The sequence below is a fragment of the Anabaena sp. 54 genome, from assembly GCF_017355725.1.
Lineage (GTDB): Bacteria > Cyanobacteriota > Cyanobacteriia > Cyanobacteriales > Nostocaceae > Dolichospermum > Dolichospermum heterosporum.
Window position 1 is genome coordinate 57,672 of the sequence record NZ_JAAVWA010000014.1, and the last position, 57,671, is coordinate 115,342.

Annotated in this window: 55 protein-coding genes and 1 tRNA gene (2 of these 56 cut by a window edge); 27 read left to right on the plus strand and 29 right to left on the minus strand. The window is 38.6% G+C overall.

Translation table 11 applies throughout. The features are described from left to right. Both HEQ36_RS14400 and HEQ36_RS14405 read left to right on the plus strand, forming a co-directional pair. Positions 1-309, plus strand: the 3' portion of a protein-coding gene (locus HEQ36_RS14400) for a glycosyltransferase (protein WP_168636329.1). Its footprint begins 783 nt before the window's first position; 309 of the gene's 1,092 nt are visible here — the last part of the coding sequence; the start codon falls outside the window, past its left edge; the stop codon is at positions 307-309. Positions 310-600: 291 nt separating this feature from the next. Next, positions 601-1,413 (plus strand): Uma2 family endonuclease, encoded by an 813-nt coding sequence (locus HEQ36_RS14405; RefSeq protein WP_168636330.1) that lies wholly within the window; start codon positions 601-603, stop codon positions 1,411-1,413. Between the two features lie 70 nt (positions 1,414-1,483). Here the strand turns inward: HEQ36_RS14405 and HEQ36_RS14410 are convergent, their stop codons facing one another. From HEQ36_RS14410 to mfd, 5 genes are all read right to left on the minus strand, one after another. Beyond that, positions 1,484-5,317: a DUF2157 domain-containing protein gene (locus tag HEQ36_RS14410; protein ID WP_168636331.1), complete on the minus strand. Its 3,834-nt coding sequence runs from the start codon at positions 5,315-5,317 to the stop codon at positions 1,484-1,486. A gap of 57 nt (positions 5,318-5,374) precedes the next feature. Then, on the minus strand, positions 5,375-5,932 hold the full coding sequence (locus tag HEQ36_RS14415) for a Uma2 family endonuclease (RefSeq protein WP_053538791.1): 558 nt from the start codon (positions 5,930-5,932) through the stop codon (positions 5,375-5,377). Between the two features lie 280 nt (positions 5,933-6,212). Continuing rightward, positions 6,213-6,962, minus strand: a complete 750-nt coding sequence (locus tag HEQ36_RS14420) for a hypothetical protein (RefSeq protein ID WP_168636332.1) — start codon at positions 6,960-6,962, stop codon at positions 6,213-6,215. Between the two features lie 6 nt (positions 6,963-6,968). Further along, entirely contained in the window at positions 6,969-8,246 is a 1,278-nt protein-coding gene (locus HEQ36_RS14425; RefSeq protein ID WP_053538789.1) for an AAA family ATPase, read from the minus strand. Between the two features lie 107 nt (positions 8,247-8,353). After that, the gene (gene mfd, locus HEQ36_RS14430) at positions 8,354-11,827 is read right to left on the minus strand and encodes a transcription-repair coupling factor (RefSeq protein WP_168636333.1); all 3,474 of its coding nucleotides are present in this window, start codon (positions 11,825-11,827) and stop codon (positions 8,354-8,356) included. A 645-nt stretch (positions 11,828-12,472) separates the two neighbouring features. On the opposite strand from mfd, the gene HEQ36_RS14435 reads away from it, so the two are divergent. Further along, positions 12,473-13,780, plus strand: a complete 1,308-nt coding sequence (locus HEQ36_RS14435) for a hemolysin family protein (RefSeq protein ID WP_168636334.1) — start codon at positions 12,473-12,475, stop codon at positions 13,778-13,780. 335 nt (positions 13,781-14,115) lie between these two features. Continuing rightward, a complete protein-coding gene (locus HEQ36_RS14440; RefSeq protein WP_205748555.1) occupies positions 14,116-14,841 on the plus strand; it encodes a cyclase family protein in 726 nt (241 codons plus the stop codon). A gap of 732 nt (positions 14,842-15,573) precedes the next feature. Here the strand turns inward: HEQ36_RS14440 and HEQ36_RS14445 are convergent. Further along, on the minus strand, positions 15,574-15,768 hold the full coding sequence (locus HEQ36_RS14445; protein ID WP_015083627.1) for a hypothetical protein: 195 nt from the start codon (positions 15,766-15,768) through the stop codon (positions 15,574-15,576). A 930-nt stretch (positions 15,769-16,698) separates the two neighbouring features. Here HEQ36_RS14445 and HEQ36_RS14450 point away from each other — a divergent pair. After that, positions 16,699-17,832, plus strand: coding sequence for an SGNH/GDSL hydrolase family protein (locus HEQ36_RS14450; protein ID WP_053538786.1), 1,134 nt, complete (start codon positions 16,699-16,701; stop codon positions 17,830-17,832). A gap of 199 nt (positions 17,833-18,031) precedes the next feature. After that, positions 18,032-18,922 (plus strand): hypothetical protein, encoded by an 891-nt coding sequence (locus tag HEQ36_RS14455; RefSeq protein WP_168636505.1) that lies wholly within the window; start codon positions 18,032-18,034, stop codon positions 18,920-18,922. Between the two features lie 241 nt (positions 18,923-19,163). On the opposite strand, the gene nadA is transcribed toward HEQ36_RS14455, so the two are convergent. Further along, positions 19,164-20,129: a quinolinate synthase NadA gene (nadA, locus tag HEQ36_RS14460; RefSeq protein WP_053538784.1), complete on the minus strand. Its 966-nt coding sequence runs from the start codon at positions 20,127-20,129 to the stop codon at positions 19,164-19,166. A gap of 150 nt (positions 20,130-20,279) precedes the next feature. Between nadA and HEQ36_RS14465 the strand changes: the two genes are divergently transcribed. From HEQ36_RS14465 to HEQ36_RS14490, 6 genes are all read left to right on the plus strand, one after another. Next, positions 20,280-21,209, plus strand: a complete 930-nt coding sequence (locus HEQ36_RS14465; protein ID WP_039204021.1) for a TIGR04168 family protein — start codon at positions 20,280-20,282, stop codon at positions 21,207-21,209. 58 nt (positions 21,210-21,267) lie between these two features. Then, positions 21,268-21,352: transfer RNA gene (locus tag HEQ36_RS14470), tRNA-Ser, on the plus strand. Between the two features lie 227 nt (positions 21,353-21,579). Further along, positions 21,580-22,977, plus strand: a complete 1,398-nt coding sequence (locus tag HEQ36_RS14475) for an AAA family ATPase (protein ID WP_168465608.1) — start codon at positions 21,580-21,582, stop codon at positions 22,975-22,977. Positions 22,978-23,014: 37 nt separating this feature from the next. Continuing rightward, positions 23,015-23,536, plus strand: a complete 522-nt coding sequence (locus HEQ36_RS14480) for a hypothetical protein (protein ID WP_168636335.1) — start codon at positions 23,015-23,017, stop codon at positions 23,534-23,536. A gap of 137 nt (positions 23,537-23,673) precedes the next feature. Continuing rightward, a complete protein-coding gene (locus tag HEQ36_RS14485; RefSeq protein ID WP_053538780.1) occupies positions 23,674-23,922 on the plus strand; it encodes a plasmid stability protein in 249 nt (82 codons plus the stop codon). Further along, positions 23,919-24,347, plus strand: a complete 429-nt coding sequence (locus HEQ36_RS14490; protein ID WP_053538779.1) for a type II toxin-antitoxin system VapC family toxin — start codon at positions 23,919-23,921, stop codon at positions 24,345-24,347. Before HEQ36_RS14485 ends, HEQ36_RS14490 begins: the two co-directional genes overlap by 4 nt. Before the next feature lie 143 nt (positions 24,348-24,490). On the opposite strand, the gene cphA is transcribed toward HEQ36_RS14490, so the two are convergent. Both cphA and HEQ36_RS14500 read right to left on the minus strand, forming a co-directional pair. After that, complete coding sequence (cphA, locus tag HEQ36_RS14495; protein ID WP_168636506.1) at positions 24,491-27,187, minus strand: cyanophycin synthetase; 2,697 nt, start codon at positions 27,185-27,187, stop codon at positions 24,491-24,493. A gap of 178 nt (positions 27,188-27,365) precedes the next feature. Beyond that, complete coding sequence (locus HEQ36_RS14500; protein ID WP_027401350.1) at positions 27,366-28,229, minus strand: cyanophycinase; 864 nt, start codon at positions 28,227-28,229, stop codon at positions 27,366-27,368. A 660-nt stretch (positions 28,230-28,889) separates the two neighbouring features. On the opposite strand from HEQ36_RS14500, the gene trmD reads away from it, so the two are divergent. The 8 genes from trmD (at position 28,890) to argH (ending at position 36,002) form a co-directional block, all read left to right on the plus strand. Continuing rightward, positions 28,890-29,696 carry a tRNA (guanosine(37)-N1)-methyltransferase TrmD gene (gene trmD, locus HEQ36_RS14505; protein WP_168636336.1) on the plus strand — a complete coding sequence of 269 codons (807 nt, stop codon included), beginning with the start codon at positions 28,890-28,892 and terminating at the stop codon, positions 29,694-29,696. 16 nt (positions 29,697-29,712) lie between these two features. Next, the gene (ispF, locus tag HEQ36_RS14510) at positions 29,713-30,195 is read left to right on the plus strand and encodes a 2-C-methyl-D-erythritol 2,4-cyclodiphosphate synthase (protein WP_053538776.1); all 483 of its coding nucleotides are present in this window, start codon (positions 29,713-29,715) and stop codon (positions 30,193-30,195) included. A 32-nt stretch (positions 30,196-30,227) separates the two neighbouring features. Next, positions 30,228-30,719: a type I restriction enzyme HsdR N-terminal domain-containing protein gene (locus HEQ36_RS14515; protein WP_053538775.1), complete on the plus strand. Its 492-nt coding sequence runs from the start codon at positions 30,228-30,230 to the stop codon at positions 30,717-30,719. A gap of 13 nt (positions 30,720-30,732) precedes the next feature. After that, on the plus strand, positions 30,733-31,326 hold the full coding sequence (locus HEQ36_RS14520; protein ID WP_205748556.1) for a PIN domain-containing protein: 594 nt from the start codon (positions 30,733-30,735) through the stop codon (positions 31,324-31,326). Positions 31,327-31,348: 22 nt separating this feature from the next. Beyond that, positions 31,349-33,133, plus strand: a complete 1,785-nt coding sequence (locus HEQ36_RS14525) for an ABC transporter substrate-binding protein (RefSeq protein WP_168636338.1) — start codon at positions 31,349-31,351, stop codon at positions 33,131-33,133. A gap of 57 nt (positions 33,134-33,190) precedes the next feature. Further along, positions 33,191-33,976 carry a nickel pincer cofactor biosynthesis protein LarB gene (gene larB / locus HEQ36_RS14530; protein ID WP_168636339.1) on the plus strand — a complete coding sequence of 262 codons (786 nt, stop codon included), beginning with the start codon at positions 33,191-33,193 and terminating at the stop codon, positions 33,974-33,976. Positions 33,977-34,078: 102 nt separating this feature from the next. Continuing rightward, positions 34,079-34,291, plus strand: coding sequence for a hypothetical protein (locus tag HEQ36_RS14535; RefSeq protein ID WP_039199529.1), 213 nt, complete (start codon positions 34,079-34,081; stop codon positions 34,289-34,291). A 322-nt stretch (positions 34,292-34,613) separates the two neighbouring features. Then, positions 34,614-36,002, plus strand: a complete 1,389-nt coding sequence (argH, locus tag HEQ36_RS14540; protein ID WP_168636340.1) for an argininosuccinate lyase — start codon at positions 34,614-34,616, stop codon at positions 36,000-36,002. A 208-nt stretch (positions 36,003-36,210) separates the two neighbouring features. Here argH and HEQ36_RS14545 read toward each other — a convergent pair whose 3' ends face one another. From HEQ36_RS14545 to HEQ36_RS14595, 11 genes are all read right to left on the minus strand, one after another. Further along, positions 36,211-36,384: a hypothetical protein gene (locus HEQ36_RS14545; RefSeq protein ID WP_168465616.1), complete on the minus strand. Its 174-nt coding sequence runs from the start codon at positions 36,382-36,384 to the stop codon at positions 36,211-36,213. Positions 36,385-36,819: 435 nt separating this feature from the next. Continuing rightward, positions 36,820-38,976, minus strand: coding sequence for a polyribonucleotide nucleotidyltransferase (locus HEQ36_RS14550; protein WP_053538770.1), 2,157 nt, complete (start codon positions 38,974-38,976; stop codon positions 36,820-36,822). Positions 38,977-39,654: 678 nt separating this feature from the next. After that, a complete protein-coding gene (locus HEQ36_RS14555; protein ID WP_168636341.1) occupies positions 39,655-40,056 on the minus strand; it encodes a type II toxin-antitoxin system HigA family antitoxin in 402 nt (133 codons plus the stop codon). Then, positions 40,040-40,339, minus strand: coding sequence for a type II toxin-antitoxin system HigB family toxin (locus HEQ36_RS14560; RefSeq protein WP_168636342.1), 300 nt, complete (start codon positions 40,337-40,339; stop codon positions 40,040-40,042). Before HEQ36_RS14560 ends, HEQ36_RS14555 begins: the two co-directional genes overlap by 17 nt. 355 nt (positions 40,340-40,694) lie before the next feature. Beyond that, positions 40,695-41,198, minus strand: a complete 504-nt coding sequence (locus HEQ36_RS14565) for a YceD family protein (protein WP_053538767.1) — start codon at positions 41,196-41,198, stop codon at positions 40,695-40,697. A 142-nt stretch (positions 41,199-41,340) separates the two neighbouring features. Next, complete coding sequence (locus HEQ36_RS14570; RefSeq protein WP_053538766.1) at positions 41,341-41,856, minus strand: R3H domain-containing nucleic acid-binding protein; 516 nt, start codon at positions 41,854-41,856, stop codon at positions 41,341-41,343. A gap of 2 nt (positions 41,857-41,858) precedes the next feature. Then, positions 41,859-43,004 carry a membrane protein insertase YidC gene (gene yidC / locus HEQ36_RS14575; protein ID WP_027401335.1) on the minus strand — a complete coding sequence of 382 codons (1,146 nt, stop codon included), beginning with the start codon at positions 43,002-43,004 and terminating at the stop codon, positions 41,859-41,861. 438 nt (positions 43,005-43,442) lie between these two features. Beyond that, complete coding sequence (locus tag HEQ36_RS14580) at positions 43,443-43,829, minus strand: PH domain-containing protein (protein WP_039199518.1); 387 nt, start codon at positions 43,827-43,829, stop codon at positions 43,443-43,445. Beyond that, on the minus strand, positions 43,816-44,205 hold the full coding sequence (gene rnpA / locus HEQ36_RS14585; protein ID WP_053538765.1) for a ribonuclease P protein component: 390 nt from the start codon (positions 44,203-44,205) through the stop codon (positions 43,816-43,818). The genes HEQ36_RS14580 and rnpA overlap by 14 nt, the downstream gene beginning before the upstream one ends. A 30-nt stretch (positions 44,206-44,235) precedes the next feature. Continuing rightward, positions 44,236-44,370, minus strand: coding sequence for a 50S ribosomal protein L34 (rpmH, locus tag HEQ36_RS14590; protein WP_015209090.1), 135 nt, complete (start codon positions 44,368-44,370; stop codon positions 44,236-44,238). Positions 44,371-44,495: 125 nt separating this feature from the next. After that, entirely contained in the window at positions 44,496-45,002 is a 507-nt protein-coding gene (locus HEQ36_RS14595; RefSeq protein WP_027401332.1) for a DUF2808 domain-containing protein, read from the minus strand. Between the two features lie 625 nt (positions 45,003-45,627). On the opposite strand from HEQ36_RS14595, the gene HEQ36_RS14600 reads away from it, so the two are divergent. From HEQ36_RS14600 to HEQ36_RS14615, 4 genes are all read left to right on the plus strand, one after another. Continuing rightward, positions 45,628-46,782, plus strand: a complete 1,155-nt coding sequence (locus HEQ36_RS14600; RefSeq protein WP_168636343.1) for a Re/Si-specific NAD(P)(+) transhydrogenase subunit alpha — start codon at positions 45,628-45,630, stop codon at positions 46,780-46,782. Between the two features lie 159 nt (positions 46,783-46,941). Then, positions 46,942-47,235 (plus strand): NAD(P) transhydrogenase subunit alpha, encoded by a 294-nt coding sequence (locus HEQ36_RS14605; RefSeq protein WP_168636344.1) that lies wholly within the window; start codon positions 46,942-46,944, stop codon positions 47,233-47,235. Further along, positions 47,232-48,635 (plus strand): NAD(P)(+) transhydrogenase (Re/Si-specific) subunit beta, encoded by a 1,404-nt coding sequence (locus HEQ36_RS14610; protein ID WP_168636345.1) that lies wholly within the window; start codon positions 47,232-47,234, stop codon positions 48,633-48,635. Before HEQ36_RS14605 ends, HEQ36_RS14610 begins: the two co-directional genes overlap by 4 nt. Before the next feature lie 245 nt (positions 48,636-48,880). Continuing rightward, on the plus strand, positions 48,881-49,069 hold the full coding sequence (locus tag HEQ36_RS14615) for a hypothetical protein (protein WP_168636346.1): 189 nt from the start codon (positions 48,881-48,883) through the stop codon (positions 49,067-49,069). A gap of 159 nt (positions 49,070-49,228) precedes the next feature. Here HEQ36_RS14615 and HEQ36_RS14620 read toward each other — a convergent pair whose 3' ends face one another. From HEQ36_RS14620 to HEQ36_RS14630, 3 genes are all read right to left on the minus strand, one after another. After that, positions 49,229-51,250, minus strand: coding sequence for a hypothetical protein (locus HEQ36_RS14620; RefSeq protein WP_168636347.1), 2,022 nt, complete (start codon positions 51,248-51,250; stop codon positions 49,229-49,231). A gap of 55 nt (positions 51,251-51,305) precedes the next feature. Continuing rightward, entirely contained in the window at positions 51,306-51,812 is a 507-nt protein-coding gene (locus HEQ36_RS14625) for a hypothetical protein (RefSeq protein ID WP_168636348.1), read from the minus strand. A gap of 189 nt (positions 51,813-52,001) precedes the next feature. Then, entirely contained in the window at positions 52,002-52,313 is a 312-nt protein-coding gene (locus HEQ36_RS14630) for a hypothetical protein (RefSeq protein WP_168636349.1), read from the minus strand. 315 nt (positions 52,314-52,628) lie between these two features. Between HEQ36_RS14630 and HEQ36_RS14635 the strand changes: the two genes are divergently transcribed. Together HEQ36_RS14635 and HEQ36_RS14640 are read left to right on the plus strand one after the other, a co-directional pair. Next, positions 52,629-53,045, plus strand: coding sequence for a XisH family protein (locus tag HEQ36_RS14635; RefSeq protein ID WP_053538756.1), 417 nt, complete (start codon positions 52,629-52,631; stop codon positions 53,043-53,045). Then, on the plus strand, positions 53,033-53,374 hold the full coding sequence (locus HEQ36_RS14640; protein WP_053538755.1) for a XisI protein: 342 nt from the start codon (positions 53,033-53,035) through the stop codon (positions 53,372-53,374). The genes HEQ36_RS14635 and HEQ36_RS14640 overlap by 13 nt, the downstream gene beginning before the upstream one ends. Positions 53,375-53,649: 275 nt before the next feature. On the opposite strand, the gene mazF is transcribed toward HEQ36_RS14640, so the two are convergent. The 6 genes from mazF to HEQ36_RS14670 form a co-directional block, all read right to left on the minus strand. Further along, the gene (gene mazF / locus HEQ36_RS14645; RefSeq protein WP_051155201.1) at positions 53,650-54,042 is read right to left on the minus strand and encodes an endoribonuclease MazF; all 393 of its coding nucleotides are present in this window, start codon (positions 54,040-54,042) and stop codon (positions 53,650-53,652) included. Beyond that, entirely contained in the window at positions 53,996-54,775 is a 780-nt protein-coding gene (locus tag HEQ36_RS14650) for a hypothetical protein (RefSeq protein WP_015081076.1), read from the minus strand. The genes mazF and HEQ36_RS14650 overlap by 47 nt, the downstream gene beginning before the upstream one ends. A gap of 690 nt (positions 54,776-55,465) precedes the next feature. Continuing rightward, entirely contained in the window at positions 55,466-55,906 is a 441-nt protein-coding gene (locus tag HEQ36_RS14655) for a PIN domain-containing protein (RefSeq protein WP_168636350.1), read from the minus strand. Continuing rightward, positions 55,903-56,193, minus strand: coding sequence for a hypothetical protein (locus HEQ36_RS14660; protein WP_053538752.1), 291 nt, complete (start codon positions 56,191-56,193; stop codon positions 55,903-55,905). The genes HEQ36_RS14655 and HEQ36_RS14660 overlap by 4 nt, the downstream gene beginning before the upstream one ends. A 239-nt stretch (positions 56,194-56,432) precedes the next feature. After that, a complete protein-coding gene (locus tag HEQ36_RS14665; RefSeq protein WP_053538751.1) occupies positions 56,433-56,882 on the minus strand; it encodes a hypothetical protein in 450 nt (149 codons plus the stop codon). A 6-nt stretch (positions 56,883-56,888) separates the two neighbouring features. Further along, positions 56,889-57,218: a hypothetical protein gene (locus tag HEQ36_RS14670; protein WP_053538750.1), complete on the minus strand. Its 330-nt coding sequence runs from the start codon at positions 57,216-57,218 to the stop codon at positions 56,889-56,891. Positions 57,219-57,660: 442 nt separating this feature from the next. Here HEQ36_RS14670 and HEQ36_RS14675 point away from each other — a divergent pair, with 442 nt between their 5' ends. Then, positions 57,661-57,671, plus strand: partial view of a type II toxin-antitoxin system Phd/YefM family antitoxin gene (locus HEQ36_RS14675; RefSeq protein WP_053538749.1) — the 5' end (the start) only. The gene runs 241 nt beyond the window's last position; the window shows 11 of its 252 coding nt (coding positions 1-11); its start codon is at positions 57,661-57,663; the stop codon falls past the right edge of the window.

A 57,671-nucleotide genomic window follows, 5' to 3' on the forward strand; every position in this document is an offset into this window, starting at 1 on the left:
CCCTGTCCCTTGGTGCTTTCAGAAGCGAGGGAAGCAGGGTTGGCGATTGTGGCCACTGAGGTAGATGGTATTCCAGAGGCCTTGGATAATGGTAAAGCGGGGATATTAGTGCTGGCGCAGGATAGTCATCAATTGGCTCAGGCATTAGTAAAATTATTGAGTGATGCAAATATACTTCAGGAATGGAAACAGCGATCGCAGGACAATCTAGAATGGTTAAATGTTGCCCGTGTACACCAAGAAACATTGGCTGTATATGAGGAGTTAAATTTTCAGGAAAGTTTTTCTCCATCTACTCAACCTGACTAATACCGATTTTTAGCATTGTATATACTGAAAACGGATGATTGCTAGACTTTTACTTCGGCAAAAATCCTTTTATATCAATACTTTTAGCGATTTTAATGGTAAGGCTGCGACCCGTTTTTAGTATAACAGCGAGATGAATTATGTTTCGCTCCAAAATACAAAGTTGGAAATTGTTGAATCTTCAAGTTTATTTCAGCAACTCCACAAACAGTTAAATTAAGAATCTAAAGATTCAGTTATAATGGGACGATAATAAATTAGAAAAAATCCTCACAACAGGGAGTTAGAGTTATGGTGGCTACTCCAATCTCAACTGCTCCACAACTATCAACAATAGCAATCTCTTGGGAAGCATTACCCGAAGATTTTATCCTAGAAGAAGAACCTGTGGAAAACACTGCACAACCATTAATTGCTGGGGCATTACGAGAAAGTCTGGAACTAAGTGGATATATTCAATCCACCATGCTGATAGCTGCCAATTTGGGCATATGTGCCACAATGAATGACAAACTTGTTGTTAAAGCCCCAGATTGGTTTTTTGTGCAGACGGTTTTACCCTTGTCTGGGACAACAGATAGACGCAGTTATACACCTCATCTGGAAGGAGAAATTCCCCGCGTTGTCATGGAATTTTGCTCAGATACAGACGGGAAAGAATACTCAGCTAGACGCGCCTTCCCCCCCGGAAAATGGTTTTTTTATGAACAAATTCTCCAAGTCCCTACCTATGTAATTTTTGATCCCCTGACGGTTGAATTGGAAGTTCATCAAATTGAGTCAGGACAGTATAAATTACAGCCAATAGACGAGAATAATCGCTACTGGATTACAGATATGGGATTATTTTTGGGATTGTGGGAAGGAGAAAAAGAGGGGCGTATAGGTTACTGGCTAAGATGGTGGGATCAAGCAGGTAATTTGTTACCCTGGGCAGTCGAAAAGGTAGAACAAGAACAGCAACGGACTGAACAGGAACGCCAACGGGCTGAACAAGAAAGTCAACGGGCTGAACAAGAAAGTCAACGGGCTGAACAGGAACGCCAACGGGCTGAAAGATTGGCAGAACAATTACGCGCACTGGGTATTAATCCAATTGATTAAATGTGCGTTTTCTAAAATTGTTGTAGAGATGTTTCATGGAACGTCTCTACTTTTTTCACCAGATGTCTAATCAATCCCAATTGGCAAATTCATCACTAATATTGCGAAGTAGGGCAGTGATTTGAGTGCGTCGGGTTTCAAAGTTAGCAGCAATGTAAATTAACAAAATACCAACTAATAAACCAACAATCCATTTTAAGAAAGAATAACTCAGACTGAAAATTACTAATTGGTAAATGCTAGTAATTAAAAAAGTACCTGTACCAACATAAAGAAAAGCGCGGACTTTTAAACCTAAGCCAGCGAAAATAGTAATCAGACTAAAAACACCAGGGATAAAAGGCAGATTTTGATAAAACAAAATTGTCCAACCGCAAATTAAACCACTTCCTAACATTCGCAAACTGTGACGGAGAGGTTTGGTTGTTGATAATTTTAGTTGTTCATCTATTTGGGCAATATATAGTAAAGATAAACCAATTGGTATAACGTACCAAAGAGAATCTCTGAAGTTTAAATCATTAAACCAAGTAAATAATGCCCAATCAATTAATATTAAACTGATATATGTAAACCGGATTTGTGTGGCAGCGTTAGCTAAAAAGACGTAGTAAGCAGCAACGATAATTAAAGTAATAGGATAGGTTGTTAGTCCCGTTGTTCCTACAATAATTAATGGGAGAATGTATGCTGTGCGTTGCCAAGGCGTTTTTGACCAACCTAATCTTTGCCAAGGTAGGATATATAGGAAGTAGGCAAATAGGCAGGATATCGCTCCATTCCAAGGTAGTAATTGCTCAAATATTAATCTCCCTATTGGTAAATTTTGTAAATAAATACCAATCATTCCTACTTCTATTAAACCTAAATAAACCCAGATTTCTTGATTTGTTTCTTGGGAATTTTCTTTTGCTTGCCAAATCGCATAGCGAACTAAAAATAATCCTGTTCCTAATACGATAGACGAGTTAATTTGGATAGGTAAAGTCATAGCAAAAAGGAATAAAATACTACTCCAAACCCAATGAAGATGGGCAATATTTTTTAATTCTTGAGAATTTAAACCCAGATAACTAATCAGCCAGGGTGTAAGGATACGGTAAGCATACATGATGCTAGTACCAAGGGCTGACATGGCAATTAAACCATCACCTAAAGCCTCTCCTTTAGATAGGGACATTTGATAAAATAGGAGTTCGTAGGCGGAAATTGATAGGCCGATAATACCAAAATAAAGGAGGGGTTTAAATGCTTCCCTGCGTCTTCCTACTCCAATGAGAATTAAGGCTACACCCAGGGAACAAAAACCTGTAAAATTGGCAAAGGTATTTAATCGCAAAATGACGCTAAATGCACCATAAATAAGGGGGAGAATATGAAAACTATTAGGTAATGTTTGTAATTGATGTTTGCGTCGCCACCATTCACCAAATAGCTGAGTTGTTAAACCGAGAATGATGTTTGCTATGGCGATTCTAATGATTGAATGTTCGCCAAATCCTAATATTTCGGCTGTTAATAATTCTAAACACCAACCAATACCATAAAATGCCGATTCTTTCGATTGTCCCCAACTGCGATAGATGATTGATGCTAAAATTATCGCTGTGGTAATAACATAGATATATTCTGTTTTGATAATGCTTTGATAAATTAAACTGGAATGCAAAGTCAGAGCTGATAATTCTATTGTACATAATGCGATCGCCCATTTATCACTTGCGGCTGCATAAATTATTGCCAATTCTGTACCTTTGCGTAAAAGTACACCACGCCATAGCCATAAACTCAGTATTGTTAATGCAGTAACGACAAACCAACCTGATATTTTTAATTGGATTAAACCAAATACACCTTCACCTAATAATGCAGTCAGGAAACTTAATCCAAAACCAATAATTATTCCTGCATATATTTGGTTTCTTGAATAGCGAGTATGGACTAACATTACCGCTATACCCACACCCAAACCGATTAATCTTATTCCTGGTAATGGTAAAGTTAATAATTGAGAAATCCCTACAGCGAAGACACTTAAAAACCTGTTAGTGGTGCGATTTGGTTCAGTATTACGAATAGCTAAACCTGTTAATGCTAAAGGTGTAATTAACCAAATTACGCCTAAAGAGTTTTGATTTTGCCAATTACCATGCCAATAACTTTCAGCATTTACCCATAATAGAGAAAAACTGATTGCAGCTAATACTAAACCAATATACCATGCACTCCGTCGCGTTATGCCTTCACCAAGACTAAATCCCCATTCAGCTATCATGATAGCTAATAAGATACCAGCCCAAATTTCTTGATTTAAACTTGGTAAAAACCAATTAATGCTAGAAATTAGCGTCAATACTCCCATACCATGAGTTAAGTATATAAAGGGAGGAGAAAAAGCTGCACGACGTTGAATAAATGTGGCTAGAGTAATAGTAGATAATAAAAAATTGATTGTTCTTAATATTGGATTTACCAAACTAATTATTGTTAAACAAATTCCCAAACCTAGAGTTAGCTGTTCTCCAAAATCTGCCAAGTCTTGATTTTCTTGATTATGTAATTTATCTGTTAGCCATAACATCAAAATGACGTAAGGAAATAAAGCAATACTCAATAATACCCAAGGGTGATTTTGAGAATTAGTTAAATGGGTAGCGGTGCTAATTAGTAATGTTTTTAATTCATTAGGAATTAATCTCCAACCTAGCCAAATTGTCTGTAAACCAATTAAGAAAATAGCTAAAAAATCTTTTTGTAAATTATATTTTTGTAACCGACGACTAAAAACCCACAAACTTAAAATGCTGACTATTATAGCTTGGGCTGGTTCTGTTATGACTGAAACTAACCAACCTAATAAAAGTAAACTTCTTCCTAATTCTTCCCAAAGGATAGAAGGATTTGTAGAAGAATTTTTTTCTGATAACCAAATTACTAAACCACCGCAAATCCCAATTGCTAAACCTAATTGAGTAATATTAACTCCAGCTATAAAAATAGCCCTTGTCAGTAAAGTTAATAAAGCGTAAATCAGAAAAGTAAAATATAAACTAATTCCCCATTGTGGAGTTTCTATATTTGTATTTTCTTGCGGTTGGGTTAATTGATTGTAAACAGTAATAGTAGTTGTTCCTATCATTGCTAAATAAACAGCAATTAGGGGAAAATTTGATAACTTCCAACCCCAATGTAAATAACTCAACCCGATAATATTGATTAAAGGTAATTTACCACTGGGAAAATTATTAATAATATTGCGGTTTTGACAAAGTTGATTAGTAATAAATGTCAGGGTTAGCGACGCAATTCCCATCACAACTAAGTTTAATGGATTTTGCCACAAACTAAAGCTATCCATTGCCCAAAAGTTGATAGGAACTAATAACAATGTGACTATTAATAATGTCTGTGCAGTTAACCTTAAATTGCTTTGTTTACCCGCCCAAAATGTAAATCCACAAAAACTCAAAGTATACGCAAATAAAACTCCATACTGTCCAACTGCGGGGAATCTTTCCCATTGACTTGCAGCGAGAACACCGGAGGAAAGCACTACTAAAAATATACCCAAAAACAGCAACCACCGTACACTTAATTCTTCACCAAAAGATTGCAGCATCGAATTAACAAAACTGGGTTTCGTAGGTGGTTTTGTGATGGGTGGTAAAGTTGCAATTAATGGTTTTCGTGGGGGTGTGCTAGGGGTGAAAATTTCCTCTGGTTCTGATGCAGTCTGAGGTGTAAAGACTACAGTGCAAGTGAGATATTGACGGGCTATTTGTTTAACTTGATCATCAGATATTAAACCGAGTTCTAGTAAGTCATCTAATCCTAATAATAAGTCAGGATGATTAGATGGTAGTTTAATGGGAATTTTCTGGGATGGTTCAAAAGGTGATGTCATAATCTGCAACCCTGTAAGTGTATATTAGAAATAGCCCTTTTAAGATGACTGGATAATTTAAAATATTTCAGTCACATTAATACTGACATCAGGAAAAGCTAAAATTGATAAAGTCTGATTTTTTACTAACTTCTGTATATCTTGATAAACTCCCTGGAGAGGATTTCGATATACTTCTATAACTTCCTGATTAACATCTATTAACCAAACTTCAGGAATATTTGCTTCTGCATATAAAGGAATTTTTACTTCTCTGTCATATTTTATCGTTGTGTCGGCAACTTCTATTAACAAAAATATATCTTCTGGTTGGGGGTGTGCAGTTCTATAAAAATCTGCACGGGGTTTTAATAATGCTATATCTGGTTGAGGTTCAGAAGTTTCATCTAATTCTACTGGGTTTTGGACATTAATTAAGGCCAGACCTCCTAATAGCAACGCTAGTAAGTTACTTAAAAATAAAACACAACCTGAGTGTCTTGTACCAATAGGGGACATATCAATCATTTCTCCGCGAATTAATTCTAATCTTTCATTTTCTGACAAAATACCAGATTCAGCCATTTGGTGAAATTGCTTAACTGTAAATTGGTGTCTGAGTAATTGTAAAACCATTGTCGCCTCTATGGGAATTTTAATTAATAGGGGTGAAACTAGGGAATCTATTAAATATTCTACATTTATTTTAGATCTTTTTTATCTGTGATGTAAATACCACATACAGTATAAACGAGATATGATTAGATGGTAGTTTAATGAGAATTTTCTGTGATGGTTCAAAAGGTGATGTCAGAAATTGCAACCCTGTAAGGGTATATTAGAAATAGCCCTTTTAAGATGACTGAAGAATTTACTAAATTAATAAATTACTAAATTACTAAAATAGAACTCTCAATCAGATGTATTTTTCACAATTAGATTTACTATTTAAAAAACAACGTTTTAATCCCAAAGATAATGTTTGAATAAAGAATCTTGCTTCAGGTAAATCATTGAAAATATAGTCTATACTTTCAGGTGTGATATAATTTAGAGCCTGTTTTTCGATTTCTTCATCTTGAGGATTTTCTGTTTTGTACAATTTATGTTTCCATTCACGAGGACTTTTACCATAATTTTTATTTAATTCTCCTCTTGCAGCAGCAACAAGAACTTCTGTTGAAGGAAATGTGGCTAAAGGCATAATTATGGGTAAATATTTTCTAGGATATCCATTTATGGCTTGAAAAGCATAAAATTTTTCAATTGCTTCTCTTAAAATATGCGATAAGCTAATTGCCCAAGTATCAAAATATCGATTTTTATCTTTAAGAATATGTTCCGTATCTGTAGTTATTAAAAGAATATCACTATAGGAAATATCTACATTATCTTTAAACTCCTCAAAAGCTTGGATAATTGTACCACATATACTATCTCTTAGTTCTACTGCTATTTTATTGGGTAAGTAATACCCTTCAGGATTTTTGCGACAGGCATTTTTGTATTTTTGAACATGATCAAAAATATTTTTTCTAATCAGTGGAATAATATCAAATTTGACATTTTCTGATATTTCTTCTAATAAAATACATTCAACAATTTTTCCAAACACTTTATAGTCAGTTGGCCCGTCTCCAACAATTCCCACATTAATAGTATTCATGATATTTTACCCAATTGTCCCTGTGTACCAAAGTTCTGCTAACTGATATTTTGGAATTTTTATTAACTGTTTACCTGTATTTTCTTCAGTTTCATATTCTACCTCATCATCTTTAATCGCTCCAATTCCCACAAGGGTATCAAGTGCAGTGTTTAAGTTTCTTACATCGCTTTGACGACTACGTTTATCTAAACGGACTGTATAAACATGATCAGGATGTTGATTAAATTCTCTTAAAACAGAGGGGCTGTGAGAAGTTAAAATAAATTGTGTTTTTGCAAAACCATCTTGACTAGGTGATGTTGCTTGCCAAATCCAATTCATTAGTTGTTGTATATTACCTGGATTAATACCATTTTCTATCTCTTCTAACATGATTAGAGCAGGTGGTTTCTTTAATGATGTCAGCAAACTAATTACAGCAATTTTCATAAAGCCATCTGATACAAGATCTGGCATAAATTCTTCAATAATACCCTTGCGTCCTAAATCAAATTCCCAGATGAGACTGGAACGATTGGGATCATAACGAACTCCAATAAAACTTGTATCAACAGTTCTCATTTTGGCAATAAATGATGAAAATATACGTTCTTCTTTTTCTTTGACATAACGGAGAAGTGACTGAAAGTTACTTCCTGTTTCTTTCAAATATATTGGGATTAATCTATCTCTCAAATATACGGGGATTGCACTTATTTCAAAGTCATGTTTTTGATCTATATCCTGATTATCTTTCTGTTTGAGAAATGTAGGTTGAAAATGATAACTAAATATATTATCAAAATCCAAGAAAAATAATTCGCATAGTCTTTTTTCTATTCTGTTTAAATCTTGGTCTAATTGTATTTTTTTCCTTAATTCTAGAATAAATCCAGACTGATCATAAACACTATTAACTTCCTTTGGTGTTTCATTGTTGGCTAATGTGATAATTATTGTTTCCTTACAGCCAAAAGCATCCGAAAATGGATCTATTTCATATGTTTCTATTTTATAATTAATTCCTCCAATTATGTTATTCCATAAAATGGAAAATGACATCGGTTCTTCATCTTTAGCAAGCCTGTGTTTATGTGGATATAAATCTTTATTAGCATTTATAGTTTGATCTATTTCATTGTTAAAATTTCCTCGTCTGACAAGATTACAAAAATGTTGTATTCCTGCTAAAAAATTTGTTTTACCAGAATTGTTATTACCAATTAACAAAGTTACTGGATATAATTCTATGGTTGTTAATTTGTGAGTTCTAAAATTCTCTAAAGTAACTTGTTTGAACATGGTAACCTCCCAAAAACAGAATTATTTTTACCTTACCAGTTATGTTAATACTTTACACTATATTTTCGGAAATAGATAAAAAATGGTGGGCATTGCCCACCCTACACTCAAGCAGTTTCCGAAATTGCCCCTTGCATTTTTACAAAAGTATCTATTAAAGTCTGCAATTGTTGATCTGCTTTAAATACTCCTAAACCTCTGGCTGTTACCTTCCCAGGAGAATAAACAAACCTTGCTTTCATGGTGGGAGTGAGGTTTTCTGCTAAGAGATTCCAAGCTGGTTCTTCCATTGGTGTTTCTAAAACAATGTGCTGTTTATTCTCTGGTTTAATGCGGCTAAATCCGAGATTTTTGGCTAATTGTTTTAATTCCATAACTCGTAATAACTGACTAGCTGGAACTGGAATAGTCCCATATCTATCAGTCCATTCAGCGGCAATTTGTTTGAGTTCATATTTTGATTTTACTGTGGCTACAGCGCGATAAGCACTCATTTTTTGATCAAGATCAGGAATGTAGGTTGCAGGGATAAATGCGGTGAGATTAAGGTCAATTTGGGTATCTTCAACTTTGGGTATTTCTTGACCTCTAATTTCTCGAATTGCTTCTTCTAACATTTCCATGTACAAGTCAAAGCCAATGACATCCATTTGTCCAGATTGTTCTGCACCTAGCAAGTTTCCCACTCCGCGAATTTCCATATCTCGCATTGCTAATTGATATCCAGAACCGAGTTGAGTAAATTCTTGAATTGCTCTTAATCTTTGTCTAGCTGCATCGGATAATTCTCTTTGTTTGGGGTAGAATAACCATGCGTGAGCTTGAATGCCGGCACGTCCTACCCGACCTCGCAATTGATATAATTGAGATAGACCAAAACGGTGCGCGTCTTCAATTAATATTGTGTTGACTCGCGGAATATCTAAACCAGATTCAATAATTGTGGTACAAACAAGAATATCAGCATCATTATTACCGAAAGTCAGCATAGTTGATTCTAACTCGCTTTCGTCCATTTGACCATGAGCGATCGCAAATCTTCCTCCTGGTACCATTTCTCGCAATTTTGTCGTAGTTTCTTCAATCCCTTCGACTCGCGGAACTACATAAAATACCTGTCCACCTCGATCTAATTCTTGACGAATTGCACTTCTGACAATATCAGAATTTAAAGGTGCGAGATGGGTTTGAATTGGTCTTCTGGTGGGAGGTGGAGTGGTAATTAAACTCATTTCCCGAATTCCTGATAATGACATATATAAGGTTCTGGGAATAGGAGTTGCGGAAAGAGTGAGAACATCAACTTGCGTTTTGAGGCTTTTTATTTTTTCCTTCTGATTAACTCCAAATCTTTGTTCTTCGTCAATTACTAGAAGTCCTAGATCTTTAAATTGCACACCTTTTCCCAATAATTGATGTGTCCCGACAACTATATCTAATTCTCCAGTCGCTAGACGTTTTTGAATATTGCGTTTTTCTTCTGCGCTGCGAAACCGATTTAGTAACCCCACGTTCACAGGATAGGGGGCAAAACGTTCTTTAATTGTATGATAATGTTGTTGAGTGAGAATTGTGGTTGGGGCTAAAAGTGCTACTTGCTTTCCTGCGGTGACAGCTTTAAAAATTGCCCGAATTGCCACTTCAGTTTTGCCAAAACCCACATCTCCACATACTAACCTATCCATCGGTCTTTCACTTTCCATATCCCGTTTCACATCTTGTACCGCTTTTAGCTGATCTGTGGTAGGTTGGTAAGGAAAAGAATCTTCCATTTCTTCTTGCCAAGGCATATCTGCGGGATAGGAAAAACCTTGTTGTTGAGAACGGGCAGCATACAATTTTAACAAATCTACTGCTAGTTTCTTAATGGCTTTACGGACTTTATTCTTAGTATTTTCCCAGGCTTTTCCGGTCATTTTGTGTAATTCTGGGGCTTTATCTCCACTGGTGCGAAAACGAGATAAAGAACTAACTTGGTCAGCCGCAACTCTTAATAAACCATCTGCATATTGCACAACTAAATAATCACGGGTTTCATCATTAATTGTTAAACTTTCTAATTTAACAAATTTACCAATACCATGACTACGATGAACAACATAATCTCCCTGACGTAATTTATTAGGATCAACTTGTTTAGATGTGGCTTGACGACGTTTGCGGACATAACCAAAATTAGCTAAAGAATGTTGTCCATAAAATTCTCTATCGGTGACAATAACTAATCGAAAAGAAGGTAAAATAAAACCTTCTAATTCTGCTAAACCGGAATATTTAAGGGCAATCGGGATATGATTAATTTGCAGTTTATCAATAGCTTGATAATCACGGGGATTGGGGATAAACTGGGCAGGACAATCATGTTCTTGTAGCAGAGAAACCGAACGGGAAGGTTGAGCCGAAATTATCCAAACTGCAAAATTGCGTTCTCTCTCGTTTCTAATAGTTTCCCCTAACTTGGCAAATTGGTGAGGTGTAACAGGTAAAGGTCTACTTGCTAAATTTAAACCATTATTTTCTTCCGACAATTCTGATAAATATAACTTTCTAAAATTACTAATTTCCCCTATACACTCATCAAAATTTCGATGAATCTTAGGTAATCCAACCGACAACTGACCACTGACAACTGACCACTGACTATTAGCATTTTCCACCCAGCGATCGCTATGAGCATAACATTGTTCTGGTTCATCAATGGCCACAAGGGTATTTGCTGCTAAATAATCCAGCAATGAAGCCGGTTTTGCAAAAGCCAACCCCAAAAACCGCCGACTTCCTTCTAATGTTCCTAACTCTTGTAGAGACGGTTCATGAAACGTCTCTACATTTTCTGTAAGTGCTGTGTTGATAATCGGTGCAAAACTTGTAGGGGTAAGGGTAACTTTTTCCACCTTATCCAAGGCAGAACGCTGGGTAGCCGGGTCAAATTCCCGAATTTGTTCAATTTCGTCGCCAAACCATTCCAAGCGCACAGGCAACTCGGAGGACACCGGAAATACATCCACAATATCTCCCCGTCTACTCCATTGTCCTTCAGTTTCCACTAGGGGAACTCGTTCATATCCCAAAATCGTGATTTTTTCCCCAAACCCGTCTAAATCAAATTCCATCCCTTTTTCTAAGGTGACACAAAATGATTTAAACGCATCCGGTGGTGGCAAATGCGGCTGCAACGCCCCCACTGTCACAATTATGGCAGTTCTTTGTTTTGGCAACTGACCACTGACAACTGACGACTGACCATTGATCAAATCAGCTAATACCTGCATTTGACCCCAACTCAACTCATTTTCAGGGTCAAAGGGTTCATAGGGAGAAGCTTCGGAAGTCGGGTAAAAGTGGACAGTTTTCCATCCCATTGCTTCCATTTGGGCAAAAACCCGCCCAGCTTCCTCTAGAGTGGCACAGACCACACATAAATCCTGATCTTCATAATTTGCTAATGCTGAAGCTACCAGTCCTTTGGGTAGCCGAGAAATCCCATTTAACCGCAATTCCTGTTGCTTGTTGAGTTTAGTAATTAGTTCTGCGGTAAGAGGCGATCGCGCCAAAGCACGCACAATAGAAGATAAGGACATAAGTTTTACGCTAAAAAAGGAAGTCGCTGCTGACGTGAAAATCTCGAATTATTTCCTGTTAACCATTTTAAAAGTCTTAACCCCTCTCTTGACGATAAATAGGAAAGAATCAAACCGAACTACTCATAGACAGAAGCAATATAGCTATTACTTTGTGTATAGTCAAAGTATTTAGAGAATTACCTAAAATACTGGATACTAAGATCAGTTTGATTGAGTCAGTAACCCAGCCCTAAAGGGACTGGGCTTGCAAGAGTAATCAAGCAAGCCGTACTGACCAGACCACCCTGAGTTTACTCTCATGGTAGCCGTTATTTGAGTCACGACACCCCGGAATGCGAAGCTAGTTCCCTGCTCTGTCGCTTGTGATTAAACAGTTCTAAGGTCACTGGAACAGTGTTGCAAGCTCAAGCAAGCTCTTATAACAGGTCGAAGCTAACATTACCCCAGAAATGGGAGTTGGTTTCCAGATTCCAATCAAAAATCTGGTTTCAATTTTAATATCCACAGCGGTTAAAACCGCTCGTGTCGTTTCCCTCTCAGGTCTAAAGACGCGCTCGTTTCCCACTTACCGGGTGTTCTTATGAACACTGGGCAACTTCTGATCACCGTATACTTCTATTCTTTATACCAGCAATTTTAAAAATGTCTTCCTTCACGTTTGAAATTTTAACGATTTTGGTGCTAATTTTCGCCAACGGTGTATTTTCCATGTCGGAAATGGCTGTAGTTTCAGCCCGGAAAGTCAGACTACAGCAGTTAGCCAATCAAGGGGATATTAACGCCAAGGCTGCATTAAAACTCGCAGAATCTCCCAATCATTTCCTCTCTATCGTCCAGGTAGGGATTACACTCATCAATATTCTGAATGGTGTCTTTGGTGGTGCTACCATTGCCAAAAGATTAGAAGATTATATCAAGCTAATTCCCATTTTAGCTAATTATAGTAATGCGATCGCCTTTGGCATCGTAGTCCTACTCATCACCTATTTTTCCCTCATTGTCGGCGAACTCGTCCCCAAACGTCTGGCTTTAAATAACCCCGAAAAAATCGCTGCTTCAGTCGCCATACCCATGCGGGCTTTAGCAAAAATAGCTTCACCCATAGTTTATCTTTTGAGTGCATCTACAGATTTAGTTTTGCGAATATTAGGAATTACCCCCTCTGCTGAACCACAAGTTACAGAAGAAGAAATCAAAATTCTCATCGAACAAGGGACAGAAGCGGGAACATTTGAAGAAGCCGAACAGGACATGGTAGAGAGAGTTTTCCGGTTAGGCGATCGCCCCGTCACCTCCTTTATGACACCCCGACCTGATATAGTTTGGTTAGACTTGGAAGATCCCCCCGAAGAAAACCGCCAAAAAATGGCAGAAAGCGGTTATTCTCGCTATCCCATTTGTCAAGAAGGACTAGATAACGTTCTGGGGATTATTCCCGTCACCGACCTATTAGCCAGAAGTTTACGCAACGAACCCTTAGACTTAACTCTAGGATTACGTCAACCCGTATTTGTCCCCGAAAGCACACGCGGTTTAAAAGTTTTAGAATTATTCAAACAAACCGTCACACACATGGCTTTAGTCGTAGATGAATATGGCGTAATTCAAGGCTTAGTCACCCTTAATGACATCATGAGTGAAATTGTCGGTGATGTTCCCACAGAACCAGGACAAGAAGAACCTGAAGCCGTACAACGGGAAGATGGTTCTTGGTTAGTAGATGGAATGTTAGGAATAGAAGAATTTTTAGAACTATTTGATCTTGAAGAATTAGAACATGAAGAAAGAGGAAATTATCAAACATTAGGCGGTTTTGTCATCACCCATTTAGGCCGGATTCCCGCAGCCGCAGATCATTTTGAATGGGATGGTATGCGGTTTGAAGTTATGGATATGGACGGAAATCGGGTTGATAAAGTCCTAGTAGTACCCAATGTGATGAGTAATTGAAGTCAGGAGGTAGGGGCGCAGGGCCTGCGCCCAGTCAGGAGAAAGAAGCGTTACAGAAATCTGGTTTGGATAAAATTCATGTAAAATTAACTCTTCCTTATTTAAAGCTTAACTTTTCTAATGTTCACTAGGGTTAAATTCACTTTTTGCTGCAACATTAAAATTCCCCCCCATTACCTTCAAGTGAAAAGGTTTGGGGGATTATTTTAGGGCTTAGGCATTGACATCCCAAAGCTGAAAACGACGCAATTTCGTTTATTAATATCATGGTAAGTTAGTGAGCGTGCATAAGCCCTATATTTGTTAAAATATCCTCAACTTACAAAAAAAAACCTTTGATCAGCAAAAATCCCCAACCATTAAGTAATATTAGTTACTCTCGTGTCATCCATCTTAGTCATCTCATTGATCAAGATATACCAAAATGGACAGGTGATCCTCCCGTAGAATTTACCAGTGTTGCAGAAATTCCAGATGATGGTTATTACTTACGAGGCTTTTCCTTGGGAGAACATAGCGGGACTCATATTAATGCCCCTAATAGTTTTTATGCAAACGGCGCAAGTATTGACCAGTATCCAGCATCATGTTTAATATTACCAGCTATAGTTATCAATATTTGTGAACAAGCAGCAGTAAATCCTGATTATGCCTTGACTGTTAGTGATATCCAAACTTGGGAAACTGAATTTGGAGAAATTCCCACAGGGAGCTTGGTGATATTATATACTGGTTGGCAAGAAAAATGGTTAAATCACCAGGCATTTTTTAACCAAGATAAAGACGGAAAAATGCACTTTCCTGGTTTTAGCTATGATGCAACTGAGTTTTTAATAACACACAGGCAAATTACTGGAGTGGGTATTGATACTCATGGTGTAGATTCTGGGCAGAATACTAATTTTACTATTAACCGGTTGCTTTTAGAGCGATCGCTAATTGTTCTCGAAAACCTCACCAATTTAGATCAGTTACCACCGCATAGTATCACCTTAATCATTGGAATTCTCAGATTAAGAGGAGGTTCTGGTTCTCCCGCAGCAATCATGGCATTATTTTAAATTTTTCCTTTTCCAACCATTTACCCCAAACTCTTTAATTCACAACCAATAATAAGTAGGTGAACACAATAAAACCAAACTGTGTAAAGAAATGTAAAATCGCCCAAACCCTCTTCACTCTTGCCTCTTGCATGAGTGCCTTTTGCCTTGCCATAACGACAATTTTCAACACCAACCTACTTACTCAATAAAACCATTAACCAATTCAGAAAACTTGTAAAATCAGAACTCCAAGAAATAATTAAAAAATATTAAAGCCCCATAGCCAGAGTATGCAAAACTACTCAAAAATGGCTATGAGGCTAAAATATTTTACGAATTGGAAATGATATTTTTAGTCAATTTCCCAATCATGGAGGCAATCTTGCCAATTTACTGGAAATCGCCGCTATCAAGTCTAATATTGCCTATTTGCACCGCTGTAAACAAGCAGGAATTAAACCTCATTTAGCAAAGTTCATGAAACTTTCGCTGAGTTCTTTATTAAATTTTTGACAGACAAAAAGGATCTAGTTTCAGATCCCTTTTTTGCCTTTAACACAACGGACTTTACTACTGTAAATTAGCAATACCGTTAGTTAAGTTTGGACTTAAACGAGAACTATTTAATGGCAACTAGCTAAGGTTTTAGTCAAAAGTAGAGACTTGATAAATCACACTACCACTTTTGCTATTTTTTAGCTTGTGAACTGAAGGCTTGAGACTTTAAATTTTAGACTCCTGCCAGCAGCTTTAGATTTCACCATTAACCTGCATTTGATGAACTTGATCTGCCAATTCTTGACAATTTTGATCATCTAACTTATCAATTGCCAACATTCCCATGAGAATAACTTCTTTCAAAGTTAAGCGAGTTGAATGTGCCTGTTTTTGCACAATCTCCTTAATGATGGGAGATACACCGATTGCTGTACTAGCTCTAGCCACGTTATAAAAAGAAACATTAATGACATCGGATAAATCTTAGCACTTTTCGCTAAGTTATTCTACATCCCCGGAACTGATCTACTTTAGTTTCGATAAATCTTTGTATGTCTAATCCAGACTATAAATAGCAAACAGACTCAATAATTCTGCAAATCTAACTTTTTAACTACGGACATAACTCCTATGTAGCAAGCATTTTAACGATTTACTTACTCTGCTACAAACAGCCGTGTTACTGAAATCACACAATAAAATAACGCAATTTATTTAAGTATTAATAATAACATTGCTTATAGAGATAGGTGTAAATAAACGTAGCTATCTTAAAAAAATAAATACTATTTAAAGCTTATCAATTCGACTTCCTAGCGTTTTATTGCTGTTTTTTTAGCAACAAAAATTGATACCTATATAATTATTTATTAATTTTTCTTACAACTCACAACATAAACAATTAATTATTGTCATCTATCAAAAGTATGAAACCTAAAATTTAGTAAATCATCAAGGGATAAGATTTTGAAAAACGATGGTAACAGTGAGATACTCAAAAAGCTGGAAAGCTTATACAGTAAATCTTCTAAAATGGAAAATCCCAAAATTTAGTGTTGATTAATCCTGACGGGAGGATATTTATCGTGATTCAAAGGATTGAATAGCGTTGAATAACTTAATATTATTAAATATTGTAAACTAGCAAAATAAACCCTGTCTCACTTAATGATCGATTGACAATCAAGACAGTCGCTACGAATCAAAGCTTTTTTTAATGTGGCGAAGGTATTGAGTTCAAACCTATAGTTTTTTGATAGCAAACCGCAAGTTTGCAAGATAGATGGGGTATAGACAGAAATCGAAATCTTCCTGAATTCACTTAGTTAACGCTGTCATAAGAAAAAGTAGTGAATACGCACAAGGAACAAAACAACGATGAGTGAACCTTATCTGTTGGCTGCAAGTTTATTAACAGGATTGGTCATACCAATATCAACACCCCCCCAAATAACCAATCTTCCCAAAGATTCTCTATCTTTATTGGATTTAGCCGAGGGTTTCCAGGTTTACGAGGGCAAAAGAAATTCTCCACGTCAAATTGCTGTACCTGAATTTAGTAATCAAATTGAAAAGTCCTCACCAGCAAATAAGAGTCTTGTCAAGACTGATAAATCATTACCAGAATTTAGTAGACAAACACCGACGACCGTTGAACAGTCATCAGTAATCAGGAAAAACCTCCCCACCTTAGAGATTCTCTTATCAGAATTTAGACAGCATGGGTTATCAATACCTGTTAAATCATCCTTTAACTTAAATTCCCCAACGACACCAACTAAATCACCTATTTCTGGTAGTCAACTCTACCAGCAAAGATTAGCATCACTTATATCTGGTCAGATTTATACGCGCACTGATAATGATGAAAATTTAGCATTGTCTGGGGAATCAAATAAGGCAGATAAACTGACTTATCAAGACTGGAAAAGCTTATTAGCTTTGGAAGCTAAAGCTATGGCTAAAGGTCAAGGTGCGAATCGGTTGAGTATTTTAGTAGGTGATTCTTTAAGTTTGTGGTTTCCCAAGGACAAACTACCTACGGGTAAATTATGGCTAAATCAAGGTATATCTGGAGATACTTCTGAGGGCGTTTCTAAAAGATTGTCGGCATTTTCTGGCACCAGACCTGATGTAATTTATGTGATGACTGGGATTAACGATTTACGTAAGGGTGCTACTGACAAGTCAATTTTGGTCAATTCCTCGCGGATTATTCATAGCTTACGTCAGAGTCATTCCAGCAGTCAGATTATTGTCCAATCTATTTTACCTGTGCGATCGCAGAAAATCCCTAATAGTCGAATTCGTCATATTAACGCCCAACTGGCTATAATTGCCCAAAAGCAAGGGGCTAATTACCTCAACATTCACAATTGGTTTACGGATATTGATGGCAATTTGCGTCCCGAATTAACTACAGATGGATTACATTTATCTTTAGCAGGATATCAAGTGTGGCAATTTGCACTTGAGCAAATAGAATATAGAGTTGCTCAAATTTACAATTGATATATGCAAATTGAATGTATATTAACGTAAGTTGCTAGTTGAAAATGGGTAAGAGGCAAGAGGCAAGAGGCAAGAGGCAAGAGGCAGGAGTAGTTGACCAATGACCAATCACCTTTTTCCCTGCCTAAATTTAGATAATTAGTAACTTAAGTTATATTATTTCACAGATCAGGGTGTGAGAGCTATCACTAAATATCAAATGGTAGATCGGATAAATGATATCGCTTGGCAAGCTCACCAGGGCAGCGTGGCGGCAATTATTCAAGTTTTGAATGAAAGGCTAGTTGTGTCTGGTGTCAGAACTAGAGCAGTTTTTGCGACTGGTATATTACAACTCTTGTGTGAAGCGGCTACAGTAGAGCAACTAGAGCAATCTGTCCTAGTGCCAAAAATTCAAGAAATTTTGGACTCACTTGCACCACGTCATATTCGCCGAGTTAATATTAATAGTCGAATTGTTCGAGAAGAGCAATTATTATGGTTGGAGGAAATTAACCGCGATACTGATGGTCAGTTACTGTGGTCACGGGAAATTACTGTATACCAACCAAACTTGTTGAAGCGGTTAATTCCAGAGTTAACTGAAGTTTATACCAAATCAAGAAAACCTATTTTAACAAAACCCCAATCTTTGCTGAAGAATCGAAATCAGGGCAAAATTTCTGTCAAAACTTTATTTGTATGGGTTGCTGGTTTATCTTCAATAATTTTACTGGCTTGGTTGCTAGATTTTCGGTTAAGTAATCCATTGAAGAAGCTGTTGCCATTAGTGGGTTCTCAATCTTCTCAAACGGTCAACCAAAGACCGCCAGAATCATCGAATCGTCCTGTGCGCCGAAGTCTTTCTATCCCATTGGATGATCCGTTTGCCGCATCTGTGAGACTGGCTAACCAGGCGACTGTGACTGGTAAAACGGCTATAACTTCAACTCAGTGGTTGGAATTAGCTGCTACTTGGCAACGGGCTTCTGATTTAATGGGTCAGGTTGCACCTAGCCACAGCCGTTATCAGGAAGCACAGATTAGAACTAAGTTGTATAAAAAGTTTAGTGAGGCTGCCCAGAAAGAAGCTCAGAAGAGTAAATCTTAACAATGTCTGATAGCGAAGCGTGGCGTAAGCCATATCAGGATGTGCAGGATTTAAGGATGAACAGGATGTATTTTTCCTGTTCTCGACTCGGAAAAATCTTGATCATGTCTGAATCAGGATGTCCAGGATTTAAGGATGAACAGGATGTATTTTTCCTATTCTCGACTCGGTGACTCCTTCTTCCTTCTTTTTACTCCTGACTCCTGACTCCTGACAAAAATCTTTTTGGTGCAACCCCTATTTATCGGCTCATTTCTAACATTCTTTGCATGGGTCGGAGTGCGGCTATGCGGATTTCTTCTGGTAGGGTAATTTCTGGGGTGCGGTTTTTCATGGCTAGATACAGTTTTTCTAGGGTGTTTAGCCGCATAAATGGACATTCGTTACAGTTACAATCACTTTGGGGGGGTGCGGGAATAAAGTGTTTGTCAGGTGCTAGTTTTTGCATCTGGTGAATGATTCCTGGCTCTGTAGCCACGATGAATTCTTGACTAGGGCTGGTTTGACAATAATTGAGTAAGGCGGCTGTAGAGCCAATATAACTGGCATGGCGGAGAACGCTGGTTTCACATTCGGGGTGAGCGATCGCTTCTGCATGAGGATGTGTAATTTTTAACTGGACTAGTTTCTTTTCGGAAAAGGTTTCATGAACAATACAGCTACCTTGCCATAACAGCATTTCCCGTCCTGTTTGTGACCTTACATACCGTCCCAAGTTGCGATCTGGGGCGAAAATAATTGGCTGTTCCTGGGGTATTTGCTGGACAATTTTCACAGCGTTGGAACTGGTACAAATGATATCGCTCATGGCTTTAATTTCCGCCGAGCAGTTAATATAGGAAATTACCAAATGGTCTGGGTGTGAGGCTTTGAAAGCTGCAAATTCCTGGGGAGGACAACTATCTGCTAAAGAACATCCTGCATTAATATCTGGTAATAACACCAATTTATCAGGGTTGAGGATTTTGGCTGTTTCCGCCATGAAGTGAACACCAGCAAAGACAATGACATCGGCTTTGGTATTGGCTGCGGCTTTGGCTAATTGTAAGGAATCGCCAATGAAATCGGCAATATCTTGAATATCAGGATCTTGATAGTAGTGGGCTAATATCACTGCATTTAGTTCTGTTTTTAGATCCGCAATGGCGGCAAATAAATCTAAGGGTAAAATGCCTGATTTTGGTTGAGTAAGTGTAGTTGTAAACACAATTAAAAACTGCTTTTAATTACAAATTATTACGTTGTGAATTTAATTATAGTAGTTTTTACCAAAAAGAGTGAGGGATTGATTCTAGCAATTTATGTCCAAATCCGGTGGAGTTTCATATCCTGGAGATATACGGCTTTTTAAAGTGGCATGACCAGTCAGAAAAATCAATCAAAACCTATCAAAATTGCTGTAATTGGCGATGTTCACGACCAATGGGAAGTAGAGGACGGCATAGCACTCCAGCATCTCGGTGTTGACTTGGCGCTATTTGTCGGTGATTTCGGGAATGAGTCGGTGGAAGTGGTAAAAGCGATCGCTTCTCTAGACCTTCCCAAAGCGGCGGTAATGGGCAACCACGATGCCTGGTACTCGGCGACTGAATGGGGACGCAAAAAATGTCCTTATGACCGCACCAAGGAAGACTGGGTACAGGAACAGCTAGATTTATTAGGATCTGCCCAAGTCGGTTATGGTAAGTTAGATTTTCCGCAGTGGAATTTAACTGTGGTAGGTGGTCGTCCTTTTACCTGGGGAGGACCTGAATGGCGATTTGCCCAAATGTGTCAAGAACGCTATGGTGTCTCTAGTTTGGAGGAGTCCGCAGATAAAATTGTTAAGGTAGTAAAAAGTGTTACTTGTGATCATATTATTTTTCTCGGACACAATGGACCGAGCGGTTTAGGCGATCGCGCTGAGGACCCTTGTGGCAAAGATTGGCATCCCATTGGCGGTGATTTTGGTGATCCTGATTTAGCGGAAGCAATTTCTCAAAGTCTCAACCTCAAGAAAACTGTTTCCCTAGTCGCTTTTGGTCACATGCACCGCACCCTACGCCATACTAAAAAGTTGCAAAGAAAGGCTGTGTTTAGAAGTCCAGAAGGAACTATTTACCTAAACGCTGCCACTGTCCCCCGGATTATTCAACAAGACGGAATAAAGTTACGAAATTTTTCTCTGGTTGATTTGGAGGATGGTTTGGTAACAAAAGCTTCTCTGGTTTGGGTGGATCAGAACTACCAAATCGCTACTGAGGAAGTTTTTTATAATTCTTCAGTTTCAGTAGTGCCAATTCTGTAATTATATGTTATGATGTTATTTGTCAGTTTTTGTGTTACACAATTCTGGCAAATAATCTGGAGAGGTGGCAGAGTGGTCGAATGCGTCCGACTTGAAATCGGATGAAGTGAAAGCTTCCGGGAGTTCGAATCTCCCCCTCTCCATTTTTTTGTTTTTATTTCACGCAGAGCCGCAGAGTCACAGAGAAGAACGCAGGTGTTTGATATGGAAATATTAAATCTGCTGTAAGGTAAGAGTCAGTTTTGCTATGATTCCAGATATAACCTTTTAAATATGTAATTCAGTAATAGGTATGATTTGCTGAATTTACGAATAATGGTAGGGTGTAGTCAATTGGAGATTTTTAACCCTAATTAAAATTAAATGTGCTATGAAAATACAAATTGCTAACTTAGGTGTTATTGAAAAGGCAGAAATTGATTTAAAGCCTTTAACTGTCTTTATTGGTGGTAATGGAACAGGGAAAACTTGGACAGCTTATACTTTAGCATCTATTTTAGGTGAATATGGATGTAAGAAGTATTGGCAAGCTTATCTGGATAAAAAGACTCAACAGAGATATCCAATTATAGATAATGCAATTGAAGAACTTTTACAAGAAGGATATGTTCGGATTGATTTAATTGATTTTGCTGAAGAGTTTATTGAAACATATATTAATGATGTTTCTAATCTAACTTATCGCTGGATGAATAAGTTTCTGGCTACAGAATATGTTAATTTTGCCAACGTGAAAGTTAAATTTAATTTAGCGGATATAACACTCAAAATACTTGATAATATTAAACAATATTCTTTGGCTCAAGAAATTTCTTTTGGTTCTTCTCAAAATAAAAATACTTTGCGTATTTTTAAAGAAAAGAATGAAAATAGTATTTATTTTTATTTAATTTCAGTTTCTAATTCTAATGATCAGTCTAATATCTTTGATAAATTACCTAGAATAGTATTTGAAGAGATTTTATTTGAAGAATTTTTTGCTTTAATTCATAGAGCTTTTTATTCATCTGTATATATATTTCCCACAGAAAGAACAGGAGTTTTACCATTATTTTCTTCAGCCAACAAAATAGACGAATATCATGAATATGATGATGAAGATAAAACTAGCAAACTAACTGAAGTAGTAAAAATATTTGAAAATATGGTATATTCTGTATATGAAAAATCATCTATAGAAAGAGAAGAAGAAATACAATTGTATCCAGAAGTTTTAGATTATATTAGATTAGCAGAAATATTAGAAAACGATATTTTAGGAGGAAAAGTAAATCTTATTGATGAATCTGTAATTGATAAAGAAATATTATATCAACCATCAGAAAATGTTAAATTAGAAATGACTGTTTCTTCTTCAATGGTAAAAGAATTAGCTCCTTTAGTTTTGTGCTTGCGTCATTTAGCTCTACCAAATGAATTACTGATAATTGATGAGCCTGAAATGAATTTACATCCAGCGGCGCAAGTAGAAATTACGGAATTTTTAGCCATGTTAGTACAAGCAGGTTTGAAAGTTTTAATTACAACTCACAGCCCTTACATAGTTGATCATTTAGCAAATTTAATGAAAGCCGCTAAATATGAAGATAAAGAAAGTCTCAAAGAACGATTTTATTTAGAGCGAACAGAAGCTTTTATTCCTCAAGAGAAAGTTTCTGTTTATCTATTTGAAGATGGTACAGCTAAAAATATATTACATGAAGACGGTAGGATAGATTGGGGAACATTTGGGAATGTTTCAGATGACATTTCCCATATTTTTCCATAATCACTCTTATAATCTTAAATTCAGGAGTGATTTTAAAATGCCTTTCGATCATTTATTGTTATCATGTTGTTTACTACCAGGCAAAACAAGTCATAAAGAAGATGGTGTGGAGGTAAGTTTACAACCAGCAAGTGGTGAAACAGTTTTATTTTTTCATATAGACGAGAAATCAAACCCTAATTGTAAATTTCGTAAATTATTAGAATTAGATAAAGAAGGAATGAAAATCTGTGATTTAATCGTATTTTATGCAAAAGACAATGAAAGGATTATCTGCTTTGTAGAATTGAAGGGTAAGGATATAAACACAGCAAAAGAGCAGGTTATAAATACATATACATACTTTAATAAATTCTTGAAAAAAACTGATTCATCATTAAGTTTTACTGCAAAAACATATATTTTATCTAAAAGTTCTGTACCTCAAGAACTTGATAAATATAAAAAAGAATTAAAGGATAAGTTTGATGAAGGTAACTATGACATTAGCAAAAATTCAGATTTAGGTGATTTTCTGAGAGGTGCGAAGTATCAACCTAAAGGAAAACGAAAGAAATGATTAGAGAAGATCGAGACAGTTAATTAATACTTTTAAATGCGTATTATATGTAAGTATATGTATTTTCAAAGGTAAAAATCAAAAATTTTCGTGATTATTTACTATAATAGGTATAATCAAAATTATCTCTATTATTTATGACTAATATCACCATCTCCAACATTGATGATGACATCAAATATCAGTTGCAAAAACGAGCCGAAAAACATGGACGTTCCCTAGAAGAAGAAGTGAGAGAAATTCTCCGTCTTGTTCTCATCGAAAATACTAAACATCCCTTAAATCTAGCAACTTTAATTGAACAACGGTTTGCAAATTTGGGCGATTTGGAATTACCAGAAATAGCTAGAGAACCTATCCGCACTGTATCAATATTTGAAGAATGATTATTTTGGATACAAATGTTATCTCAGAATTAATGAAGACTCAAAAGTCGGAAATAGTTCGTGAATGGGTAGCTGAAAAACCTTTGATGAGTATGTTTACCACAACCATTACTCAAGCAGAAATTCTCTATGGTATTGCTTTACTTCCTGAAGGAAAACGACGAAAAGAACTTAGTCAAGCAGCACAACTGATGTTTTCTGAAGATTTCGCTGGACGTGTTCTTGCTTTTGATCAAAATGCTGCTGTAGCATTTGCTCATATTGCATCCCAACGACGACAAAATGGGACTCCTATTTCTCAAGCTGATGCTCAAATTGCTGCTATTTGTTACACTCATAAAGCAACCATAGCAACACGCAATGTTTCTGATTTTGAAGGATGTGGTATTTCTATTATTAATCCTTGGAAATATGAATCAGTATAGATAACTACCTTAATAAGTCGCTTAACTTCTGACTCCTGCTATTTTATTCTTAAAGATGTTTGCTAAGTCTTAACTAATATTAATTAACCCCCAGACTTAAATTATGAATGAGTCTGAGGGCAATTTACAAACAAGAGATGCTCCTAAATCAGTGTATTAACAACAGAAGAAGGTGCTATCCCATTTTGGGAATCATTGTTAACTGATTGCTGAGGCTGGACTTCTTCCTGTACACCCCGCATTTTAATTAACTTAATTGCCCGGTTGACGCTTTCTGGCAAAACTACTACCAAACTACCATCAGTAGCCATATCTAAGGCTTTGTTAATAGCTGTGGTTTCATCCAAAATTGATTCAAAGCGGTAATTAGGCTTAACTTGGGTAATACCTTCAACAATCAAATCTGAAGCTGAACCACGAGGTCTACCTCTAGTATCATCATCTTCTTTAACAATGATGTAGTCAAAGATATCTGCTGATAATCTACCTAGAGTAACAAAATCTTCGTCACGGCGATCGCCAGGACCACCAATTACACCAATGCGCTGTCCCGTTGTCCAATTACGGACAAATGACCCCAAAGCCTCGTAACTAGCGGCATTGTGGGCATAATCTACCAAAGCATGGTATTTACCCAAATTAAACAAATTCATCCGTCCTGGGGTCTGACTTACAGAAGCACGAAAGCCTCTTAAACCAGCGCGAATTTGCTCAATGGTGACATCTTGAACAAAAGCTGCCAAACTAGCGGCTAAAGCATTAGCAATCATAAATGGCGCTCTTGCACCCATTGTCAAGGGGATATTTTCTGCCCTTTCGATGCGGTGCGTCCAATCACCTTTGACAATGGACAGATAACCATGTTCATAGACTGCGGCTACTCCACCCTGTTGGATATGTTTCCGTACCAGATCCGAGTCTGGATTCATGGTAAAGTAGGCAATGTTCGCCTTAGTTTTTTCTGCCATAGCAGCAACCCGGTAATCATCGGCATTGAGTACCGCATAACCATCAGGGAAAACAGCTTCAGCAACTACGCTTTTAAGATGGGCTAATTGCTCAATAGTATCTATATCGCCGATGCCTAAATGGTCAGCAGACACATTTAATACTACACCTACATTAGCATTTTCAAAACCCAACCCAGAGCGGAGAATACCACCGCGAGCCGATTCCAATACGGCTACTTCTACGGTCGGGTCTTGAAGGATAACATGGGCGCTTTGAGGTCCTGTATTATCTCCCGATTCTACTAAGAAATCACCGATATAAGTACCATCTGTAGTTGTGTAGCCGACAACCTTACCAGTTTGCTTATAAATATGGGCTAACAGGCGAGTTGTGGTGGTTTTGCCATTCGTACCTGTAACTGAAAGTATAGGAATGCGGCTAGATTGTTCGTTGGGGAACAGCATATCCATGACTGCGCCGGCGACATTGCGGGGGATGCCAATACTAGGGGCAACGTGCATTCGGAAACCAGGGGCAGCATTGACTTCAACAATTACACCGTCTAATTCTCTCAAGGGACGGCTAATATCTGAAGTTACGATATCTATACCAGCCACATCTAAGCCGATAATTCTGACTATCCGTTGTGCTAACCAGCGATTTTCTGGGTGAATTTCGTCTGTGCGATCTACAGCACTACCACCTGTACTTAAGTTGGCTGTAGCTCTTAAGTAACAAATTGCTCCCTGGGGTGGCACACTGTTGATGGTGTACCCTTGTCTATCTAGGAGTTGGTAGCTGGTACGGTCTAGTTCGATTTTAGTCAAGACGTTATCATGTCCGTCACCACGTTTAGGGTCAAGGTTTGTTTCTTCAATTAGTTCTGTAATTGTAGATTTGCCATTACCCACCACATGAGCAGGAATTCTCTCCGCTACAGCAACTACCTTGCCATTAACTACTAATACTCGATGATCTCGTCCTACATAATATCTTTCCACAATCACTGAACGAGAAACTTGTCTAGCCATTTCATAAGCGGCTTCTGCGTCTTCCCAGTTGCGGATATCAATGGTGATCCCTCGTCCATGATTACCGTCTAAAGGCTTAATCACGATGGGATAACCACCAACATATTCAATGGCTTCTTCTAAATCATCAAAGAAATTGATGACTGTACCTCTGGGGACTGGTACGCCGTTGGCATCGAGAATCCGTTTAGTAGCTTCTTTATCACCAGCTAGTTCTACACCAAGAATGCCTGTGTTATTGGTCATTGTGGCTTGAATCCGTTTTTGGTGGATACCATAGCCCAATTGAATTAAGAATCTAGCTGGTAAAGGCATCCAAGGAATACCTTTTTTCTCCGCTTCTTTAATAATGGCTTCTGTGGAAGGGCCTAGTGAAGCATCACGCCAAAAGTCTTTGAGGTCTTGAACGTCTTGCTCTAGTTCGGCTTTGGGATAACGTCCCCGGTCAATAATACTTTGACATAGCCTGACTGCTGCCCGGGCTGCATAGCGACCCGCTTCTTCATTTAGGTACTCAATCACTACCTGGTAAATTCCAGGTGTGACGGTTTCACGGGTGCGACCGAAACCTACGTGCATTCCCGCTAATTCCTGGAGTTCTAAGGCTACGTGTTCCACTATATGACCCATCATGGTGCCTTCTCGCACCCGCATTAGAAAACCACCACGACAGCCTGGGGAGCAGTAGTGACCCTCTAGACTTGGCAGTGCCTCCACTAGTCCTTCATAAAAGCCAGGTATTTCATTTGAGGGGGTTTCGGCAAGTTTGTCTAAGTCTAGGCGCATAACGATCAGTTTGTGCCGTCGAATGCTCCAGTAATTTGGGCCGCGTAAGGTCTGGATCTTGAGGATTCTCATGGGAATAGGTAGATGGAGATTCGTAACCAAAATTCTAGTTTTTTGCTGGAATTGACCGCTAAATTTGGCATTTGAAGCAGTTTTTCCTTCTTAGATGGAATTGATCTAAACTCTAGAAGAAGAAATCAAGATGCGGTCAAATCAGTGTGACCTGATATGCTCTATATCTTCTATATCGTCAGCTAGAGATGCGATGCACAGCAGGTAAAACAGTACGTTGGTAAAGATGGAAGCGATCTCCGTAACTGAGGATATGTAGTCTTAAATTATGTACTGTCAGGGGTTGGTTAGCACTAACGTTGGGTTCATTAGTGTGGGTAAGTTCGGTAGGATCAACAATAGTGACACTGCCTTTGCCCATAACTTGTAGCCAACCATCGCGTTCAAATACGGCACAGGTATCTTCGTCTATACCAATGCCTAATCTATCTGGGTGAGCGGCGATCGCACTAACAAGTCGTCCCATCCGATTCCGGTTATGGAAATGTTGGTCAACGACAACTTCAGGAATGAATCCTAAGCCTGTTGCCATGTCAACTAGGGAACGATTAGGTGTTTCACCACTACCACCACCTGCGATCATGTGATGTCCCATCACGGCTGCTCCAGCACTTGTTCCTGCCAAAGTCAGTTGTCCGGCTCTCACCCGCTGGCGGATAATTTCCATTGCCGGTGTGTCGGACAGGACTCCACAAAGGCGCAGTTGGTCTCCTCCGGTTAAGAAGACACCACTACAGGCTTCGAGGGATGCTTTAATCTCAGGATTTTCGCATTGTTCCCGTTCCCGAATGTCTAATATTTCAACCTTTTCCGCACCCATTTCTTCAAAAATGCGAACGTACCTACCAGCGATAATGGCAGGCTCACGGGAGGCTGATGGAATTATTGTAATATACGCCTTGTTACCGCCAGCACGAACAAAAAAAGTTCTTAGAATTTCACGTCCATGAACTTTATCTTCTGCGCCTCCGATAACTAGTACGGCGGTTTTAGTAGCTTGGGGTGTCCTCATTTCCAGCGATTTAACTTCTAACTGCGGCATTGTGTTTCTGCTTGAGGGAGTCAACAACTTCAGGTTAATTGAACAAGGTTTGTTGCTTGTTAATTTTCGCCTTTGGCTTTGATGAGAGGACACTGCTTGACGCACACGATGCCTCAATTTTCTCATGTCCGTCGTTCTCATAGCCAGCATCTTGTTTTTTACCTATCTACTTTTTCCAGATGGCTCTCATAGTGCTAAATTAACTATAATTCCCTTCTGGACTTAGGATTTAGTCGGTCTTGACACTCTTACTTCTGAGGCTGGTTGGATGTATCCCGGAAGTTGTTAACTTTGGTGGGATTATTAATTTAAATTTAGTAGTGACAATATTTAAACATAAATTAAGTAATTAGAAAAACTTTTGATCTCACTAGGAAATTAAGGATATTGGTATTTTTCGGCACTGTTGGTAGATTTTTAGTTTTTCTATGACTTACAAAAAAGGCAAGAGGGAACAGGGAACAGGGAACAGGGAACAGGGAACAGGGAACAGGGAACAGGGAACAAGGGAGAAATTTCATGCTCTATTCTTCAATTTCTTCCTCCAAACTCCGAACTCCGAACTCCGAACTCCGAACTCCTGAATCCATGCTAGGTTATCAGTTATGGTATTAGCTAAGTATCTACCCTTAAAATTAGTTCTATCGAATCCGAATTACTGTGCGTTTTGATATAGTTACACTTTTTCCTGACTGTTTTACGTCAATCCTCAATTCTGGTTTGTTGGCTAAGGCTTTAGCTAAACAGATTGCTCAAGTGCATTTAGTTAATCCTAGAGATTTTACTACGGATAAGCACCATAAGGTGGATGATCAACCCTATGGTGGTGGTGTGGGAATGTTGATGAAGCCAGAACCGATTTTTGCGGCTGTGGAGTCTTTGCCGATTCTACCCCGTCGAGATGTGATTTTGATGAGTCCGCAGGGACAACCAATGAACCAGCCCTTGCTGCGCGAATTAGCCACGAATTACGACCAGTTGGTTGTGATCTGTGGTCATTATGAAGGGGTAGATGACAGGGTGCTAAATTTGGTGACTCGGGAGATTTCTTTGGGGGATTTTATCCTGACGGGGGGAGAAATTCCTTCGATGGTTTTGATTAATGGTGTGGTGCGTCTACTTCCGGGAACTGTGGGTAAGGAGGAATCGCTGAAGACGGAAAGTTTTGAAGAATATTTGTTGGATTTTCCGCAGTACACTCGTCCGGCAAATTTTCGTGGTTGGCAAGTCCCAGATGTGCTACTAAGTGGTAATCATGCAGCGATCGCTCGTTGGCGTTTTCAACAACAAATTCAGCGCACAGCTTCCCGTCGTCCCGATTTGCTTAAACTTTGGGAAAAAGAGAGGGAACAGGGAACAGGGGGAGTAGGGGAAGTGGGGGAAGTGGGGGAAGTGGGGGAAGTGGGGGAAGTGGGGGAAGTGGGGGAAGTGGGGGGAGAAAAATATTCTTTTACAACTGACAACTGACAAAGGACAACTAACTATGAACATCAGAATTGGTAATGGCTACGATATACACAGATTGGTGAGCGATCGCAATTTGATTTTAGGCGGTATTCACATTCCCCACGAACTCGGCTTGTTAGGACATAGTGACGCTGATGTGCTTACTCATGCCATCATGGATGCGATGCTGGGAGCCTTATCTTTGGGGGATATTGGTCATTATTTTCCCCCGACAGATCCCCAATGGGCTGGGGCTGATAGTTTAGTATTATTACATCAAGTCCATCAACTAATTCGTGAACAAGGTTGGAAAATTGGCAATATTGATTCTGTCGTTGTCGCTGAACGTCCGAAATTAAAACCGCATATTTCTAAAATGCGAGATAAATTAACAGCAGTTTTAGAAGTAGAACCAAATCAAATTGGTATCAAAGCTACAACTAATGAAAAACTTGGACCAACAGGCAGAGAGGAAGGTATTTGTGCTTATGCTGTAGTTTTGTTGGTAAGTGGTGATTAATCAATTTTTATTTACATCAAGGAGAAAAGAAGATGCAAGTTATCAACTTCCAGTCCCCTCAAAAATATCGTCCTGATATTATGTTTACAAATAAAGATGAAGAAATTATCTTATTAGTAGAGGTAAAAGCTCAAAAACCAGAGACAGAATTAAACAGGCAAAGTGCTATTTATCAATTAAAAACATATTTGCAGAATATCAAGCCAGATATTCCTTTTGGTATGTTAGTGGATTTAGAGGAAATTAATATTTTTGCATTGAATAATGATCAGGAAATAGAAAACCTAATTTCCTTGAGAACTAATGATATACTAAGTAATTATGATCCAGAATTCCCGCATAAAAGAATCTTTGATTTTTATTTAGAAACACTTATTAAATCTTGGCTCAGAGATTTATCATATCATTGGAATTCAGATACACCACCAGCGTATAATGAATTAGCAAAAATTGGTTTATTACCATTGCTAGAAGGTGGACATACTTATATTCAGGAAAATTTAGGTGCTGATACTTTACATTGAAACTAATTTTTTAATGGCAGTTGCAAAAGGAAGAGACCTAGAGGCAGGACAATTGCTGCGGAATCTCTCTCCCTTAATTCGTCTTGCTATACCAGCTATTTGTTATGTAGAAGTTATTAACACGTATAGAATAGATAAGCAAAATCAGTTAAAATTTCAAGCAGAAATGGAGAAACAAATTAATGAAGCAATGCGTGATAAAATTTCTATCCATGCAGATTTATTTAAGGTGAGTTTAGAAAGAGCATCTATTGAAAATCTACTATTATTAAATGATGTACAAGATAGGTTATATGAAATTATTAACTTGTTAACAGAAAATTCAGAAATTATTAATTTTGATAATAACATAATCAAGGATATTTCTGATAATATTTTTATAGAAACAGAAACACTACCAATTAAGAATGATCTTATGGATAACTTAATATTACAGTGTATTGTATCTCATGCAAATCAGCATCCTAATAACCAAAAAGTATTTATTAGTGGCAATACAAAAGATTTCGGTAAAAAGGAAGTACAGGAAATTTTAAATAGTGCAACAATAAAATATTTTAGTAATACTAAAAACTTTCTAGGTTGGTTAGAGTCTCAATTATCCTAAAATTAATATCTGGTAAGCAACTATGACATTAACAGAAAAAATATTCAATTCCACAAAACGGTTTTTATTACTAATAACAATCATTGCTTTTACAGCAATAGGAATTACCGCTTGTAACCCAACTAAATTAAAAACCAATGCGGCTCAAGTACCTCAATTAGTAACTAGTATTCTCAGTGATCCGAAAACATTTAATGCTGCGCTGAGTTCCGAATCACCAAATATTTTTGGTTACACCTATGAAGGATTATTAACTCAAAATCCCATTGATGGCAAAATAGAAGGAGCATTAGCTCAATCATGGGAAATATCACCAGATAAAACCAAAATTACCTTTACCATGCGTGAAGGTTTAAAATGGTCAGATGGACAACCATTAACAGTTGATGATGTCGTATTTACCTATAATGATATTTATTTAAATGAAAACATCCCCACAGATACTAGAGATGTTTTAAGAGTCGGGAAAAATCGCAAATTACCAACTGTCAAAAAAATAGATAATAGAAGAGTGGAATTTAGTGTCCCTGAACCATTTAGACCTTTTTTACTGAATACAGGAGCATCTATTTTACCTGCTCATATTTTAGAGAAATCAGTCAAAACAACAAACAAAGATGGTAAAGTTGAATTTCTGAATAAATGGGGTGTGGATACTCCTCCTGAAGAAATTATTGTTAATGGTCCTTATAAACTGGAAAGATATGATACGAGTCAACGGATAATTTTTCGCCGTAACCCCTATTATTGGCGTAAAGATGCTCAAGGTAAACCCCAACCTTATATTGAACGAATAATTTGGCAAATTGTGGAGTCAACAGATACTTCCTTACTCCAATTTCGTTCCGGTGATTTAGATTCTATTGGTGTTTCCCCTGATTATTTTTCTTTATTAAAAGTTCAGGAAAAACAAGGGAATTTTAAAATATATAATGGGGGTCCTAGTTCTAGCACTTCCTTTATTTCCTTTAACTTAAATAAGGGAAAAAGACAAAATCAACCATTAGTTGATCCCATTAAATCTAAATGGTTTAATAATGTGCAATTTCGCCAAGCGGTAGCCTATGCTATTGATAGACAAACCATGTTGAATAATACTTTTCGTGGTTTAGGTACACCCCAAAATTCTCCTATTTCTGTTCAAAGTCCTTATTTCTTATCACCGGAAAAAGGCTTAAAGGTTTATAACTATAATCCTGAAAAAGCCAAAGAATTACTACTAAAAGCTGGATTTCAATATAATGAAAAAAATCTCTTAGTAGATGATCAAGGTAATGAGGTTAGATTTGCATTATTAACTAATGCGGGTAATAAAATTCGGGAGTCAATGGGTTCGCAAATTAAACAAGATTTAAGTAAAATTGGGATTCAAGTAGATTTTACGCCATTGGCTTGGAATACTTTTATAGATAAACTTTCTAACACTTTAGATTGGGATGCTTGTTTAATAGGTTTAACAGGGGGTTTAGAACCAAATGATGGTGCAAATGTTTGGTCTCCTGAAGGGGGACTACATATGTTTAATCAAAAACCACAAGCTGGACAAAAACCGATTGAAGGTTGGGAAGTTGCTGACTGGGAAAAGAAAATTAATGAACTTTATATTCAAGGCGCACAGGAGTTTGATGAGGCTAAATTGAAGGAAATTTATGGCGAAAGTCAACAATTAACACAGGAGTATTTACCTTTCATTTACTTGGTTAATTCCTATTCTCTATCAGCAATCAGAAATCGGTTTCAAGGTATCCAATATTCTGCTCTTGGTGGTGCTTTTTGGAATATTCATGAAATTAAAGTTACGAAATAGTTGACTGTTGACTGAATAAGGGAAATCCAAAATCTAAAATCCAAAATCCAAAATTGCATGACACAACCCGAAAATTTGCGATCGCTCTTAGAAGCCGTCGCCAATGGTAAAATAACCCCAGATATAGCCTTCGACTCCCTCAAAGACTTAGCCTATCAATCCGTAGGTGAGTTTGCTAAAATAGATCACCATCGTCAATTAAGAACTGGTTTCCCGGAAGTCATTTGGGGACCAGGTAAAACACCGGAACAAATTGCTCAAATCATGGAAGTCATGCGCCACCGTACTTCCGTCGTCATGGCTACCCGCATTGAACCACAAGTATATTCCGCATTACAACCAAAAGTTAGAGGTATCCAATACTACGAACAAGCCCGAATTTGTGCCATTGTTCCCCCTATAATTGAAGTCAGATTTCCGGGTAAAATTGGCATTCTTTCCGCTGGTACTGCCGATTTAGCCGTTGCAGAAGAAGCCGCTGTCACTGCGGAACTTTCGGGTTTTTATGTACAGCGCCTCTGGGATGTAGGTGTGGCGGGAATTCATCGGTTATTAAGCAACCGTCATGTATTAGAATCAGCATCGGTATTAATCGTTGTCGCGGGCATGGAAGGGGCTTTGCCCAGTGTTGTAGCGGGTTTGGCAGATTGTCCCGTAATCGCTGTTCCTACCAGTATTGGTTATGGTGCAAGCTTTTCCGGTTTAGCACCTCTATTGACAATGCTTAACTCTTGTGCCGCTGGTATAGGTGTAGTTAATATAGATAATGGCTTTGGTGCAGCAGTCTTAGCTGGGCAAATTTTACGAACTTCAGAAAAATTACGTTTGGCGGCAGAAACATAGTAAAGTATGAAAGTAAAGATTGCGTATAATTGCGGTGGCTTTTGATTTGATTAGTTACTTCAACTCTTAATAATAGGTGATAAACCTTTTGGTGAAAGAATTATGGAACATTTGAATGATTCACTATTGCCACTGCTAGGAAATTTACACGAACATATTACTCTTCTGGCTGATATTGGTAATGTTAGAGACCCAGACCTTTTAGGTCAAGTACAAGCCTCTTGGAATCACTTTGTCAAAACTGGGCAAATTTGGGCATTGTTGATTGGTATAATTGTTGGTTACCTGTTCAAAGGTTTTACTAGTTACGGTTAAAGTGATTTTAGATTTTAGATTTTAGATTTTGGATTAGTTATTTAGATAATGTAAGTTGCCAGTTAGGTAAATTGTCAGAATCAGGTGGTTATCGAGGGAAGTCGAGATAATATCCAGGATTAAAGGATTAACAGGATGAAACCAGAGCTTTTATTACCTATTACCAATTACCCATTACCAGCCTCAACGAGATAACTAGCAACTTGAGTTAGATACTGAAGACCTTGTAATTTCGCTTATGAAACAACAAGATTTTTAACTCACATCCGGCGTATGATTCAAAATCTAATATCTACAAATTTCTTCCTCTCCCTTCAGATTTATGACCGAAAAACAAACTTGGAGTCAGCGGTTTGAATCCGCGCTACATCCAGCGATCGCTCGTTTTAATGCTAGCATCAGTTTTGACATTGAACTTATCGAATATGATATTACAGGTTCTCAAGCCCATGCCAAAATGTTGGCTCATACAGGTATAATTTCCCACGAAGAAGGGGAAGCACTGTTTAACGGTTTAGAACAAGTGCGTCAAGAATATCGTCAAGGGCAATTCCAACCCGGTGTTGATGCCGAAGATGTCCATTTTGCCGTAGAAAAGCGCCTCACGGAAATTGTCGGAGATGTAGGTAAAAAACTCCACACAGCCCGTTCTCGCAATGACCAAGTAGGTACAGACACTCGATTATACCTCCGTGATCAAATTCAACAAATCCGCCAACAATTACGGAACTGGCAAACAGTCTTAGTTGATATAGCCGAAAAAAATGTTGAAACCTTGATTCCTGGTTATACCCACCTGCAACGCGCCCAACCAGTGAGTTTAGCGCACCATTTACTGGCATACTTTCAAATGGCACAACGGGACTGGGAACGCTTAGAAGACGTTTATAGCCGAGTGAATATCTCCCCCTTGGGTTGTGGTGCTTTAGCGGGAACAACTTTCCCCATTAACCGCCACTATACAGCCAATTTATTACACTTTGACAATGTTTATGCTAACAGCTTGGACGGAGTGAGCGATCGGGACTTCGCCATAGAATTTCTCTGTGCTGCTAGTATTATCATGGTTCACCTCAGCCGTCTTTCCGAAGAAATAATCCTGTGGGCATCAGAAGAATTTCGCTTCATCACCCTCAAAGATAGCTGTGCCACAGGTTCTAGCATTATGCCCCAAAAGAAAAACCCCGACGTACCCGAATTAGTGCGCGGCAAAACCGGGCGAGTATTTGGTCATCTGCAAGCCATGTTAGTAATTATGAAGGGTTTACCCCTGGCTTATAACAAAGACCTCCAGGAAGACAAAGAAGGCATATTTGACAGTGTAAACACAGTCAAAGCCTGTTTAGAAGCAATGACAATTTTACTGCAAGAAGGTTTAGAATTTCGTCATCAGCGATTGGCAACAGCAGTTACAGAAGACTTTGCTAACGCTACCGATGTCGCAGATTATCTCGCCGCCAGGGGTGTACCCTTTCGCGAAGCTTATAACATTGTCGGCAAAGTCGTCAAAACCAGTATTATCGCTGGTAAACTGCTCAAAGATTTACAACTAGAAGAATGGCAACAAATTCATCCCGCATTTGCCGCCGACATTTATGAAGCCATAACCCCACGTCAAGTAGTTGCAGCTCGCAACAGCTATGGAGGTACAGGATTTGAACAAGTTAGACAGGCTCTTGTCAACGCCCGGACTCAACTCAGTGTGAAATAAAGGGAACAGGGAACAGGGAACAGGGAACAGGGAACAGGGAACAGGGAACAGGGAACAGGGAACAGGGAACAGGGAACAGGGGAGAAATTCCATTCTTTCTTCCAACTGACAACTGACAACCGACAACTGACCACTAACACAAGTAAGGGTGTACTGGTGTACACCCTAAAAATTCAAAATATGAAAGAGTTAAATTTAACCAGTTACATTAATCAGCAGCATCCATTGCTGCTGCGCCTGTTCCTTCTTCCTCTTCACTCTTGGGCGGTCTTTGTTGGAATCTTCTGCCCATTCTACCTGTGGTGGTCCGTTTACGAAACTTTCTGGCGTAGGCCTGGTTTCGTAGCGCCTTTTCTTTTTTCGGGTTACGGCGCTTTGCCATATTCACCTCATTAATAAACAACAAAAAATTGGCATCTAGGCATTACTTAGGCCATATTAGCTACCGATATTATTGATATACTTTTTTAGCCTAGTGCAGCAATCAATACACTTTAAATAGCATACCATTATATCGCACTAAAAAGTCTAATGTCAACTAGAATTTAGCGGCGGTAAACTCCAAATCAAATCAGTAGGGGCGCAGGGCCTGCGCCCATCAGTTGGCGCGAACAACCGGATTTATTCACAATTGAATTTTTTATCACTCCTAAGAGGTGCAGTCCCTACGCTAATTAGTTTGCACTAACGACCCTAGAGAATTTATTTTTTTATACTTAATCATAAATAATTCGACAGCGATGCCTACTAGCAAGGCATCGCGGATTTTAGATTTGCGATTGATCTGTAATCTAAAATCTAAAATCCAACCAGCGATTTAATGGTTTACCGCTGCTGCTTCTCGTGCTGCTGCTGCTTGATCTGGATGAATACCCAAGCGTGTTAGGTTAATTCGACCCTTATTGTCAATTTCTCGCACTTTGACAATCACCTCATCACCAACAGCTACCTCATCTTCAACCTTACCAACGCGATAGTCAGCGAGTTGAGAAATGTGAATCATGCCTTCTTTACCGGGCAAGAATTCCACAAAAGCACCAATGGGTATAACCCGTGTCACACGACCAATATAAACATCCCCTTCATGGAGTTTACGAGTCATGCCCTGAACGATGTTCCGCGCTCTCTTAGCTCGGTTTTCATCAACAGCGGAAATGGTGACAGTACCATCATCTTGAATGTCAATTTTTGCACCTGTTTCTTCAGTGATACCCTTAATGGTTTTACCACCAGGTCCAATCACCAGACCAATCATGTCAGGATCAATCTTAATTGTTAACAGACGTGGGGCAAAGGGTGAAGTTTCTTCCCTGGGGGTGTCAATAGTCTGGAGCATTTTTTCCAGAATGTGTAACCGGGCAGGTTTGGCTTGGTTGACAGCTTGGGCAATTACTTCTAAAGACAAACCAGATATTTTCATATCCATTTGCAAAGCTGTAATTCCAGTATCTGTACCAGCAACTTTGAAGTCCATGTCACCCAAAAAGTCTTCAATGCCTTGGATATCGGTGAGGATTCGTACTTCGTCCCCTTCCTTAATCAAGCCCATTGCCGCACCGCTCACAGGTTTGGTAATGGGTACACCTGCATCCATGAGGGATAAACTAGAACCACAAACTGAACCCATTGAAGTTGAACCGTTGGAAGAAAGCACTTCCGAAACGACGCGAATTACGTAGGGGAATTTGTCTTTGGGCGGTAGTACAGGTAATAATGCCCGTTCGGCTAATGCACCATGTCCGATTTCCCGTCTACCAGGGGCGCGTAATGGTTTGGTTTCGCCGACGGAGAAGGGAGGGAAGTTATAGTGATGCAGGTAACGTTTAGTTTGTTCTAGTTGCAAGTCGTCGTTAAGATTTTGGGCATCTCCAGGAGTACCAAGGGTACACATTGATAGCACCTGAGTCAGTCCCCGGTTAAATAAACCGCTACCATGTACTCTTTTGGGTATAATCCCAACTCGACAAGAGATAGGACGAACTTCATCAAGCTTACGACCATCAACGCGCACGTTATCTTCGACAATTTGACGACGCATGAAGTATTTGGTAATGCTCTTGAATGTATTACCAAGGGCTTTGGAGTCGGCTGTAGCAGCGATGCGAATGGGGTCTTCTTCTGGTAAGGCTTTGATTTCAGCAGAGATATTATCTTTAACTGCATCTAAAGCAATATCACGATCAGTTTTAGTTAACTCAAATTGCGCCAAGATTTTTTTGATCTCATCACTAGCGCGATCGCGGATATAGTTTTCTAATGTCTTATCTACTTCTGGTGGGGCTTCTTGCACAAGTTTTAGACCTAGTTCATCCAGCAAATCTAACTGAGCTTGAATTAAATCCCGAACCGCTTCGTAGCCAAAATCAATCGCTTCAATAATATCTCGCTCTGGCAATTGATTTGCACCCGCTTCCACCATGATTACCCCATCTGGAGAACCGGCAACGATTAAATCCAAATCTCCCGCTTCAATTTCTGCATAGGTAGGGTTAATAATAAAATCATCACCAACCAAGCCTACTCGCACTGCGGCCATTGGTCCATTAAAAGGAATTTGGGCAATGAGAGTAGCAATTGAAGCGCCTGTGACTGCTAACACATCAGGGGGGACTTGCTCATCCATTGACATAGTTATTGCCACAACTTGCAAATCATCCCGCAACCATGAGGGGAATAAAGGACGAAGTGGACGGTCAATCAGACGACTGGCAAGAATTGCCTTTTCCGGTGGACGACCTTCCCGGCGCATAATCCCCCCTGGAATTCTTCCTGCTGCGTACAATCTTTCTTCGTAATCTACGGTCAGTGGCAAAAAATCAATGCCTTCCCGCGCTGCTGACCTTGTAGCCGTTACTAAAACAGTTGTATCTCCTGATTGTATCAAAACCGACCCACCTGCTTGGGGGGCTAGTAGGCCAACCGTCAGTCGAATATCCCGTCCATCAAAGGATATTGACTTTTCAAATTCTGCCATTCAGTTTTTTTTCCTTCTCTTACGCGATTCTCACTCTGTGGCAATCCTAACATTTATGCAGTCTAGACGGCTTCTGTAATGAACAAACATAAAACAAAATTTTCTCATTTAGCCGTACAACAGGCTTCATATCTGGGTTTGTGATCTCAGTTCTATTTTTGAGAACGATTTAATAATAGTTCATCATTCAATTAAACTGCAAATAACAGTATGATATTTACCTTGTCATTAAAAAGCACAGGAGCAAAAACGCAAAGCAATCCGTATAAATTCTACAAGAGGAACGCGGTAGCGTTGGGAGCTTCGCGTCTTTAGACCGGAGAGTGTCAATTCATCCCCCAAATATCACTTCTAACTCAAGGAGAGCGATATTTATACCCAACACGGCTTAATTATTTGATTCTCCGGGTAGGGGTAAAGCAAAAGCTTAATGGTGTCAACTTAAGCTCAAATCCCTACCACACCTCGTTCCTAGTCTCTGACTAGGAATGCAGTTGATGAGGCTCTGCCTCTAATATCATTGAAGGCAGAGCCTTCTAGGATTCATTCCCAGTGAGAGACTGGGAATGAGATGAATTGAGTTCTTTGCGGGATAGATGTTTTACGTTAAGTTGACACCAATGAATGGGTACTTATTCAGCAAATCCTATGTATGAATTTAGACTTTTCAAACAACCTCTAAATAAATAAACTAGGAGACACTTTAAAATATTCTCCCAAGGCTTTTGCTTGTGCTTTACTAATTGAGCGTTTACCGTTGACAACCTCTGAAACCACACCGCTGCTAGAACCAAGAATGCGTACTAAGTCAGCTTGACGAATTCCACTAGATTCCATGATATGTAGTAATATTTCATGAGGTGTAGATTCATCCATTGGATAATGTTCTTCCTCATAATCTTCAATTAGTCTGACAAGCAATTTGTGTAAAGCTCGCTCCTCTGGACTACGATTTTTTTTAAAAGTTAGATATTCTGCAACTTTTAAAAACCGTTCATAGTCTTCCTCTGTTTCAATTACTTTAGGAGCGATTTCTGCTAGTAATTGACTATAAGTATTTCGGTCAAAAGTAAGGGTCATTTTTCCATTTATTTTTACTATATTCGGCGTGAGTTAGCAAGTATTTGTAGTACACCGTTTGATCTTCATAATCCATTCCTACAATTAAACGATAATCATTACCTTTGATATTAAAAACAGTAAAATTACCAACTGCCTCAGCATCTCGGTAAAATTTCTGAACATCATTTAAACTTTGCCATTCTGCTTTTTTAACTGTTTTATGCCAATCTTCAATTTGTTTTTTGATATCAGGGTACTTTGCTGCTTCTTCGCGGAGGATGCGAATGTGAATTAAGTGCATAATATATTTTGGAGTTGAAATAATAGTGGTTGGTGTACATAGCTTAACTCCTAGTTAACGTTTGGTTATTCTTGTGTTTGTGGTTGGTTATTCTTGTGTTTGTGTTTGCTTATTTTTGTGCTTGTCACCTGTTTTATCATCTCAAAATGAGAGTAATTTGTCAAGCCCTTTTTAGAGCTTATGCAAAATCTCTCTAAAACCCTCTTTCCTTCGAGTCCTTCGTTCCTTCGTGGTTCATTTTTCTGTAATTAAAAACTCCACAAAGATAAAAAATCCTTGAGGAGATTGAGAGAGTATTAACAGCTTTTACCGAGCCATAAAGAATTAAGCCATAACACACCAAATAGTAAATTTACTAATTATCTGGAAGTTGTTTTTTCAAAGCATCTAATAAAGCCCAACGGCTATCCGTAGGTGGTTCAGAAACAGCAGCATCTAAAATACCTGGACAATTAACATTGCATAATTGACGCTGAGGTAATGCTAAACACATCTGCTGATAGAGCCATTCACCGGGATCAAAATGACCATCAGGTGCTAAAGTTTCCAGTAAATCCTCTACAGCAACTTCCATTTCTAGAGGAAAATCTTCCGTTTGATTAGCAGTTTCATCTAACCAAATAACTTCCTGAGTATCAAGAACCAAACGATGGTTATACTGCTGCAAACAGCGGTTGCAAGTACAGGTAACAATTGTTTCTGCCTGAGATGAAACTTCTAAATAATTACCCTGGTGTTTGACCTGGATAACTCCGCGAACCGGTGTCAATGTTTCTAGTCCAGGCAGAAACTCTTGAACTTGAATTTCCTCTGTCCGCTCCGGGGCTTTAGATAGCTGCGGAATAAAAATAGCGTCCATAGGATTTGTGAAATACCATCAAAATTGATCATTGGTAATGGGTAATGGGTAATGGGTAATTGGTAACTGGTAACTGGTAATTGGTAATATTTTTGTCTGTTCCCTGTTCCCTGTTCCCTGTTCCCCGTTCCCTATTACCTAATTATGGTGTGACTGCTTGACGAACAACTAAATGACGATAAGGTTCTTTGCCGCGACTGAAGGTTTCTAAATCCGAAAATTCCTGCAATAAAGTGTGGATTTGTCGGCGTTCTGAGGAACTGAGAGATTGAAGTTCTACCTCTCTTCCAGAAAAACGGACTTCTGCGGCAGCAGTTTCAGCTAAAGTGCGGATTTCGGCTTCTCGTCTTACCCGATAACCATTCAATTCAATTGTGTAAGCTGTCTGATTTTCTTCTGGTTGATTTAAGTTGAGAACGGAATTTGCTAGATACTGAATACTATCTAGCACCGAACCACCAGCACCAATTAAAATCCTAATTTGTTCTGATGTTAAGTTGGTTTGATCTATTGTTAACCAGTAGCTTTCTCCTGTTGGTGTATCTTGTCCTGAAGATGGCTTAGGTTCTAAATTAGCCCATACTTGAGTAGATACACCAGTTAAAAGTAGCAAATTTTGTAGCCATTGTTCACTACTCTGCATAGAAATGTCGCTCATAATCAACCGGTAGCCTTTTTCTTAGAACTTTTGGGTTCAAATGGCAACGCTTTTACTTCGATGGTTTGGGCTTCTTTTTCTTGTGAATCTACGATTTTCTGAATTTCTTCTGGTAGAGGTTCACGGGAGAGGATATATGTTTGGATAGTTTGGAAAACGTTACCAATTACCATATACATAAGTACCCCAGCCGGCAGAGGAAAGAATAGGAACATCCCAGAAAAGATGACAGGGGTAATTTTATTGACTGTATCTTGCTGAGGGTTGCCACCGCTGGAATTTTGCCCAGACAGCATTTGGCTGACATAAAGGCTGATACCAAAGAAGACAATCATCGCCACAATATCCCAATGGACTGTGTTATCGGGATCAATAGCACCTACTCGACCCAAAGCATCAATAAAGAGAAATCCTTTTTCTGCTGCTAGTCCGGGAATTGTGCCTTGAATGGTCACGTCTCCGGGTTCTAGAGCCTCTACATTGCCTTCGGCATCAATTTTCACCCTCTCTGCGCCTTTGGTGACTTTCCAGGTGGGTGTTAACTGAGCTTCTGGGTGTTCCTTGAGAAGCAAATCAAATGGTTTGCCTTCTACGGTTTGATATTGAATCTTAGTTTTTTCTCCCACTGTTAACTTATCGCCTCCCGGTAAGATCGCAGAAATGGGAGTGTGATCACCGTCAGCAATGTAGATATTTTGTGGAGGAGTGGCAAATGCTTGGGGTTGAATGCGCTCAATCTCTTCTTGGGGGAATATTTGCAGGTTAACGGAATAGTTAACACCAGAAAAAGGCGAACCCCGCAAAGTTGCAAACAGTGCTAGTAATACTGGCATTTGCAACAGTAAAGGTAGACATCCTGCTAAGGGATTACCAAATTCACTTTGGACCTTGAGCATTTCCTCTTGTTGCTTTTGCTGATCATCTTTATAGCGTTCTTTAATTTCTGCCATACGCTTTTGCATCACAGGTTGCACAACTCGCATCCGCCGCATACTGCGGATAGAGCCAGCACTCAGGGGATAGAGTGCAAAGCGGATAATCAATGTTAAGGCTACTATCGCCAACCCATAGCTAGGGACAAAACCATAGAAAAGGTCTATGATTGGCAACATCACGTTGTTCGAGAGAAACCCGATACCAAAATCCATTATTCTGAATTCAACCTGCGGTACTTTGACACTCCCACCCCGGTTGGGAGTGGGATACTCAGTTGATCCTATCCTCTGACTAGAGGCGGTTCTCTTCCAAGCTTTTGCTCTATATTGTAGAGGTTTTTGTTAAGCATTGCTGCGACTATCCACAAGCTATGGAAGTTAAGGATAGCCGCACATGATCTAAAAATGTGAATGTTAACGCTCTGGAAAAATGACCGGGAATTTTAGATTTTAGATTTTAGATTCAAAAAATTTGGTACAAGCCCCGTCCTGAAGGATGGAAAAATACTCGCTGCGCTGCGTACGCTTCGCTAACGTAAATCCCAAATCCAAAATTTTCCAGCTATACACTTTAGGGTGAACTCAATCCAAAATCTAAAATACTCGCTGCGCTGCGTACGCTTCGCTAACGTAAATCCAAAATCAAGTGACTCATTTAGGATTGCTATATTGGGGATTTTTAGCAGCAATTTTTTCATTAATGTAGTCATAGACTCCCCGAAAATTGGGAACAGCCCGCATTTCGATGAGAGTACCATTTTTGAGGGTGACTGCCATATCTCCCCATAGACCGATGGCACGGGGAACTTTGACGACTTTCACCACTTCTGAATAAATTACATCATAGCGATCGCGTCCCATCCAACCACCAGTTACACATATCCTTCGATCTGTGATGCGGAAGCGTAGCCACACTGCTCTGACTATTGCTCCCACAGCTAAGGGTATACCCACTACTGTTAGCCCAATTAGCAGGTTGAAAATCAAATCCCCAATGTGGGGACCACCCTCATAATAAACTTCTTCACGAATACCCATTTAATACCTCAGTTTGTGCCAACAACTGCTCTAATTCTTGCAGAAATTTCTGGGTTTCGCACTCAGATTCTGTTGTTGTTGGTTTCACAATTAATACTAGCCGCCATCCTGGGAGTAATTTAGGCAATAATTGGTGTAATGCTGCTGTTATTTGCCTTTTGATTTTGTTGCGAACAACGGCGCGTTTACTGACTTTTGTACTAATGGCAATACCAATTTTTGTGCTAGGGGGGGCAGTATCCAAAGAAGGTTCTGTCGCAAGAGTAGGTTTTAAAGCTCTCAGTGTGAAATGAGAACTATGTCGCCGAATTCCTTCTCGGAAAACTGCCTGAAAATCCTGACGGGATTTGAGCCGATATGCTTTGGGCAAAGCCACAACAGTTCTTAATTACTGAATTTTATTACCCTAAACGCTCAGACGATGCCGCCCTTTTCTTCTTCTGGCACTAATCACGTTTCTGCCGTCTGGTGTTCGCATTCTGGCGCGGAATCCAGATGTTCTTTTTCTCTTACGGCAAGTGCCGCCCAGTGTTCTTTGCATACGGTTCTCCTCTTAGGCGATTTTCATAAAAAGTCACAATCTGATATTTTACCACTTTACAGGCAATAAAAACATATTTCTGGATGGAGTTGTCAGTTGTCAGTTGTCAGTTGCCCCTTTCCTTTTTAGTTAATACTGATAATCCACGTACCAAGATAACGCAGTAATGGGACATCACCGGGGGAAAGAACTTGACATTTGAAATAGTAAACTCCCCCAAAAGCTGGATTCTGTACATTGGATAAGACTAACTCGACTTTGCGACCGGCGGGAACTGGTTCTTCAGGAAATATTTGAATCACACCACCTTCCTTATCCCATTTGACTTCAGATAGGGGGACTTTTTTACCTTTAACTATGACTTCAACACTTTTGGGATCGAAAGTTCCCTTGTAATAATCAGGATAAGTAATGGTAAATTGAGCTACTGCTAGTTTCATTTGTTTGGCAGGAACTCTGAGTATATAACGATCTGTGTTGCTGGTTTGTCCGCCAAAATCTAACCGAAAGGGTAACTGATTTTCACTTTTGACCCCACTAAAAAGTGTTAAACCATTCTGGGCTAAAGTTATCGCTGGTAAACCCGCTAATAAGCAGCTAGTCACGGCTAAGGCAGAAAGTAGGCGTTTCATAAATTAGGTTTCCTCTAGTTGGTAGTTTGTAACGAAGTATCAGTATTTGTAACTAAACTTTACTACTATATGTTTGACAATTGACGTTGGTGAAAGATAAAAGTGCCTTTTTAGTGAAAACTTCCATTCCTGAAACTAAGATTATAGGACTTACGCGCAGTACCAACCTGCGATGAGACGAATAAACGAAATTGTGTTGTTTTTGGCTTTGGGAATAAATTATTGAGTAGGTGTTTATCGAGTTTGACGCGGCCAACAAGAGATAAAATCTAGATTACATAGTTTTGTATTGCTAAAGGATAATTTTTATTGCTAATTATAAATATTTTAGTACACAAGTATATTTTAAATAAATAAAACTTTCAGGGTGAGATTTTTTCCAAATATAAAATAATCTGAAGAACAATATACAAAATGTAGATATCGGCATAGGATGTGCGATAACTAATTCTACTTATAGCTATTTTGCCAGGATGATATTTGCATATTGTCAAGTTGAGATTGTGAATAAAGCCCAAGGATAGGAAAAACAAAAAGGTTGAAAGTTCTATCTACAAAGGTAATTCATGGTTAATCATCCCGACAGCTTAATTAATAGTCAAGGGATTTATTTCTAGGAGATTTCATGAAAATAGCAGTTGCGAAAGAAATAGAAGTTTGTGAACGGCGTGTAGCTTTAATTCCCGACACCGTAGCCAAATTAGTCAAACAAGGTTTAGAAGTTTGGGTAGAAACAGGTGCGGGAGAAAAAGCATTTTTTAGTGATGCTGACTATGAAGCAGCAGGAGCAAAAATTAGTCATGATTCCGCCCAATTATGGAGTGAAGCAGATATTTTACTCAAAGTTAGCCCACCGCAAACCAGAGAAGACGGCCGAACAGAAATTGAATTACTTAAATCTGGCTCTGTATTAATTAGCTTTCTTAATCCCCTGGGAAATCCCGTAATTGCTCAACAATTAGCAAATCGGCAAATTACCGCTTTGAGTATGGAATTAATCCCCCGTACCACCAGGGCGCAAAGCATGGATGCTTTGTCTTCCCAGGCTTCACTGGCGGGCTATAAAGCCGTATTGATTGCGGCGGCGGCATTACCGAAATATTTCCCCATGTTAACCACCGCTGCGGGGACAATTGCTCCCGCCAAAGTATTTATTATGGGTGCAGGTGTGGCAGGATTGCAAGCGATCGCCACCGCAAGACGACTAGGAGCAGTAGTAGAAGCCTTTGACATCCGCCCAGCCGTTAAAGAAGAAGTGCAAAGCTTAGGAGCAAAATTCGTCGAAGTCAAACTCGAAGAAGAAACCGTTGCAGCCGGTGGTTACGCCAAAGAAATTTCAGAAGACAGTAAAAAGCGTACCCAAGAACTAGTAGCCAGCCACGTCAAAAACTCCGATATTGTCATTACCACCGCCCAAGTACCAGGAAGACAAGCCCCCAGACTGGTGACAGAAGAAATGGTGGCACAAATGAAACCCGGTTCAGTAATAGTAGACTTAGCCGCAGAACAAGGTGGAAACTGCGCTTGTACAGAAGCAGGTAAAGATATTATTTGGAACGGGGTAACAATTATCGGACCAATTAATTTACCCTCATCCATGCCAGTACACGCCAGCCAACTGTATGCAAAGAACGTTACTTCATTAATGCAACTGTTGATTAAAGACAAAGCCTTAGAAATCAACTTCGGTGACGATATCGTTGACGCTGCTTGTGTTACTCATGATGGAGAAATTAGAAACCAACGAGTAAATGACGCTTTGCAAGCGGTAGCTGTTTAGTTGAAATGAATAAATTTCACGGAATAACGAACCGCAGAGGCGCAGAGTTCGCAGAGAAATGCGAGTTTGAGAGAGATTTTTCGTTTGTTATGTAAATCTTCTCTTTGCGTCTTTGCTCCTTTGTATCTTTGCGCGAAACCTCTTAAATCCAAAAATCACATGACAGAAGCATTACTTCCAGCCTTATTTGTACTTGTCTTAGCCTCTTTTATCGGCTTTGAAGTCATTAACAAAATTCCCCCTACGTTACACACTCCGTTAATGTCCGGTTCAAATGCCATTTCCGGGATTTCCGTAATTGGTGCAATTCTGGCTGCGGGGGAGAAAAACACGAATTTATCGGTAATTCTCGGTTTAATTGCCGTAATTTTGGCAATGGTTAATGTTGTCGGTGGTTTTTTAGTCACTGACAGAATGCTACAAATGTTTAAAAAGAAGGAAGTTAAAGCATGAGCGACTTTTTACCAACTGGGATTCAGCTAACTTACTTAGTCGCTGCATCATTATTTATCTTAGGTTTGAAAAAGCTGGGTTCTCCCGCTAGTGCTAGAAATGGTAATCTTGTCGCTGCGGTGGGAATGCTATTAGCTATTGTCGCTACAATGCTAGATCAGCACGTATTAAATTACGAGATGATTTTGATAGGTTTGGCTATTGGTTCGGTAATTGGCGCTGTTATTGCTTACAAAGTGCAAATGACGGAAATGCCGCAAATGGTGGGTTTATTAAATGGTTTAGGTGGAGCATCTTCCGCATTAATTGCTGTTGCTGAATTTTGGCGGTTATTAGATAGTTCTCAACCTATCCCCCTCGATGTCAACATATCTATGTTGTTGGATGTGTTAATCGGTGGTGTGACTTTAACAGGTAGTTTTCTCGCTTTTGCCAAATTGCAAGGTTTAATTAGCGGTACACCGATTACCTTTCCTTTGCAACAACCTTTTAACATCCTGCTTTTAGGTTCTTATTTAGCTGGAAGTGCCTATTTAATCAGGACACCAGATAGCCTCCCCGTATTTTTAGCAGTGGTGGCTGTTTCTTTGGTGTTGGGTGTGATGTTCGTCCTCCCCATTGGTGGGGGTGATATGCCCGTTGTTATCTCCCTGTTAAACTCTCTCTCCGGTGTGGCTGCGGCTGCGGCTGGGTTTGTGGTGATGAACAATATGTTAATCATCGCCGGTGCTTTGGTGGGGGCTTCTGGTCTTATCCTGACGGAAATTATGTGTAAGGCTATGAACCGTTCTTTGTTCAGTGTCTTATTTAGTGCTTTTGGTTCTGTTTCTACTGCTACTGGTGGTGCGGCTGCTGGTGCTAGTGATCAACCTGTTCGCAGTATTGATGCGGAAGAAGGGGCGATGATGTTGGGTTATGCCCGTTCTGTGGTGATTGTCCCAGGATACGGTATGGCGGTTGCTCAAGCACAGCATAGCGTCCGGGAGTTGGCTGATCAATTAGAGCGCATGGGTGTGGATGTGAAATATGCGATACATCCGGTTGCTGGTAGAATGCCGGGACACATGAATGTGTTATTGGCGGAAGCTAATGTGGCCTATACGCAGTTGTATGATATGGAGGATATTAATCCCCAGTTTGAACAGGCTGATGTGGCGTTGGTGATTGGTGCTAATGATGTGGTCAATCCGGCGGCGCGTAGTGATAAGAATAGTCCTATTTATGGGATGCCGATTTTGGAGGTTGATCGCGCAAAGCAAACTATTGTGATTAAGCGCGGTATGAGTGCTGGTTTTGCTGGTGTTGATAATGAGTTGTTTTATAAGGCTAAAACGACGATGTTGTTTGGTAGCGCTAAGGATATGGTGGCTAAGTTGGTTAGTGAGGTGAAGCAGCTTTAGGTTAATTTTAGGGGTGTAGTTTGTGAACTATGCCCTTACAGTGTTTTTACGCTTGTGCTTTGAGGTTGTAATAACTGCATTTTATAAATAATTCCTTTCTTTAGGAGAAACACTACATGGCTATCTTTTTTTTACTCACTATAATTTTTATAGTTTGGTATATCTGTTACTCCCCCAAAAAGTCTTCTCCATCACGCAAACAGAACCCTCCTTCACAGAGTAATTCTTCGCAAAGTATCTCTCCAGTGACGAATGCTAAACCTCATAATCAATATAATTACTCTTCGTCAAGAGAAGTATATGACGAGAATGACATTTACGAACGAAACCTCCTGCGTGATGGACCAGATGAACAAACATTGATGGAGTGGAAACAACAACAGGATGAAGAGCGAGAATGTTGGGAAGAAACCTATACTTATGATCCTGATTAATGCCATCTAATTAATTTCAAGGATAATTACTCTTTGATGTAATCATCCTAAAGTTTAAATTTAGGCTTCTAGTGTTTTATTGTGCTATTCTCATGCAAAAGCACAGAGATAAAAAGATAAATTTAAGGTTGGGGAATAATAAGTAGTTGTTCAAATGATTTACGATAAAACCCAATCTCTAAACTTATCCATTTTATCTTCTTTAACAGCTTCTAAAGCAATATTGGCATCAATTACCATTTCTCGGAAATAAAATTCCAAAGGCATAATTTCATCATCACTAGAAGTCTGAAATATTTTATATACAATAGCATACAACAAAGAATGACAATACTCTCGACAACGTTTTGCATAATAATCTAATAGCTTACTTTTGGTATTACCATAATGAACCAGCATATTACGAATGCGATAAATGTTATAAACATCATCTTTGAGGTTAATAATTTTTCTAGCTAAATATTTTTGACAATCATCCTTGTTGTACAAAATTTTGTAAAGTTCATTATTAATAGATAAATAGTCTTGCAAATTTTCCTGTATAGACTCAGATACTCTCAAACTATAGAATGTTGAAGTGTTATTTAAACTATTCCTAACTTGTGCTACTTGACTATATAAATCAAATTTTAATTCACTCAAAACAAGAAGTAATTGTACTATTTTAATCTCATCTCCTCCAAGCCATAAATTTATCATTTCCTTCAAAGTTGTTTCTTGCAAAAAATCTTGATCTATTTTCAGAGATTGTTTAGAAAGTATTTTAGAATCTTTAGAAAATGTTTCTACAGCAAACCATGAATTTAATATTTCTTGAGAGCTTTCTGGTGCTTCTATCGCCTGTCTATACGAATCAATAGAAGACAACCATTTTGCTACAGTTGGATGACATCTATTTTCATCAGATATCCAACGCCCAAGCTTTTCCCGGTAATTATTTTGTGATGTACCAGCCAATTCACTAATATCTTTTGTGATATAATATCTTGTATTACTATATTGTTCAATATCACCTTGAGAATTACAAATCACCCAATCATTTGATAACTTAATTGGTTGCTCTTTTATCTTTCTTGTTCTTGTTGACAATGCAGCTATAGTTCTTTCAGCAATTTGTCTAGCTTTAATAGCAATAAATTTATTATCTACACCCTGTATGTCAACTGCAACGCAGTATTTTGTTCTTAATTCAAACTTGGTTGGATCATTTAATGCACTAAAATGATCAGAATATAATTTATTTATCGTTGATGTTTCATTGATATACCTAATGTGTTGACAATCATATTGATTATCTTTTGGGGTAATGTAGAATTGCACTTGTTGTCCTATCTTAAAAGGTTGAGAAAAATTTACATTTATTATGTTAAATATGACTTTATAAATTTGAGGTTCTTGTTGATAAATATTTATTAAGAAATTGAGTCTCTCTTGTATACTTAATTCTTCATAATAACTCCTAACTTCTTCTATATATTCCCCAATAGTTTGTCCATTTCTTAAAGGTGATCCCCATACTTCTGGGCATAAATCATCTGTATCTTGCAGATCATAAAGTGTCTCATAAAGATACTCATTATGAGGATATGTGTTTATGTATTCAAATTTTTCAAATTGTTCTTCCAGCATGAAGTATAATTCCACTCTTCCCTTATTGTTAAAAAGCAAAATTAATGTTTCGGACAAGAATTTTACTTGCATATAATTTATATTTTCTGCTAATAAGTTATTATATAATTTTTTGATAATCAACTCAAAACTATTTTCTGAAATTATTTTCTTTTCAATACGTTTTATTAAAATTGGAATATCTTCTAATTGAAATTTAAACTTTACATTATTATCAGATAATGCTTCACAAATAAACTTTAATTCTTCATTAATATCCTTAGTCCATTCTTTTTTTATTTCATCTAATTCATCATATTTTTTATTTTGTTTAAAAGAACAATAACTAGCAATTTGTATTTCAAAGAACTTTTTACCATAAGAGTTGTTAGAAAATTTCTCCTTATTATTATCTATTTCCTCATGTAAATCGTTTAGAAGCAATAGTAAATGACGACTATAATCTCCTGTTAAATCGTTTTTAATAGCTTCACAGCTATCTTTCCAGATTTGTTTTAAAGTTTCAACGTTTTTAATAATGTGTTCAGGTGCTGTTGATAAAGTGTAACTCATTGTTGTTTTGGAAACTTGGTATATGAATATATTATTATACTGTTTAAGGGATGTCTTAAATTTTAAAAATGCGATCGCTCTTTTCTTCTCTTCTTCCTTCGCGCTCTTCGTGTCTTCGTGGTTCGTTAAAAAAGGATGTTGGGATGTTGAGGGATGCGATCCTTTGCGTCTTTGCTCCTTTGCGACTTTGCGCGAAACTCTCTGCGTTCTCTGCGTGAGATAAAAAAGATGTTGGGGAGTTGAGGGGATGCGATCGCTGTTTGGGAAGTTTGAGGGGATGCGATAGCGAAGCGCTGCTGCAAGCAGTTCGCTGTTTGGGGAGTTGAGGGGGTGCGATAGCGAAGCGCTGCTGCAAGCAGTTCGCTGTTTGGGAAGTTGGAGGGGTGCGATCGCTGTTTGGGGAGTTGAGGGAGTGCGATCGCTCTTTCTCTGTGTCCTCTGCGTCTCTGCGGTTCGTTAAAAAAGGATGTTGGGGAGTTGAAGGGATGCGATAGCGAAGCGCTGCTGCAAGCAGTTCGCTGTTTGGGGAGTTGAGGGGTGCGATAGCGAAGCGCTGCTGCAAGCAGTTCGCTGTTTGGGGAGTTGAGGGGTGCGATCGCTGTTTCTCTGTTCTCTGTGTCTCTGTGGTTCGTTAAAAAAAGGTGTTTGGGAAGTTGAGGGGATGCGATCGCTGTTTGGAAGTTGAGGGAGTGCGATAGCGTAAGCGCTGACTTGTCAGTTCGCTGTTTGGGGGGTTGAAGGGGTGCGATCGCTATTTGGGGGGTTGAAGGGGTGCGATCGCTGTTTGGGAGGGTGAGAGAGTGCGATCGCTTTTGGGAAGTTTGAGGGGTGCGATCGCTGTTTGGGAGGTTGAGGGGTGCGATCGCTGTTTTGGAAGTTGAGGGGGTGCGATCGCTCTTACTCTGTGTTCTCTGTGTCTCTGTGGTTCGTTAAAAAAGGGTATTGGGAGGTTGAAGGGGTGCGATAGCGTAAGCGCTGACTTGTCAGTTCGCTGTTTGGGAAGTTGGGGGGATGCGATCGCTGTTTGGAGTTGAGGGGGTGCGATAGCGAAGCGCTGCTGCAAGCAGTTCGCTGTTTGGGAGGTTAAAGGGAGTGCGATCTCTCTTTCTCTGTGTCCTCTGTGTCTCTGTGGTTCGTTAAAAAAAGAATGTTTGGGAAGTTGGAGGAAGTGCGATAGCGAAGCGCTGCTGCAAGCAGTTCGCTTTTGGGGAGTTGAAGGGATGCGATAGCGAAGCGCTGCTGCAAGCAGTTCGCTGTTTGGGGAGTTGGAAGGATGCGATAGCGAAGCGCTGCTGCAAGCAGTTCGCTGTTTGGGGAGGTTGAGGGAGTGCGATCGCTATATAGCGATAAACTATGATAATTGATCTATACTTGAAGTATGCCCAAACTAGACATTATTCATAACGTTGTTAAAAATGCACTAATCAAAGATGGTTGGATAATTACAGATGATCCTTACTTGATTCAATATAGAAGAACAACACTATATGCTGATCTTGGTGCTGAACGTCCGATAGCAATTGAAAAATCAGGACAAAAACTGGTAGTTGAAGTCAAAAGTTTTATCGGTACATCAAAGATACAAGATTTAAAAGAAGCTCTCGGCCAATATGATATCTATCTTTACCTATTAGAAGAAACTGCACCAGACCGTAAACTCTATATTGCCATTAGTGAAATCGCATATAAAAGTTTCTTCACACAGGATGTTATTCAACTGATTCTTAACCGACATCAACTTCCGCTAATTGTTGTAGATATAGAAACAGAGGAAATTAAACAATGGATAAATTAACAGATTACCCCAAAATCATCAAACAAATTTTAAGGGAATATGTAGAATTATCTCAGAATCATCCACAAAAAGATATAGAAACATTCTTAATTAGCGATGACGAAAAAGGTCATTATATTTGGATGAATCTTGGTTGGCAAAATGGTGAAAGAATTACAGGAATGACTGTTTATGTTCGCTTACATAATTGTAAGTTTTGGATAGAAGAAGATTGGACAGAAGAAGGTATTGCTACTGATTTAATTCGCGTTGGTGTTCCTAAAGAAGATATTGTTTTAGCTTTTCATGAACCGAAAATGCGGGAATATACAAATTTTGCAGTTGCTTAGTTTAGTTATTTCTTGCTTTGCTTGAAACAAAAACAAAACAGCGATATTTGGAATCGCTGTTTAGGGGGTTGAAGGGGTGCGATAGCGAAGCGCTCCGTAGGAATCGCTGTTTGGGAGTTGAGGGTGCGATAGCGAAGCGCTCCGTAGGAATCGCTGTTTGGGAGTTGAAGAGGTGCGATAGCGAAGCGCTCCGTAGGAATCGCTGTTTGGGGATTTGAAGGGGTGCGATATTAGTATTTTACTAATTGCTTTTATCCTCAGTCATTACAACACTTTTAATCTTGCTGAGGATAGGGAATTATCACAGATAATATACTAATGACTTCAGTAACAAATTCAACTGAAACTTTTTCAATAAATTCAGCTTTTCTTGCTTTCCAATCAATGCTTTTAAGATGATCTGCTAAAACAACACCTGTAGTATTTATACCGCTAGGTATAGGAACTTCAAAAGGATAACCTTTTGTACTGTTAGTTATTGGGCAGACTAGAGCAAGACCTAAGTCATTATATATCATAGGAGAAATAATTAAAGCGGGGCGATGACCAGCTTGTTCACGCCCCTCTTGAGGGCTGAAATTTAGCCATACAATGTCGCCGCGCTCCGGCACATATACCTTACTACCAAACTTCGTTACCAATTGCTTCACCCCAGTCACTTTCACCATGAGAATTTAGAGGAGTTATTTTTACTAAGAACTCTTCCAAATTATACCTCTTACATGGTGTTTTTTTCTGCTGGCTAGGATTATTTTCAGAGGTATTAGAAACTATTTGCTCATATTTATCTATTAACTGAGGTAACCGTACACCAACATCAGAATCACTCAATACATTAAGAAGATAACTCTTGAATTGCAAAAACGAATCTTCGTGTTTTTTGCAAACAGCTTGAGAAATGCCAAGTTCAGATAAAGAATATTTTCCTTGAGCCAATAATTCTTGGATATAACCAAACAAAATCAAATCCTGAAGCTTCTCAGGAAGATAGTTCCAGTAATTCTCTACGATTCTGGAGTGAACATAATTAATTTCAGAAACTCTTTCGACAAACTTCTGAAAAGCCATGTCCAAGAATTTTTCTTCAAGCGCGTAACTACGCTTTAATTTATTTTCAGAATCAGGAGCAGGAATACGTTTAGTAAGCTCCTTGATTTGTGAACCTGTAATAACAAGCTGTTCTTGAAGCTCAAACAAAATTATAAATTCTTGAAGAGCCTCAGAGAGCTTATATTTTACCTGATCTATGTTTATGCCTTGACGTTGTGCAATATTTCCAAGAAATTCATAAAATTCAGCATTGGAAGAATCACAGGCTAAACACTGCTCTAAGAATAATTGAGCTTCTTCAAGCCGAAATTCTTCAAAATAACCAGGTTTGATAGCCTCTAGGATACCCATTTGCAACACCTAAGCTTATAAAGCGCATTATATTTTAACTCTACCTTAGCTTCTCTGACGAAAAATAACAAGACCTTTGACTATCAAGATTACTGAATTAACCAGTGCAATTAATAACACTAATTTTGTGAATTAATTTGGCTTTATAGCTAAGAAACTTCACAGATAGCATATTACTCTGTGAAGGAGTAGCGTAAAAACGTAATTAGATGCGATAGTGAAGCACTCCGTAGGAATCGCTGTTGGGGGAGTTGAGGGGTGCGATAGCGAAGCGCTGCTGCAAGCAGTTCGCTGTTTGGGGAGTTGAGAGGGTGCGATAGCGAAGCGCTGCTGCAAGCAGTTCGCTGTTTGGGGAGTGAGGGGGTGCGATAGCGAAGCGCTGCTGCAAGCAGTTCGCTGTTTGGGGATTTGAGGGGGTGCGATCTCTCTTTCTCTGTGTCCTCTGTGTCTCTGTGGTTCGTTAAAAAAGGATGTTGGGAGGTTGAGGGGATGCGATAGCGAAGCGCTGCTGCAAGCAGTTCGCTGTTTGGGAAGTTGGGGGATGCGATAGCGAAGCGCTGCTGCAAGCAGTTCGCTGTTTGGGGATTTGAGGGGGTGCGATAGCGAAGCGCTGCTGCAAGCAGTTCGCTTTTGGGAGGTTGAGGGAGTGCGATAGCGAAGCGCTCCGCAGGAATCGCTCTTCTAATATGATTAAACAATACTACGTGGATCAACAACTACAATATCCGAAAACCGTTTAAAATCTTCAACATTAAATGTCAATAAATGTGTAATATTATGAGCTACCATAGCCGCAGCTAAACGAGCATCATGTACCTGTTTTCCCATCACTTGATATTTAATAACAAGTGATTCCCACTCAGTAAAAATTTGTGGTGTATCCAATTCCAATATAAATATCTTTTTAAGTTTTTCGCTTTCTTCTTCCGCTTGAGTGATAGATAAACCTAACCCATTTTTATCAAGAGGTCTTGTAGCAACAGCCCAAAATTCAATTATATTTTGTGGAATAATACATAAAAAATTACCTTGCTTTTTGAGTGTTAAAATTGCCCTTTGAGTATCAAGGTGCATGGGACTATTTTTTTGTACCAAACGCAGTAAAATATTAGTATCCACCAAATATTTCATAACATTTCATCTTCTCTGGTATAAATACTATCTCGACTAATAGCTGCATCTGAAAGTGGTGGTGCTAGAGTAAAAGCAGGACTATTGATTAAATTCATTAGTGCTGTTTCCCAATCTTCCTCAGTTGTTACTTGAGAAAAAGATTTTTCATCTTGATTTTTCAAACTATCTTCAATCAAAGATTCAAGATAAGATTCAATTGATAAACCTTGTTTAGTAGCTTGGGTAATCAGACGAGCTTCTATTTCTGGTTTCAATTGTAGCTGTATAGTTTTACATTGTTTCATATTCTTCGATGCTAGTTAATTAATATCAAGTAAAACTTATGATTAACTTGATATATTAAGTATATCAGATTTAAGCAGATGTTAATTACACTGTTTTCTTCTTTCTTCCCTTCGCGCTCTTCGTGTCTTCGTGGTTCGTTAAAAAAGGATGTTGGGAAGTTGAGGGAATGCGTAAGCGTTGCGCTGCTGCAAGCAGTTCGCTGTTTGGGAAGTTGGAGGGGTGCGATCGCTATCACAGTTTAAATTTCTCCCCATTCTCTAGCATCAATAAAAAGAGAAAGATGCTTTTTATTACTCGTGGAAATAATTACCTCATTTCCATAATTAGCAACTAAAATAGATTGAGCAGCTAAAATAACATCACCATCTAAAGCTTTATTATCTGCTGTAGATTTACCTTGATTTCTCACTTCAGCCCATAATTCTGCTGCTTTTAACATTACTTCTGTGGTAATAGGAAGATAAATAATTTCTGATTTAAGTTGATGCAGTTTTCTAATTCCTGATAACTTATTTGCTCTTAATAATTCTCGTCTAATTTCATAATCTATAATTTCTGGTAAAATTACCTCATAACCTCTTTCAAAAAGACTATAAAACCATTCTTGACATTGCACAGCTAGAGGATTCGCTTTAGGATTAGTAATTAATCCCACAGGTGCAGAATCTAAAACAATAACCTTACTCATTTTATTTTAAATTAAAATACCATTCATGGATTCAATAATTTCCAAAGTTTCTTGTTGTTCTTGTTGTTCATCTGATTCATTCCATGACTCGAACAATCTTTTAATATTAGTTTTTCTGTGTTCTTTTTTAATTGCGTCACTTTCATTAATTTCATTAATGGCATTTTCCCAGTTTTTCAAAGATGTCTGTTTCATCGTCACACTTTGACGAAATAACCGGACAATTTGTAGTAATTCGGGTATATATTCTTCTGGAGTATGTTCAATTTCTAGTAATAAATCATTGCGGGGTTTTGCTGATGATTTAGCTGTAATGGATTGGTGAATGTTAATCATAAAATACCAGATTTGATTATTTTTACATATTACCAGTATATCGGATCAGAATAAGCAATGTCTGAAATTTATAAAATGTGATAACTACGGTGATCTAAGTGCTTCGCTATCGCTGTTTGGGGAGTTGAAGGGGTGCGATAGCGTAAGCGCGACCTAGGAATCTCTGTTTGGGTAGTTGAGGGAGTGCGATAGCGTAAGCGCGACCTAGGAATCTCTGTTTGGGTAGTTGAGGGAGTGCGATAGCAAAGCGCGACCTAGGAATCGCTATTTGGGAAGTTGAGGGAGTGCGATAGCGTAAGCGCTGACTTGTCAGTTCGCTGTTTGGGAGTTGAGGGGGTGCGATCGCTCCACTATTGCTCAAAAACTTAAATTTTGTACAATTTGCAAAAAACAGACAAATAATCTATAATGTTATGTAATCCTATAAATTTTGTGAGGCGCTATGTCTGTCAT

Coding starts and splice junctions, on each gene's coding strand:
- HEQ36_RS14600 (WP_168636343.1), top strand. CDS start 45,628: ATGAAAATAGCAGTTGCGAAAGAAATAGAAGTTTGTGAACGGCGTGTA.
- HEQ36_RS14455 (WP_168636505.1), top strand. CDS start 18,032: ATGGTAGATCGGATAAATGATATCGCTTGGCAAGCTCACCAGGGCAGC.
- HEQ36_RS14450 (WP_053538786.1), top strand. CDS start 16,699: ATGAGTGAACCTTATCTGTTGGCTGCAAGTTTATTAACAGGATTGGTC.
- HEQ36_RS14565 (WP_053538767.1), bottom strand. CDS start 41,198: ATGGACGCTATTTTTATTCCGCAGCTATCTAAAGCCCCGGAGCGGACA.
- HEQ36_RS14410 (WP_168636331.1), bottom strand. CDS start 5,317: ATGACATCACCTTTTGAACCATCCCAGAAAATTCCCATTAAACTACCA.
- rpmH (WP_015209090.1), bottom strand. CDS start 44,370: ATGCAAAGAACACTGGGCGGCACTTGCCGTAAGAGAAAAAGAACATCT.
- HEQ36_RS14620 (WP_168636347.1), bottom strand. CDS start 51,250: ATGAGTTACACTTTATCAACAGCACCTGAACACATTATTAAAAACGTT.
- HEQ36_RS14550 (WP_053538770.1), bottom strand. CDS start 38,976: ATGGCAGAATTTGAAAAGTCAATATCCTTTGATGGACGGGATATTCGA.
- HEQ36_RS14655 (WP_168636350.1), bottom strand. CDS start 55,906: ATGAAATATTTGGTGGATACTAATATTTTACTGCGTTTGGTACAAAAA.
- HEQ36_RS14475 (WP_168465608.1), top strand. CDS start 21,580: ATGAAAATACAAATTGCTAACTTAGGTGTTATTGAAAAGGCAGAAATT.
- HEQ36_RS14580 (WP_039199518.1), bottom strand. CDS start 43,829: ATGGGTATTCGTGAAGAAGTTTATTATGAGGGTGGTCCCCACATTGGG.
- HEQ36_RS14605 (WP_168636344.1), top strand. CDS start 46,942: ATGACAGAAGCATTACTTCCAGCCTTATTTGTACTTGTCTTAGCCTCT.
- HEQ36_RS14490 (WP_053538779.1), top strand. CDS start 23,919: ATGATTATTTTGGATACAAATGTTATCTCAGAATTAATGAAGACTCAA.
- HEQ36_RS14425 (WP_053538789.1), bottom strand. CDS start 8,246: ATGTTCAAACAAGTTACTTTAGAGAATTTTAGAACTCACAAATTAACA.
- HEQ36_RS14485 (WP_053538780.1), top strand. CDS start 23,674: ATGACTAATATCACCATCTCCAACATTGATGATGACATCAAATATCAG.
- HEQ36_RS14520 (WP_205748556.1), top strand. CDS start 30,733: ATGGCAGTTGCAAAAGGAAGAGACCTAGAGGCAGGACAATTGCTGCGG.
- mazF (WP_051155201.1), bottom strand. CDS start 54,042: ATGGTGAAAGTGACTGGGGTGAAGCAATTGGTAACGAAGTTTGGTAGT.
- HEQ36_RS14635 (WP_053538756.1), top strand. CDS start 52,629: ATGCCCAAACTAGACATTATTCATAACGTTGTTAAAAATGCACTAATC.
- HEQ36_RS14500 (WP_027401350.1), bottom strand. CDS start 28,229: ATGCCGCAGTTAGAAGTTAAATCGCTGGAAATGAGGACACCCCAAGCT.
- ispF (WP_053538776.1), top strand. CDS start 29,713: ATGAACATCAGAATTGGTAATGGCTACGATATACACAGATTGGTGAGC.
- HEQ36_RS14610 (WP_168636345.1), top strand. CDS start 47,232: ATGAGCGACTTTTTACCAACTGGGATTCAGCTAACTTACTTAGTCGCT.
- HEQ36_RS14670 (WP_053538750.1), bottom strand. CDS start 57,218: ATGATTAACATTCACCAATCCATTACAGCTAAATCATCAGCAAAACCC.
- HEQ36_RS14595 (WP_027401332.1), bottom strand. CDS start 45,002: ATGAAACGCCTACTTTCTGCCTTAGCCGTGACTAGCTGCTTATTAGCG.
- HEQ36_RS14465 (WP_039204021.1), top strand. CDS start 20,280: ATGACCAGTCAGAAAAATCAATCAAAACCTATCAAAATTGCTGTAATT.
- HEQ36_RS14650 (WP_015081076.1), bottom strand. CDS start 54,775: ATGGGTATCCTAGAGGCTATCAAACCTGGTTATTTTGAAGAATTTCGG.
- HEQ36_RS14665 (WP_053538751.1), bottom strand. CDS start 56,882: ATGAGTAAGGTTATTGTTTTAGATTCTGCACCTGTGGGATTAATTACT.
- mfd (WP_168636333.1), bottom strand. CDS start 11,827: ATGTCCTTATCTTCTATTGTGCGTGCTTTGGCGCGATCGCCTCTTACC.
- HEQ36_RS14525 (WP_168636338.1), top strand. CDS start 31,349: ATGACATTAACAGAAAAAATATTCAATTCCACAAAACGGTTTTTATTA.
- HEQ36_RS14435 (WP_168636334.1), top strand. CDS start 12,473: ATGTCTTCCTTCACGTTTGAAATTTTAACGATTTTGGTGCTAATTTTC.
- larB (WP_168636339.1), top strand. CDS start 33,191: ATGACACAACCCGAAAATTTGCGATCGCTCTTAGAAGCCGTCGCCAAT.
- HEQ36_RS14545 (WP_168465616.1), bottom strand. CDS start 36,384: ATGGCAAAGCGCCGTAACCCGAAAAAAGAAAAGGCGCTACGAAACCAG.
- HEQ36_RS14660 (WP_053538752.1), bottom strand. CDS start 56,193: ATGAAACAATGTAAAACTATACAGCTACAATTGAAACCAGAAATAGAA.
- argH (WP_168636340.1), top strand. CDS start 34,614: ATGACCGAAAAACAAACTTGGAGTCAGCGGTTTGAATCCGCGCTACAT.
- HEQ36_RS14420 (WP_168636332.1), bottom strand. CDS start 6,962: ATGAATACTATTAATGTGGGAATTGTTGGAGACGGGCCAACTGACTAT.
- yidC (WP_027401335.1), bottom strand. CDS start 43,004: ATGGATTTTGGTATCGGGTTTCTCTCGAACAACGTGATGTTGCCAATC.
- HEQ36_RS14480 (WP_168636335.1), top strand. CDS start 23,015: ATGCCTTTCGATCATTTATTGTTATCATGTTGTTTACTACCAGGCAAA.
- HEQ36_RS14515 (WP_053538775.1), top strand. CDS start 30,228: ATGCAAGTTATCAACTTCCAGTCCCCTCAAAAATATCGTCCTGATATT.
- cphA (WP_168636506.1), bottom strand. CDS start 27,187: ATGAGAATCCTCAAGATCCAGACCTTACGCGGCCCAAATTACTGGAGC.
- HEQ36_RS14560 (WP_168636342.1), bottom strand. CDS start 40,339: ATGCACTTAATTCACATTCGCATCCTCCGCGAAGAAGCAGCAAAGTAC.
- HEQ36_RS14405 (WP_168636330.1), top strand. CDS start 601: ATGGTGGCTACTCCAATCTCAACTGCTCCACAACTATCAACAATAGCA.
- HEQ36_RS14570 (WP_053538766.1), bottom strand. CDS start 41,856: ATGAGCGACATTTCTATGCAGAGTAGTGAACAATGGCTACAAAATTTG.
- HEQ36_RS14415 (WP_053538791.1), bottom strand. CDS start 5,932: ATGGTTTTACAATTACTCAGACACCAATTTACAGTTAAGCAATTTCAC.
- HEQ36_RS14555 (WP_168636341.1), bottom strand. CDS start 40,056: ATGACCCTTACTTTTGACCGAAATACTTATAGTCAATTACTAGCAGAA.
- HEQ36_RS14535 (WP_039199529.1), top strand. CDS start 34,079: ATGGAACATTTGAATGATTCACTATTGCCACTGCTAGGAAATTTACAC.
- HEQ36_RS14640 (WP_053538755.1), top strand. CDS start 53,033: ATGGATAAATTAACAGATTACCCCAAAATCATCAAACAAATTTTAAGG.